Origin of the sequence: Nocardia sp. MH4 (assembly GCF_019266065.1) — a bacterium.
Lineage (GTDB): Bacteria > Actinomycetota > Actinomycetes > Mycobacteriales > Mycobacteriaceae > Nocardia > Nocardia canadensis.
Genome location: NZ_LPNR01000087.1, coordinates 1 through 57,671 on the forward strand (window position 1 = coordinate 1; position 57,671 = coordinate 57,671).

General features: G+C 71.8%; 35 protein-coding genes (1 of these 35 running past the window's edge). 28 read left to right on the forward strand and 7 right to left on the reverse strand.

Features of this window, described 5'->3' with window-relative positions; all coding sequences use genetic code 11:
- The 4 genes from infB to ATM97_RS10420 all read left to right on the forward strand — a co-directional run.
- Positions 1–2,231, forward strand: a 2,231-nt coding sequence (gene infB / locus ATM97_RS10405) for a translation initiation factor IF-2 (protein ID WP_218717762.1), incomplete at its 5' end; no start/stop codon positions are given.
- Positions 2,232–2,324: 93 nt separating this feature from the next.
- Complete coding sequence (locus ATM97_RS10410) at positions 2,325–2,618, forward strand: DUF503 domain-containing protein (protein WP_218717795.1); 294 nt, start codon at positions 2,325–2,327, stop codon at positions 2,616–2,618.
- Between the two features lie 14 nt (positions 2,619–2,632).
- The gene (rbfA, locus tag ATM97_RS10415; protein ID WP_218717763.1) at positions 2,633–3,082 is read left to right on the forward strand and encodes a 30S ribosome-binding factor RbfA; all 450 of its coding nucleotides are present in this window, start codon (positions 2,633–2,635) and stop codon (positions 3,080–3,082) included.
- An 80-nt stretch (positions 3,083–3,162) separates the two neighbouring features.
- Positions 3,163–4,161: a bifunctional oligoribonuclease/PAP phosphatase NrnA gene (locus tag ATM97_RS10420; RefSeq protein ID WP_305082651.1), complete on the forward strand. Its 999-nt coding sequence runs from the start codon at positions 3,163–3,165 to the stop codon at positions 4,159–4,161.
- A gap of 86 nt (positions 4,162–4,247) precedes the next feature.
- Here the strand turns inward: ATM97_RS10420 and ATM97_RS10425 are convergent, their stop codons facing one another.
- The gene (locus tag ATM97_RS10425) at positions 4,248–5,426 is read right to left on the reverse strand and encodes an MFS transporter (protein WP_255587518.1); all 1,179 of its coding nucleotides are present in this window, start codon (positions 5,424–5,426) and stop codon (positions 4,248–4,250) included.
- 272 nt (positions 5,427–5,698) lie between these two features.
- On the opposite strand from ATM97_RS10425, the gene ATM97_RS10430 reads away from it, so the two are divergent.
- From ATM97_RS10430 to ATM97_RS10460, 7 genes are all read left to right on the forward strand, one after another.
- Entirely contained in the window at positions 5,699–7,042 is a 1,344-nt protein-coding gene (locus ATM97_RS10430; protein ID WP_218717765.1) for an MATE family efflux transporter, read from the forward strand.
- 103 nt (positions 7,043–7,145) lie between these two features.
- Positions 7,146–8,276: a lipase family protein gene (locus tag ATM97_RS10435; protein WP_218717766.1), complete on the forward strand. Its 1,131-nt coding sequence runs from the start codon at positions 7,146–7,148 to the stop codon at positions 8,274–8,276.
- A 175-nt stretch (positions 8,277–8,451) separates the two neighbouring features.
- Positions 8,452–9,408: a metallophosphoesterase gene (locus ATM97_RS10440; protein WP_218717767.1), complete on the forward strand. Its 957-nt coding sequence runs from the start codon at positions 8,452–8,454 to the stop codon at positions 9,406–9,408.
- A gap of 21 nt (positions 9,409–9,429) precedes the next feature.
- On the forward strand, positions 9,430–10,101 hold the full coding sequence (npt, locus tag ATM97_RS10445; RefSeq protein WP_218717768.1) for a 4'-phosphopantetheinyl transferase Npt: 672 nt from the start codon (positions 9,430–9,432) through the stop codon (positions 10,099–10,101).
- Positions 10,101–11,033 (forward strand): tRNA pseudouridine(55) synthase TruB, encoded by a 933-nt coding sequence (gene truB / locus ATM97_RS10450; RefSeq protein ID WP_218717769.1) that lies wholly within the window; start codon positions 10,101–10,103, stop codon positions 11,031–11,033. The genes npt and truB overlap by 1 nt, the downstream gene beginning before the upstream one ends.
- 143 nt (positions 11,034–11,176) lie before the next feature.
- A complete protein-coding gene (locus ATM97_RS10455; RefSeq protein ID WP_218717770.1) occupies positions 11,177–11,599 on the forward strand; it encodes an EF-hand domain-containing protein in 423 nt (140 codons plus the stop codon).
- Between the two features lie 102 nt (positions 11,600–11,701).
- The gene (locus tag ATM97_RS10460) at positions 11,702–12,514 is read left to right on the forward strand and encodes a hypothetical protein (RefSeq protein WP_218717771.1); all 813 of its coding nucleotides are present in this window, start codon (positions 11,702–11,704) and stop codon (positions 12,512–12,514) included.
- Here the strand turns inward: ATM97_RS10460 and ATM97_RS10465 are convergent.
- Positions 12,511–13,278 carry a metal-dependent transcriptional regulator gene (locus tag ATM97_RS10465; RefSeq protein ID WP_255587519.1) on the reverse strand — a complete coding sequence of 256 codons (768 nt, stop codon included), beginning with the start codon at positions 13,276–13,278 and terminating at the stop codon, positions 12,511–12,513. The two genes, ATM97_RS10460 and ATM97_RS10465, sit on opposite strands and share 4 nt — an antisense overlap.
- A 69-nt stretch (positions 13,279–13,347) precedes the next feature.
- Here ATM97_RS10465 and ATM97_RS10470 point away from each other — a divergent pair, with 69 nt between their 5' ends.
- The 5 genes from ATM97_RS10470 to ATM97_RS10490 all read left to right on the forward strand — a co-directional run bounded on the left by ATM97_RS10470 (position 13,348) and on the right by ATM97_RS10490 (position 42,230).
- Positions 13,348–14,316 carry a bifunctional riboflavin kinase/FAD synthetase gene (locus tag ATM97_RS10470; RefSeq protein WP_218717772.1) on the forward strand — a complete coding sequence of 323 codons (969 nt, stop codon included), beginning with the start codon at positions 13,348–13,350 and terminating at the stop codon, positions 14,314–14,316.
- 128 nt (positions 14,317–14,444) lie between these two features.
- A complete protein-coding gene (gene rpsO, locus ATM97_RS10475) occupies positions 14,445–14,714 on the forward strand; it encodes a 30S ribosomal protein S15 (RefSeq protein ID WP_019048089.1) in 270 nt (89 codons plus the stop codon).
- A 376-nt stretch (positions 14,715–15,090) separates the two neighbouring features.
- Positions 15,091–17,361, forward strand: coding sequence for a polyribonucleotide nucleotidyltransferase (locus ATM97_RS10480; protein ID WP_218717773.1), 2,271 nt, complete (start codon positions 15,091–15,093; stop codon positions 17,359–17,361).
- Positions 17,362–17,969: 608 nt separating this feature from the next.
- Positions 17,970–40,769, forward strand: a complete 22,800-nt coding sequence (locus ATM97_RS10485) for a non-ribosomal peptide synthase/polyketide synthase (protein WP_218717774.1) — start codon at positions 17,970–17,972, stop codon at positions 40,767–40,769.
- A 132-nt stretch (positions 40,770–40,901) separates the two neighbouring features.
- Complete coding sequence (locus tag ATM97_RS10490; RefSeq protein WP_218717775.1) at positions 40,902–42,230, forward strand: pitrilysin family protein; 1,329 nt, start codon at positions 40,902–40,904, stop codon at positions 42,228–42,230.
- Between the two features lie 46 nt (positions 42,231–42,276).
- Here the strand turns inward: ATM97_RS10490 and ATM97_RS10495 are convergent, their stop codons facing one another.
- Positions 42,277–42,609 (reverse strand): helix-turn-helix transcriptional regulator, encoded by a 333-nt coding sequence (locus ATM97_RS10495; RefSeq protein ID WP_218717776.1) that lies wholly within the window; start codon positions 42,607–42,609, stop codon positions 42,277–42,279.
- Positions 42,610–42,701: 92 nt separating this feature from the next.
- Between ATM97_RS10495 and ATM97_RS10500 the strand changes: the two genes are divergently transcribed.
- Complete coding sequence (locus ATM97_RS10500; RefSeq protein ID WP_218717777.1) at positions 42,702–43,907, forward strand: MFS transporter; 1,206 nt, start codon at positions 42,702–42,704, stop codon at positions 43,905–43,907.
- Here the strand turns inward: ATM97_RS10500 and ATM97_RS10505 are convergent.
- Positions 43,904–44,299: a VOC family protein gene (locus ATM97_RS10505; RefSeq protein WP_218717798.1), complete on the reverse strand. Its 396-nt coding sequence runs from the start codon at positions 44,297–44,299 to the stop codon at positions 43,904–43,906. The two genes, ATM97_RS10500 and ATM97_RS10505, sit on opposite strands and share 4 nt — an antisense overlap.
- A 134-nt stretch (positions 44,300–44,433) precedes the next feature.
- On the opposite strand from ATM97_RS10505, the gene ATM97_RS10510 reads away from it, so the two are divergent.
- The 8 genes from ATM97_RS10510 to ATM97_RS10545 all read left to right on the forward strand — a co-directional run bounded on the left by ATM97_RS10510 (position 44,434) and on the right by ATM97_RS10545 (position 51,678).
- The gene (locus tag ATM97_RS10510) at positions 44,434–45,540 is read left to right on the forward strand and encodes an alcohol dehydrogenase catalytic domain-containing protein (protein ID WP_218717778.1); all 1,107 of its coding nucleotides are present in this window, start codon (positions 44,434–44,436) and stop codon (positions 45,538–45,540) included.
- A gap of 74 nt (positions 45,541–45,614) precedes the next feature.
- Positions 45,615–46,361 carry a 4-hydroxy-tetrahydrodipicolinate reductase gene (gene dapB / locus ATM97_RS10515; protein WP_218717779.1) on the forward strand — a complete coding sequence of 249 codons (747 nt, stop codon included), beginning with the start codon at positions 45,615–45,617 and terminating at the stop codon, positions 46,359–46,361.
- Positions 46,362–46,402: 41 nt separating this feature from the next.
- Positions 46,403–46,855: a hypothetical protein gene (locus ATM97_RS10520; RefSeq protein WP_374104846.1), complete on the forward strand. Its 453-nt coding sequence runs from the start codon at positions 46,403–46,405 to the stop codon at positions 46,853–46,855.
- Positions 46,856–46,858: 3 nt separating this feature from the next.
- Positions 46,859–47,311, forward strand: coding sequence for an NAD(P)H-dependent oxidoreductase (locus ATM97_RS10525; protein WP_218717781.1), 453 nt, complete (start codon positions 46,859–46,861; stop codon positions 47,309–47,311).
- A 190-nt stretch (positions 47,312–47,501) separates the two neighbouring features.
- Positions 47,502–48,203: a response regulator transcription factor gene (locus tag ATM97_RS10530; RefSeq protein WP_218717782.1), complete on the forward strand. Its 702-nt coding sequence runs from the start codon at positions 47,502–47,504 to the stop codon at positions 48,201–48,203.
- Positions 48,200–49,420 carry an ATP-binding protein gene (locus ATM97_RS10535; RefSeq protein ID WP_218717783.1) on the forward strand — a complete coding sequence of 407 codons (1,221 nt, stop codon included), beginning with the start codon at positions 48,200–48,202 and terminating at the stop codon, positions 49,418–49,420. The genes ATM97_RS10530 and ATM97_RS10535 overlap by 4 nt, the downstream gene beginning before the upstream one ends.
- Positions 49,413–50,438 carry a hypothetical protein gene (locus ATM97_RS10540; RefSeq protein ID WP_218717784.1) on the forward strand — a complete coding sequence of 342 codons (1,026 nt, stop codon included), beginning with the start codon at positions 49,413–49,415 and terminating at the stop codon, positions 50,436–50,438. The genes ATM97_RS10535 and ATM97_RS10540 overlap by 8 nt, the downstream gene beginning before the upstream one ends.
- 40 nt (positions 50,439–50,478) lie before the next feature.
- The gene (locus tag ATM97_RS10545; protein WP_218717785.1) at positions 50,479–51,678 is read left to right on the forward strand and encodes a winged helix-turn-helix domain-containing protein; all 1,200 of its coding nucleotides are present in this window, start codon (positions 50,479–50,481) and stop codon (positions 51,676–51,678) included.
- 4 nt (positions 51,679–51,682) lie between these two features.
- On the opposite strand, the gene ATM97_RS10550 is transcribed toward ATM97_RS10545, so the two are convergent.
- Entirely contained in the window at positions 51,683–52,129 is a 447-nt protein-coding gene (locus ATM97_RS10550; RefSeq protein WP_218717786.1) for a toxin-antitoxin system HicB family antitoxin, read from the reverse strand.
- A gap of 149 nt (positions 52,130–52,278) precedes the next feature.
- Here ATM97_RS10550 and dapA point away from each other — a divergent pair, with 149 nt between their 5' ends.
- Positions 52,279–53,187, forward strand: a complete 909-nt coding sequence (gene dapA, locus ATM97_RS10555) for a 4-hydroxy-tetrahydrodipicolinate synthase (protein WP_218717787.1) — start codon at positions 52,279–52,281, stop codon at positions 53,185–53,187.
- Positions 53,184–55,220, forward strand: a complete 2,037-nt coding sequence (locus tag ATM97_RS10560; protein ID WP_255587520.1) for a ribonuclease J — start codon at positions 53,184–53,186, stop codon at positions 55,218–55,220. The genes dapA and ATM97_RS10560 overlap by 4 nt, the downstream gene beginning before the upstream one ends.
- 57 nt (positions 55,221–55,277) lie before the next feature.
- Here ATM97_RS10560 and ATM97_RS10565 read toward each other — a convergent pair whose 3' ends face one another.
- Both ATM97_RS10565 and ATM97_RS10570 read right to left on the reverse strand, forming a co-directional pair.
- The gene (locus tag ATM97_RS10565; RefSeq protein WP_218717788.1) at positions 55,278–55,832 is read right to left on the reverse strand and encodes a hypothetical protein; all 555 of its coding nucleotides are present in this window, start codon (positions 55,830–55,832) and stop codon (positions 55,278–55,280) included.
- Between the two features lie 37 nt (positions 55,833–55,869).
- Positions 55,870–56,253, reverse strand: a complete 384-nt coding sequence (locus tag ATM97_RS10570; RefSeq protein ID WP_218717789.1) for a DUF4189 domain-containing protein — start codon at positions 56,251–56,253, stop codon at positions 55,870–55,872.
- Positions 56,254–56,550: 297 nt separating this feature from the next.
- Between ATM97_RS10570 and ATM97_RS10575 the strand changes: the two genes are divergently transcribed.
- A protein-coding gene (locus ATM97_RS10575) for a DNA translocase FtsK (RefSeq protein WP_218717790.1) crosses the window boundary here: on the forward strand, positions 56,551–57,671 show its 5' portion. 1,441 nt of this gene lie beyond the right edge of the window; only the first 1,121 of its 2,562 coding nucleotides appear in the window; it begins with the start codon at positions 56,551–56,553; its stop codon lies beyond the right edge, outside the window.

Consider the following 57,671-nt stretch of genomic DNA (forward strand, 5'->3'; position numbering starts at 1 on the left):
CCGCGCAGGGCGGTGCCCCGCGTCCCGGTGGTCCGCGCCCCAACCCGGGCTCGATGCCGCCGCGTCCCAACCCCGGTGCCATGCCCCAGCGCTCCGCGCGTCCGGGTCCGGCGGCCGGTGGCCGTCCGGGTCGTCCGGGCGGCGCTCCCGGTGGCGGCGCAGGTCGTCCCGGTGGCGGCGGTGGCGGCTACCGCGGTGGCGGTGGCGGTGCCCCCGGTGCAGGTCAGGGTGCCGGTGCACCCGCGGCCGGTGGTTTCCGTGGTCGTCCCGGTGGCGGCGGCGGTCGTCCCGGTGGTCCCGGTGGCCGTGGTGGCGCAGCGGGTGCGTTCGGTCGCCCCGGTGGCGCTCCGCGTCGTGGCCGTAAGTCGAAGCGGGCGAAGCGCGCCGAATACGAGAACATGCAGGCGCCCGCCGTCGGTGGCGTGCGGCTGCCCCGCGGCAACGGCGAGATCATCCGTCTTGCCCGCGGCGCGTCGCTGTCGGACTTCGCCGAGAAGATCGACGCGAACCCGGCTGCCCTCGTGCAGGCGCTGTTCAACCTCGGCGAGATGGTCACCGCGACCCAGTCGGTGAACGACGAGACCCTCGAGCTGCTCGGCAGCGAGATGAACTACGTCGTGCACGTCGTCAGCCCCGAGGACGAAGACCGCGAGCTGCTGGAATCGTTCGATCTCACCTACGGCGAGGACGCCGGCGGCGAGGACGACCTCGAGCAGCGTCCGCCGGTCGTGACCGTCATGGGTCACGTCGACCACGGTAAGACCCGACTGCTGGACACGATCCGTAAGGCCAACGTCCGTGAGGGCGAGGCCGGTGGCATCACCCAGCACATCGGTGCCTACCAGGTGCTGACCAACCTCAACGACGAAGAGCGCCTGATCACCTTCATCGACACCCCGGGTCACGAGGCGTTCACCGCCATGCGTGCCCGTGGTGCGAAGGCCACCGACATCGCGATCCTCGTGGTCGCGGCCGACGACGGCGTCATGCCGCAGACGGTGGAAGCGATCAACCACGCCCAGGCGGCCGACGTGCCGATCGTGGTGGCGGTCAACAAGATCGACAAGGAAGGCGCGAACCCGGACAAGATCCGGCAGCAGCTGACCGAGTACGGCCTGGTGACCGAGGAATACGGTGGCGACACCATGTTCGTCGACATCTCGGCCAAGCAGGGCACCAACATCGACGCGCTGCTCGAAGCGGTGCTGCTGACCGCGGACGCCTCGCTCGACCTGCGGGCCAACCCGGACATGGACGCCCAGGGTGTCGCCATCGAGGCGCACCTCGACCGCGGCCGTGGCCCGGTGGCCACCGTGCTCATCCAGCGCGGCACGCTGCGCGTCGGCGACTCGATCGTGGCGGGCGACGCCTACGGTCGCGTGCGCCGCATGGTCGACGAGCACGGCGACGACGTCGAGGCGGCCCTGCCGTCGCGGCCCGTCCAGGTCATCGGTTTCACCTCGGTGCCCGGCGCGGGCGACAACCTGCTCGTGGTCGACGAGGACCGGATCGCTCGCCAGATCGCCGACCGCCGCAATGCGCGCAAGCGCAACGCGCTGGCCGCGCGCAGCCGCAAGCGGATCAGCCTGGAAGATCTGGATGCCGCCCTGAAGGAGACTTCGGAGCTCAACCTGATCCTCAAGGGCGACAACTCCGGTACGGTCGAGGCCCTCGAAGAGGCCCTGCTCGGCATCGAGATCGACGACGAGGTGCGCCTGCGCGTCATCGACCGCGGTGTCGGTGGCGTCACCGAGACCAACGTCAACCTGGCGTCGGCCTCGAACGCGATCATCATCGGCTTCAACGTCCGTGCGGAGGGCAAGGCCACCGAGCTGGCCAACCGCGAGGGCGTCGACATCCGGTACTACTCGGTGATCTACCAGGCCATCGACGAGATCGAGAAGGCCCTCAAGGGCATGCTCAAGCCGATCTACGAAGAGGTCGAGCTGGGCCGGGCGGAGATCCGCGCGATCTTCCGTTCGTCGAAGGTCGGCAACATCGCCGGCTGCATGGTCCTGTCGGGTTCGGTCAAGCGCAACGCCAAGGCGCGCCTGATCCGTGACGGCCGGGTCGTCGCCGAGACGATGACCATCTCCTCGCTCAAGCGGGAGAAGGACGACGCCACCGAGGTCCGCGAAGGTTACGAGTGCGGTATGACCGTGACCTACAACGACATCAAGGACGGCGACATCATCGAGGCGTACGAGCTGCGCGAGAAGCCGCGCGACTGATCACGCACACCGTTCCACACGCCGCATCCGAAACCTCGGGTGCGGCGTGTGGTCATGCGGGCAATCCATCCATCTATCAGGAGGTGAGCACCGCTGTACATCGGTGCGCTCGAATTCGATCTACTGCTCGGTGACGTGCACTCGCTCAAGGAGAAGCGGTCGGTGATCCGGCCGATCCTCGCCGAGCTGCAGAAGCGCTTCGCCGTGAACGCCGCAGAGGCCGGCGACCAGGACTTACACCGCCGGGCACTGCTCGGGGTGGCCATGGTCAGCGCGGAAACGGCGCACCTGAACGAGGTGCTCGACAAATGTGAGCGGCACGTCGCCGCCCGTCCGGAGATAGAGTTGCTGGCAGTACGCCGCCGGATCTTCGGACCCGAAGACTAGAGGGAGGTATCGCCATGGTGGATCAAGCCAGGGCACGCCGACTCGCCAAGCGGATTTCCGCGATCGTGGCCACCGCGATCGAGTACGAGATCAAGGATCCGCGGCTGCGGTTCGTCACCGTCACCGATGCCAAGGTGACCGGCGATCTGCGCGAGGCAACGGTGTTCTACACGGTGATGGGCGAGACGCTCGACACCGAACCCGACTACGCGGCCGCCGCCGCCGGTCTGGACGCGGCCAAGGGCGTGCTCCGGTCCAAGGTGGGTGCGGGCACCGGGGTGAAGTTCACCCCGATCCTGTCGTTCACGCTGGACAAGGTGCCCGACGCGGCTCGCGAGATGGAGGAGTTGCTGGCCCGGGCTCGTGCCATCGACGACGAGGTCGCCAAGGTCGCGGCCAACGCCACGCACGCCGGTGAGGCCGACCCGTACAAGTCCGATCGCGACGACGACGGCGACGAGTAGCCCGGCATGAGCGGTCAGCGCCTGGAGGCGGTAGCTCGCGTGACCACGTCGGGCGCCCGCGCATGCCGAACGGGTACCGCATGACCGGCGCCCGTGACGCGACCGTGCCGGCCGCCGCCGTCGCCGCCCTGGCGACGGCGCGGTCGGTGACGGTGCTGTGTCACGTGCAGCCCGATGCCGACACCATCGGCAGCGGGCTGGCGCTGGCGCTGGCCCTGGAACGCAAGGGCGTGCCGGTGGTGGTGTCCTTCGCCGAACCCGCCGACCTGCCCGCCTCGCTGCGGACGCTGCCCGGCGGGCATCTGCTGGTGCCGCCCGCCGAGGTACCGCGCGAGGTCGACCTGCTGGTGGTCGTCGACTGCGGTGCGCGCAGCAGGCTCGGGGTGCTGGCCGACCGGCTGGCCGGAGCGACGACGACGCTGGTCATCGATCATCACCGGGCCAACGACGGATTCGGCACCGTCGACCTGATCGACGAGTCGGCGGCCTCGACCACGGAGCTGGTCACTCGCCTGCTCGACGCGTGGGGCATCCCGATCGACGCCCCCATCGCGCACTGCCTGTTCGCGGGGCTGGTGACCGATACCGGCTCGTTCCGCTGGGCCAGGACCGGCAGTCACGCCATGGCCGAGCGGCTGCTCGCCACCGGGATCGACGGCGCCGAGATCACCCGGGTGCTGCTCGACACCCACCCGTACGCGTGGCTGCCGATGCTGTCGAAGGTGCTGTCCACGGCGGTCGTCGTACCCTCGGCTGCCGGGGTGGGGCTGGTCTACGCGCTGGTGCGGGCCGCCGACACCCACGAGGTGGGCCCCGAAGAGGTGGAGAGCGTCATCGACGTCGTCCGCACCACCGCCGAGGCCGGGATCGCCGCCGTCTTCAAGGAGGCCCGCGGCCAGAACGACCGCTGGACCGTCTCGCTGCGCTCCCGTGATTCCGCGCCCGGCGCCGCCGACGGGGTGGATGTCGCCGCGATCGCGAGCGAGTTCGGCGGCGGTGGACATCGCTTCGCGGCCGGATACACCACCTACGGCAACGCCACCGACGTGGTGCAGGCGCTGGTCACCGTGCTCGGCTGAGCGCGGAACCGTCGCCGGGCGCGTGCTCCGGCCACATCGGGCGGGGCGGTCCGCTCGCGCGAGTTGCCCGGCCGACACCGCGCCGATCAGCCGACGGCGACGGGCTCGCGTCGCAGCCGCAGCACGAGCGGCACTCCCACCATCGTCGCGACGGCGCAGAGTCCGAACGCCGCCGCCGGCCGGTCGACGAGCAGGCCGGTGGCCCCGGCGACGACCAGGCCGCCGAGATTGCCGGTCATCCAGATGAGCCCGGCCGCGGTGCCTTCGGCGACTCCGGTGTGCCGCTCGGTCATGGTGAGCACGATCGGCAGCGCGGGCAGCAGGGTGAGGCCGATCAGCACGAAGGCCAGGAAACCGGTGGCGAGTCCGGGCGCGACGGCGACGAGCAGACAGGCGAGCGCACTGGCCGTGAGGCCCACCATGACCGCGGGCAGTTCGACGCCGCGCCGCAGCACGGTCACCGGCACCACCGCGCATCCGACGACCCCGGCCACGACATTGACCAGCAGCACGACGCTCGCCGCGTCGGCGCTCACCCCGGCCGGTTCGAGCAGTGCCTGACCGTAGGTGGCCAGCGCGACGAAGGTGCCGAACGGGAAGAAGACCGCCGCGCACAGCCGGCGGACATAGGGGTCGCGCAGCGTCACCCGCAGCGCGGCCAGCGGCTCACCCGCCGGACGCCTCGGCGCCGCGCCCGCCGCGACCGGTCCCGGCCGCAGGACCTCGACGGTGAGCAGCAGCGCGGCCACGCTGGCGAATCCCGCGCCCACGGCGGTCAGCGTCCACAGCTGGTGCTCGGCGGGCAAGATCGCGCCGAGTACGAAGGCCGCGGCCATCCCGGCGAAGGTGCTGGCGGTGCCGACCGCGATTCCGGTCGGACGGTCCTTCTCGGCGAGGTAGTGCCCGGCGACGCCGGTGATCGCGTTGAGCACCAGCGGCTGCGCGATGGCCACAATGGTCTGACCGAGCAGTGCCATGGCGAAGCTGTCGTGCAGCAACCGCAGGTCGGCGCCGATCGCGGTGAGCACAGCGCCCGCGATCAGGGCGGGCCGGAACCAGCGGTCGAGCAGGATGCCCGCCGGGATCGCCAGCACCACGTACAGCAGCGGGAACATGTTGGCCAGCCAGCCGACCGCCGACTCCGACACGCCGAAATGGTCCGCCGCCACCGTGGTGACGGGCGCGTAGTTGAGCCAGACGACCTGGGTCGCCGCGCCCACGAGGGCGAACGCCGTGATCACGCGCCACCGCTGTACAAACGCCATCGTTGCTGTCCTGAGAGATCGGGGCGAACCGGGAGGGTCGCGCAGCGTCCGCCCTGACTGGGCGAGTGACCAGTATTGCCCGAGGTGTCGGGCACCGCGACATTTACCAGGGAATTCCCCGGGGTCGTCCGGTTTCCGCCGCGCGGGTCCGGTTCGGGGCCCGTTCCGCCGGTGGCAGGGTGCTCGTGGCGGCGCCGGGTCGTGGCGTCCGGGTATGCGAGCATCGGTGTCGTGCGCCGGATCGGGCGCCGGCGACGGGGAGGCGGAGTCTGATGTCCACGGTTGGTCCGGACGCCGAGGTGGGGCCGCGACGGATTCTCGGGATCGCGTTGCCGACGCTCGGCGTGCTCGTGGCCGAACCGCTGTACCTGCTGTTCGACATGGCGATCGTCGGCAGGCTCGGGGCGCTGGCTTTGGCCGGGCTCGCGGTCGGCGGGGTCATCGTGGGGTCGGTCAGCACCCAGCTCACCTTCCTGTCGTACGGCACCACCGCGCGGGCGGCGCGCCGGCACGGCTCGGGAGACCGGGCGGGCGCGGTCGCGGAGGGCGTGCAGGCCAGCTGGGTGGGTGCGGCGATCGGTGTGCTCATCCTGGTGGTGGTGCAGCTGGTCGCCGGGCCGTTGTGCGCGGCGATCGCCGGTGGCGGCGAGATCGCCGACGAGGCGCTGCGCTGGGTGCGGATCGCCCTGTTCGGCGTGCCGCTGATCCTGCTGTCGATGGCGGGCAACGGCTGGATGCGGGGGATACAGGATGTGCGCCGCCCGCTGATGTTCGTGGTGGTGGGACTGGCACTGTCGGCCGTGCTGTGCCCGGTACTGGTGTACGGGCTGTTCGGGGCGCCGCGCCTGGAGCTGGCCGGGTCGGCGGTGGCCAATGTGGTCGGCCAGCTCGTGACCGGTGGTCTGTTCGGCTACGCGCTGCTGCGCGAACGGGTCCCGCTGCGCCCGCACCCCGCCGTGATGCGGGCCCAGCTGGTCCTCGGCCGCGATCTCATCGTGCGCAGCCTGTCGTTCCAGGCGTGCTTCATCTCCGCCGCCGCCGTCGCCGCCCGCTTCGGCGCCGCCTCGGTCGCCGCCCACCAGCTGGTCCTGCAACTGTGGAATTTCCTGGCGCTGACGCTGGATTCGCTGGCCATCGCCGCGCAGACGCTCGTCGGTGCGGCGCTCGGCGCGGGCAACGCGCGGGGCGCCGAGGGCATCGCCCGCCGGGTCACGGGCTGGTCGGAGATCTTCGCCCTGGTGCTGGCCGCCGTCTTCGCCGCCGGTGCGGGGGTGATCCCGCTGCTGTTCACCGACGACGCCCAGGTCCTCGAGCGCACGCACGTCATCTGGTGGTTCTTCGTCGCGATGATCCCGGTGGCAGGCGCGGTCTTCGCGCTCGACGGTGTCCTGCTCGGCGCGGGCGACGCCGCGTTCCTGCGCACCGCCACGCTGATCGCCGCCCTGATCGGTTTCCTGCCGCTGATCTGGCTGTCGCTGGTCTTCGACTGGGGTGTCGCGGGCATCTGGTCCGGCCTGGTCGCGTTCATGCTGCTACGCCTGCTGGCCGTCGTGGCCCGCGCCCGCTCCGGCCGCTGGGCACGCGTCGGCGCCGATATCCCGACCGGGGCCGCGTAGGACAGTGGCGCTCGTCACAGCGATGCCCCGGTCGGCGATGTCGCACTACCGTCGGGACGGAGGACTTCGAACCGATGATGGAGGCGAAGTAGTGCGTGGCGTGATGTCCAGGAGTATCGGTCTCCGATCGGCGGTCGTCGCCGCGGTCCTGGTTGCCGGGCTCGGAATCGGGGTTCCCGCAGCGCAAGCCGCACCTGATGGGGCCGGCGCGTTGCTCGGGCACATCGACCAGCCCGCGGGCTGGGGTGACTGGTCCCGCGCGGCGATCGTGGACTATCGCACCGAGGGGCCGACCGGCGGCCTGATCAACGGCGCCGGTCTCGTGCTGCTGCCGAACTCGCCGCCACCGGCCGGCGGCTATCCGGTCGTGGCCTGGGACCACGGCACCAGCGGTCTGGGTCCGCAGTGCGGCATCACGACGAACAAGGCGGTCCACGAGCGGCCGCTGCTGCAATCCTTCCTCGACCGCGGGTGGGCCGTGGTCGCGCCGGACTATCTCGGGCTGTCCGTCGGTTCCGACACCGTGCATCCGTACCTGCACACCCGCACCGAGGCGACGGCGACGATCGACCTGGTCCGGGCCGCCCGCGCGGCGGAGCCGGGACTGTCGGCGACCTGGGCGGTGGTCGGTGGCTCCCAGGGCGGCCACGCGGCGCTGGCCACCGGCAATCTCGCCGACGACTATGCCCCCGAGCTGGACTTCCGCGGCACCGTCGCGCTCGCGCCGGAATCCAATTTCGAGCAGATCCTGTCCCGGCTCGACCCGCGGGTGCCGAATCTGCCGATCGTGGACGAGCTGGTCGGCCCGTTCGCGGGCATCCTCGCCGGGCTGCGCGCCGCCCGCCCCGATCTGGATGTGAACGGCCTGCTCAGCTCGCGCGGCCGGGACGTCGTCGACGCGATCGCCACCAGCTGCGTCGACGATTTCGGCGCGGTGGTCGACGGCGCGTCGATCGGTGCGCTGCTGGCGCGCCCGGTGGATGCCGACGGCATCGGCGCGGCGCTGCGTGACTACATGGTGGTCCCCACGGTGGGCTACCGGCAGCCGATCCTGATCGTCCACGGCGCCGCCGACACGGTGGTCCCGTTGCCGATGACCTACACCCTGCTCGCGCAGATGCGCTCGGCGGGCACCGCCGTGGAGTTCGGCCAGTATCCGGGCGGGCATCCCGAGATCGACGCGCAGGCGCGGCCGCAGGTGCTGTCCTTCGTCGAGGGCCTGTTCCGCTCCTGAACTCGCGCATGTGCGGCAGTCCAAATCCGCGCTGCCGCGCCACGCCTCGTAGAACACGAACACGGCCGCATCGGCGCTGCTGGATCTGCTGGTCGCCGAGGGGCGCTGACGACCGCGTGATCGGATCGGGTGAACCCGCGCAGGCGCCGGTTCGCGGGTGTGCCACTGTGGACAGGTGATTCCGAAGTTGATGGCGGTCAGTGATGTGCACGTCGGGCATCAGGGCAACAAGCCGGTGGTGGAGCAGATCCATCCGGATTCGCCGGAGGACTGGCTGATCGTCGCCGGTGACGTCGGCGAGAAGGCCGACGAGGTCCGCTGGGCGCTGGAGCTGCTGCGCGGCCGGTTCGCGAAGGTCATCTGGGTGCCGGGCAACCACGAGCTCTGGACCACGCCCAAGGACCCGGTGCAGATGCACGGCGCCGCGCGCTACGACTACTTGGTCTCGATGTGCCGCGACCTCGACGTGGTGACCCCGGAGGATCCGTACCCGGTGTGGACCGGCTCGGGCGCCGAGCAGTACGGCGGCCGCGTGACCATCGCGCCGATGTTCCTGCTCTACGACTACTCCTGGTTGCCCGCGGGCACGACCACCAAGGCGCAGGGCCTGGCCGTCGCGCGGGAACGCAATGTCGTCGCCACCGACGAGTTCCTGCTGACCCCCGACCCGTACCTCACCCGCGACGCCTGGTGCCACGCGCGCGTGCAGTACACCCAGCGCCGCCTCGACGCGCTGGGCCCCGAGGCCCCGGTGGTGCTGGTCAACCACTTCCCGCTGGTCCGCCAGCCCACCGAGATCCTGTTCTACCCCGAGTTCTCGATGTGGTGCGGCACCGACCTCACCGCCGACTGGCACACCAGCTACAACGTGGTCTGCTCGGTGTACGGGCACCTGCACATCCCGCGCACCACCTACTACGACGGCGTGCGCTTCGAAGAGGTGTCGCTGGGCTACCCGCGCGAATGGAAACGGCGCGGCATGCCCGAGCCGCTGTTGCGCCAGATCCTGCCCGAGCCCGTCTACGCCGAGGGTGACCTCAACGCCTGGGGCGGCCACTTCAGCGTCACCCCGGAAATGGAAGCCGCCGCGGCCGAGATGCGCGCCAAGGCCGACCGCCGACGCGGCGTCTGACCACTACTAGGCTGGGACCCGATGATTGACAACATTCTGCCCTCGGGCGTGGCCGCCGCCGAGTTGCTGGCGTACCCGGAGGACCTGAAGGCGCACCCCGCCGAGGAACACCTCATCGCCAAGTCGGTCGAGAAGCGTCGGCGCGACTTCATCGGCGCCCGCCACTGCGCCCGCCTCGCGCTCGAGCAGCTGGGCGAGCCGCCGGTGGCCATCGGCAAGGGGGAGCGGGGCATGCCCCTGTTCCCGCGCGGTGTGGTCGGCAGCTTGACCCACTGCGACGGCTACCGCGCCGCGGCGATGGCGCACGCGCTGCGCTTCCGCTCGGTCGGCATCGACGCCGAACCGCACGGCGCGCTGCCCGAGGGCGTGCTCGAGTCGGTCAGTCTGCCCGCCGAACGGGACTGGCTGGCGACCGCGCCCGCCGACGGTCTGCACCTGGACCGCCTGCTGTTCTGCGCCAAGGAGGCCACCTACAAGGCATGGTTCCCGCTGACGCTGCGCTGGCTCGGTTTCGAGGACGCGCACATCAGTGTCGAGATCGATTCCCGCACCGCCGATTCCGGTACGGGCACCTTCCACACGCAGCTGCTCGTGCCCGGGACGACGAACGACGGCGGCGCCCCGCTGACCTCGTTCGACGGCCGCTGGATGATCGCCGACGGGCTGATCCTGACCGCGATCGCGCACGGCTGATGGCCGCGCGCACCCCCGCGGTCGACCAGCTCGGCGGCCTGGTCATCGTCGACAAGGACGGCGGCTGGACCAGCCACGATGTCGTCGCGCGCAGCCGGAAGCTGTTGCGCACCAAGAAGGTCGGGCACGCGGGCACGCTCGATCCGATGGCCACCGGCGTGCTCGTACTCGGTGTGGAGCGGGCGACCAAGCTGCTCGGCCAGCTGATCCTGACCACCAAGGCCTACACCGCGACCATCCGGCTCGGCCAGGCCACGATCACCGACGACGCCGAGGGCGAGGTCACCGCGACCACCCCGGCGCTGCACGTCACCGACGCCGAGATCGCGGCCGGTGTCGCGGCGCTGACCGGCGACATCGAACAGGTCCCGGCCACGGTGAGCGCCATCAAGGTCGACGGCGAGCGCGCCTACGCCCGCGCCCGCGCCGGGGAGGACGTGCAGCTCACGGCCCGTCCGGTGACGGTGTCGCGCTTCGAGGTGCTGGCCCGCCGCGATGTCGCGGACGGCGAATTCGTCGATCTGGACGTCGAAGTCGAGTGCTCCTCGGGCACCTACATCCGCGCCCTGGCCCGCGACCTCGGCGCCGCCCTCGGCGTCGGCGGCCATCTGACGGCGTTGCGTCGGACCAGAGTCGGCCCGTTCACCCTCGAACACGCTCGCACCCTGGAGCAACTGGCCGCCGCCGCGGCGGCCGAACAGCCCCTGCTCAGCCTCGACATCGACACCGCGGTCCGCACCGCGTTCCCGCACCGCGACATCGACGAGTCCCAGGCGAACGACCTGCGCAACGGCCGCTGGCTCGAGCCGATCGGGATCAAGGGCGTGTACGCGGCCATCGATCCGTCGGGCAAGGCCATCGCCTTGCTCGAGGAGAGCGGCAAGCGCGCGGCCTCGGTGATGGTGGTCCGTCCCCAGGGCATCGGCGACTGAGACGAAAGGTCGTGCGCCGCGTGGTGTTCGGCGGATTCCCGCGGGCCGATGTCTGCGTCGCCGGACATCGTCGTTCGCGCCTACGTAGAGTGGCGGTGACGGTCGGCGTACGGATGTCGCCGATCGCGGGGAAGGGTAGCGCGATGAGTACAGAGCCGGTCGACACGTTCACGCTGTGGGACCGCGACGGGGACGGGCTGGTGTCGGTGGACGACATCGCCGCCGGAATCCGTTCCGCCGGTATCGAGGTCGACCGCGCGGCGATCGAACGACTGGTCGCCGCCGCCGACACCGACGGCGACTTCCTGGTCTCTCGTGCCGAATTCGACGCCGCCGTGGTCGAGGGCCGTATCGAGGTGACCGACGCCGACGCGGCGTTCCGGGTCTTCGACGTCAACGGCGACGGCCGCATCTCGGTGAGCGAACTGGACGCACTGATCCGCCACGTCGGCGGCGGCCGCATCGAGGAACCGGCCGCGGACCTCCTCGCCGCGGCCGACCAGGACGGCGACGGCTACCTCTCGCTCGCGGAATTCCGTGTCCTGCTGGACTTCCTGTCCCGCTGAGCCACGCCGCCGTGGCGTCAGGGCCACTGGACGGTGGTTAACGCCACCGCCCTTCGTCGCGATAGCCAGGACGAATAGCTCTCGGCTACGGAGGGGTGGGCCATGGCTGCACGAGGGAAGACCTGGATCGGCGTCGTCGTCGGGGTGACGCTGCTGCTCGCGGGATGCGGCGGTGGTGGTGATCCGCAGGGGTCGGGGGCGTCGAGTTCGGTCCGGCCGAGTACGGCAACCAGCACCTCCCGGCCGCCGGTGATCATCCCGCCGAGCGCGGCACCGGTGACGAGCGCGCCGGTCGGTACCGCCACCGCGCCCACAGCCACCCGCACTACTCCGGCGCCGGTGCCCGGGACCGGGACGGTCGTCCTGCGCACGGCGACGCTGTCCGGTGTTCCGGTTCCCGGTGTCCCCGTGCGTCTTTCGCTTCAGCAGCCGTGCGACCCGGCCGGTCGCGACATCCCCGTCGGCGAGACCACCGAAACGCAACGCCAGGACGGTGTCACCGACGCCGCCGGCGTGGCCGTCTTCACCGCCGTGACGGGCTGCTACCACTTCGGGATGACGGCCCCGGCGGGCACCGATCCGGTTCCCGAGGGCATGCACTCGCTCTTCCTCGTCGACGCCGGCGCGACCGTCACCGGGAATCTGCGCTTCCAGGACACCGCACCGGCGCCCGCCTGCGCCGAAGCCACCGTCGAGACCGAACTCGGGGTCGACCGCGTGCCCGCCGCCACCATCTCCCACTGCGACGGCCGCTGGGCCGTCGTGTCCTGGAACAGCCCCGGCGACAACCAGCGCATCATCACCCGCGCCTCCGGGACCTGGACGACCTATGTCCGGTTCCCGCACGACACGTGCTGGGCCGAGGCCACCGCCGCCGGCGTCCCGGATACGCTGCGGTCCTACTTCAGCTGCTAGGCGGTCAGCCAGATAGCTTCGGCGGCAAGGGTGCCCAGTTCGGTCGGGGTGTCGGCGGCGGCGATGCGGACCGCGATGGTGCCGGCGAAATCGCGGCGCTCCTCGACCGCGATCACGGTGTCGAGGGCGATGCCGACCGAGTCGAAGTAGCGCAGCATGGCGGGGTCGGAGTCGGAGATGCGGGCGACGCGGCCGGATTCGCCCGCGGCGAAGTCGGACAGGCGCCGGGCCGGGGGCGTGGGGACCGCGCCGTCGACGGACGGGATGGGGTCGCCGTGCGGATCGCGATCGGGGTGGCCGAGTTTGGCGTCGATGCGCGACATCAGCAGTTCCGAGACCGCGTGCTCGAGCACCTCGGCCTCGTCGTGGACCTCGTCCCAGCCGTACCCGAGCTCGTTCACCAGGAACGTCTCGATCAGCCGGTGCCTGCGCACCATGGCGACGGCGGCGCGCCGGCCGTGCTCGGTGAGGGTGATCGAGCCATAGCGGGCGTGCTCGACCAGACCCTGATCGGAGAGCTTGCGGACCGCCTCGGACACCGTCGAGGCCGACACCCCGATCCGCTCGGCGAGCAGCTTGGTCGAGACCTTCTCCTGTGACCACTCCTGGGCGGTCCAGATGACTTTCAGATAGTCCTGCGCCACTGCGGACAATTCGGGCGCGAGCGTCGCGGTGGCAGCGAGTTCGGCCTGTTCACCGGGCGCTGTCGACGCTCGGCGGGTAGCGACATCTCGTTTACCTGGCACATCATTGATGTTAGGCATCCCTGGCCCGAATGACACATCGGCGGACCGGCACGGCGCCGGCGAATAACGTTGCGTAGGCTTCGCTCTGTGCAGAGATGGCGAAGTCTCGACGATGTGCCCGCCGACTGGGGGCGCTGCGTCCTCACGATCGGCGTGTTCGACGGCGTGCATCGCGGGCACGCGCAGCTGATCAGCCGCGCGGTGGCCGCGGCGAAGAAGCGTGATGTTCCCTCGGTTCTGATGACCTTCGATCCGCATCCGATGGAAGTGGTCCGGCCCGGTTCCCATCCCGCCCAGCTCACCACCCTGACCCGGCGGGCCGAGCTCGCTGAGGAACTCGGGATCGACGTGTTCTGCGTGATGCCCTTCACCCAGGAGTTCATGAAGCTCACCCCGGCCGGGTACGTGCACGATCTGCTGGTCGAGCGGCTGCACGTCACCGAGGTCGTCGTCGGCGACAACTTCACCTTCGGCAAGAAGGCCGCGGGCACCGTCGACACCATGCGCGAGCTGGGCGCCCGCTTCGGCTTCGAGGTCGACGGGGTCACCCTGCTCGGCGAGCACGCCGTCACCTTCTCCTCCACTTACATCCGCGCCTGCGTCGACGCGGGCGACATGGCGGCCGCCGCCGAGGCGCTCGGCCGTCCGCATCGGGTCGAGGGCGTCGTCGTGCACGGTGACGGGCGCGGTCGCGGGCTCGGTTTCCCGACCGCCAACGTCGCCCCGCCGATGCACGCGGCGATCCCGGCCGACGGCGTGTACGCGGGCTGGTTCACCGTGCTCGGCCCCGGCCCGACCATCGGCACGGTCGAGCCCGGTGCGCGCGCGATGGCCGCCATCTCGGTCGGCACGAATCCCACCTTCTCCGGCCGTTCGCGCACCGTGGAGGCCTTCGTCCTCGACGGCGAGGCCGATCTGTACGGCCAGCACGTGGCGGTCGACTTCGTCGAGCAGCTGCGCGGGATGCGCAAGTTCGACACCATCGACGACCTGGTCGAGGCCATGGGCCGCGATGTCGAGAACGCGCGCAAGGTACTCACCGCCGCCGACGCCTGAGGCCGGTGCGGCCCGCGCCCGAGCGCTCCGGTACAGTCGATCCTCGGGTTTGCTGCGGTCCGCGGTGGCGCCCATTCCGGGTAACCGGGACTTCGAGCGCGGAACTGAGAAAGAGGAGTCGATGCCGCATGGCGCTGACCACTGAGCAGAAGTCGGCCATTCTGGCCGAGTACGGCCTGCACGAGAAGGACACCGGCTCGCCGGAGGCGCAGATCGCGCTGCTGTCGAAGCGAATCTCGGACCTGACCGAGCACCTCAAGCAGCACAAGCACGATCACCACACCCGGCACGGCCTGCTGGCCCTGATCGGTCGTCGTCGTCGCCTGTCGAAGTACCTGCAGGCCAAGGACATCGAGCGCTACCGTTCGCTCATCGAGCGTCTCGGCCTGCGCCGCTGATCTGCTTCGACACGCCTCCTCGCTGAGGCGGTCGGCGAGTAGCCAATGGGAAGAAGTACACTTCTTCTCGTTGGCTATTCGTGTATTCGGCGACCATCGGGTTTCCGCGTGCACTACAACATGTGACAGCCGTGTGCATCCGTCCGCGTGGCGTCGGTCTTCGGTAGTGGCCTTTCGGCAGGCGTTTTTCCCGCCGCCGTCGGGCTTCGATCGATGACCGCCTCCGCGTCGCCGCTTCCAAGGGGATCCGGCCGGGTGCTGCGCGTGGCAGCCAGGAGGGTTTCCACGTGTCCGTGTCCGGTACGGCTGACGAAATAGCTGGTTCGCGCCCACATGGTGCTGCGCTCCGGCGAGACGAGAGGTCGAGAGAAGAAAAATGACGCAGACAACTGAACGTGCTTCGACTGCGGTCGAGGTCGAGCCCGGTGTTTTCGAGTCGGTCGCGCTGATCGACAACGGTAGCTTCGGCACCCGCACCATCCGCTTCGAGACGGGCCGTCTGGCCAAGCAGGCCGCCGGATCCGTCGTCGCCTACCTGGACGACGAGACCATGCTGCTGTCGGCGACCACCGCCGGCAAGCACCCCAAGGACCAGTTCGACTTCTTCCCGCTGACGGTCGACGTCGAAGAGCGCATGTACGCCGCGGGCCGCATCCCCGGCTCGTTCTTCCGTCGCGAGGGCCGCCCCTCCACCGACGCGATCCTGACCTGTCGCCTGATCGACCGTCCGCTGCGCCCGTCGTTCGTCGACGGCCTGCGCAACGAGATCCAGGTCGTGGTCACCGTGCTGAGCCTGGACCCGCAGGATCTCTACGACGTGGTGGCCATCAACGCCGCCTCGGCGTCCACCCAGATCTCCGGTCTGCCGTTCTCCGGCCCGGTCGGCGGCGTGCGCGTCGCCCTGATCGGTGATCAGTGGGTCGCGTTCCCGACCGTCGAGCAGCTCGAGGGCGCCGTGTTCGACATGGTCGTCGCGGGCCGGGTCACCGAGTCCGGTGACGTCGCCATCATGATGGTCGAGGCCGAGGCCACCGACAAGGTCATCGCGCTGATCTCCGACGGCGCGCAGGCGCCCACCGAGGCCGTCGTGGCCCAGGGCCTCGAGGCCGCCAAGCCGTTCATCGCCCGCCTGTGCCGCGCGCAGTCGGACCTGGCGACCCTGGCCGCCAAGCCCACCGAGGAGTTCCCGCTCTTCCCGCCGTACGCCGCCGACGTGTTCGAGGCCGTCGAGGGCACCGCCAAGCGTGAGCTGAACGAGGCGCTGAGCATCGCCGACAAGCAGGCCCGCGAGGCCAAGATCGACGAGATCAAGCTCGACGTGCTCTCGCGTCTGGGCGAGGACTTCACCGGCCGGGAGAAGGAGCTGGGCGCCGCGTTCCGCTCGGTCACCAAGAAGCTGGTGCGCCAGCGCATCCTGACCGATGGCTTCCGCATCGACGGCCGTGGTCTGGCCGACATCCGCGCGCTGTCCGCCGAGGTCGCCGTGATCCCGCGCGCCCACGGTTCGGCGCTGTTCGAGCGTGGCGAGACCCAGATCATGGGCGTCACCACCCTGGACATGGTGAAGATGGCCCAGCAGGTCGACTCGCTCGGCCCGGAGACCTCCAAGCGCTACATGCACCACTACAACTTCCCGCCGTTCTCCACCGGCGAGACCGGCCGCGTCGGTTCGCCGAAGCGTCGCGAGATCGGCCACGGCGCGCTCGCCGAGCGTGCGCTGATGCCGGTGCTGCCCTCGCAGGAGGAGTTCCCCTACGCCATCCGTCAGGTCTCGGAGGCGCTGGGCTCCAACGGTTCCACCTCGATGGGTTCGGTGTGTGCCTCGACCCTGTCGCTGCTGAACGCCGGTGTGCCGCTGAAGGCGCCGGTCGCCGGTATCGCCATGGGCCTGGTGTCGGACACCGTCACCAACGACAAGGGTGAGGACGAGGTCCGCTACGTCGCGCTGACCGACATCCTCGGCGCCGAGGACGCCTTCGGCGACATGGACTTCAAGGTCGCCGGTACCCGTGACTTCGTCACCGCCCTGCAGCTGGACACCAAGCTCGACGGCATCCCCTCGCAGGTGCTGGCCGGTGCGCTGAACCAGGCGCACGACGCCCGCACCACCATCCTGGACGTGATGGCCGAGGCCATCGCCACCCCGGACGAGATGAGCCCGTACGCCCCGCGCGTCACCGCGATCAAGATCCCGGTCGACAAGATCGGTGAGGTCATCGGGCCCAAGGGCAAGATGATCAACCAGATCACCGAGGACACCGGCGCCAACATCTCCATCGAGGATGACGGCACCGTGTTCGTCGGTGCGACCGACGGGCCGTCGGCGCAGGCCGCGATCGACGCGATCAACGCGATCGCGAACCCGCAGCTGCCGAAGGTCGGCGAGCGTTTCCTGGGCACGGTCGTCAAGACCACCGCCTTCGGCGCGTTCGTCTCGCTGCTGCCGGGCCGCGACGGCCTGGTGCACATCTCCAAGCTGGGCAACGGCAAGCGCGTCGCCAAGGTCGAGGACGTGGTCAACGTCGGCGACAAGCTGCGCGTGGAGATCGCCGACATCGACAACCGCGGCAAGATCTCGCTGGTCCCCGTCGAAGACGAGGCCCCGGCCGCCGAGGCCGCCCCGGCCGAGGACACCGCCGCGGAGTAAGCGCGCCGGTAGCTTCACCGATCACCGAAACCCCTCGCCGGTTCACCCCGGCGGGGGGTTTCGTCGTGTCGGGGGACGACGCGTTCCAGGAAAAGTGGTGTGAATCACTGCGATGCAACGTTGATGCAACGTTGTTTCACATAGTGTTGCCCGACACAGTGCGAACCTGTGCCGACAGCCGCCACATCGCCCGCACGGGCGATCGGGCGAGAGCTGTCCCCTCGGCGTATGCGGTCGAATTGCTGGACCGTTCTCAGCGCCGGAATTCGCGGCCCCGGACCGAGATTTTGACGGAATCTGGTCCGGTTTATTATCGGACCGAATACGCTTCTCTCGTCTGCGGGCGCGGGTGTCAGGTGTCGGGGTTGACGATGGAGGTCGGGAGATAACCGAGTCATAGCTGGTTGCATGGCGGCGAGCCGGCGGGTCGCGATCGTGTCATAGCCGATCGCACTGAATGCCGGTGTGAGCGGGCGGATTTCGGGCTGGGTGTCCGAGGTTGGCCGCCCCGAGCCGATCCCGTCACCCCGGTGGGTCCGGGGGAATTCCGAGAGTTGTATTGCGGCCGCGTGGCGTCACCTGCGGTCGGTAGATGGAAGGCAGTCCAGATGACCAACACCACTCCGGCGCGCGCGGGAACAGAACAGCTGGCGGCGCTGGTGGCGACGGTCGCGGCGATGGAGCCGGCCCGGATCGCGGTGGATTTCGACGGCACCGCGGTGTCCTACGCCGACCTCGACGCCCAGCTGACGACGATGGCCGAGCTGACCGGTGGCGCACTGGACCCCGAGAGCCTCGTGCAGGTCGTGCTCGCCGAACTGTTCCCCGGCGTGGTCGACGCCGCCGACGGCACCTTCGGAGTGCTGCTGGACGCGCTGGCCGGTGACGCCCTGGCCGCCCTGGGTATGGAGCCGCCGATGGCGGGGCAGGCGCCGACCCTGGTCGACCGCTTCGCCGAGCAGCTGGCCCGCACCCCCGACCTGGTCGCGGTGCAGTTCGGCGCGCGGACGCTGACCTACGCCGAATTCGATGCCAGGGTGCGGGTGCTGGCCGGGCGGCTGGTCGCCCTCGGGGTGGGACCGGAGGCGCTGGTCGGGCTGGCGATGCGACGCGGCCTCGAGCTGATCGTCGCGGTGCACGCGATCGTGCGCGCCGGTGGCGCCTACGTGCCGCTGGACCCCGATCACCCGGTGGACCGGCTGCACTACGTGCTCGAGGTGGCCCGTCCGGTCGTGGTGGTGACCCGGGCCGCCGACGAGCCCGATCTCAACGGCGTCCCCGTGCTGCGCACCGACGACATCGACTGGACCGCGCCGCCCGCCGCGGTGGACGGCGGCGCGCGGGCGGGCAATACCGCCTACGTCATCTTCACCTCGGGCTCGACCGGCCGACCCAAGGGCGTGGCGGTCACCCACGGCGCGATCGTGGCGAACCTGGACTGGCGCCAGCGCCGCTACGCGCTTTCCGATGCCGACGTGGTGCTGCAGAAGACGCCCTACACCTTCGACGTGTCGGTGTGGGAGCTGTTCTGGCCCTTGCAGATCGGCGCCAGACTGGTCGTCGCGGAACCCGGTCGCCACGGTGATCCCGGTTACCTGGCCGCGCTGATCGCCGAGCACCGGGTCAGCGTCACCCACTTCGTGCCCTCGATGCTGGCCGCGTTCGCCGGTGAGCTGTCCGAGACCACCGCACCGGTGGACCTGTCCTCGCTGCGGATGGTGTTCGCCTCCGGGGAGGCGCTGCCCGCCGCCACCGCCACGCGGTTGCGCAAGCTGTCGGCGACCGCGCTGCACAACCTGTACGGGCCCACCGAGGCGGCGGTCGACGTGACCGCGCACGAGGTGAGCGACGCCGACGAGGTATCGGTGCCGATCGGCGGTCCCGCCGACGACACCGGGCTGCTGGTGCTCGACGAGAACCTCGACCAGGTACCCGCGGGTGTGGTGGGCGAGCTGTACCTGTCCGGGGTGCAGCTGGCGCGCGGCTATGTCGCCCGGCCGGGCCTGACCGCCGATCGCTTCGTCGCCAATCCGTACGGCGTGCCCGGCGAGCGCATGTACCGCACCGGTGACCTGGTGCGGCAACTGCCCGGCGGGGACGAGCTGGAATACCTGGGGCGCACCGACTTCCAGGTGAAGCTGCGTGGTCTGCGGATCGAGCTCGGGGAGATCGAGGCCGTGCTGGCCGCGCATCCGCGCGTCGGCAATGCCGCGGTGGTGCTGCATCGGTATGCCGCGGGCGAGGCGTTGGTCGGCTATGTGGTCAGTGTCGACGGCGCACCGCTCGACGAGGCCGAGCTGGTCGCGCACGCGAAGGCGTCGATGCCCGAGTACATGGTGCCCTCGCTGCTGGTGCAGCTGCCCGCGATGCCGATCAACGCCAGCGGCAAGCTGGATCGTAAGGCCCTGCCGGAGCCCGACTTCCGGGTCGCGGCCGCGGAGTTCCGCGCGCCGGTCACCACCACCGAGCGCGCCGTGGCGGCGCTGTTCGGCGATCTGCTCGACGTCGAGACCGTCGGCCTGGACGACGACTTCTTCCGCCTCGGCGGCAACTCGCTCATCGCCACCCGTGCCATCGCCCGCCTGCAGGCGAATTTCGGTGTGCGGGTGGATGTGCGGGACTTCTTCGACAATCCGACCGTCGCCGTGCTGGCGAAGCTCGTCGACGGCGGGCCCGTCGACGACCGCCCGGTTCTGGTCGCGGGCCCGCGCCCCGAGGTGCTGCCGCTCTCGCCCGCCCAGCAGCGGATGTGGTTCCTGAACCGGTTCGATCCGGAGACCGGCGCCTACAACATCCCGATCGCCGTCCGCCTGTCCGGCGCGCTCGAGCTGGACGCCCTGCGCGCCGCCGTCGGCGATCTGATCGCCCGGCACGAGGTGCTGCGGACGGTGTACCCGGAGGTCGACGGGGTCGGGACACAGCGCGTGCTGTCCCCGGCGGAGGCACTCGATGTGCTTGCGGCCGAGTCGAACTCGACCCTTCTCGCTGCCGACGCTGCGAGCGTTGCCGGCGCTACGGCCGGGTCGGGGGTCGGCGGGGTCGAGTCGGCGTCGGTGTTGTCCCGCATCCTCACGCCCATCGGTGTCGCGGCGCACGACCTTCCCGAGACGCTGGCCGCGGAGATTCTGCGCGGGTTCGATGTCACCGCCGCGCCGCCGCTGCGGGCGCGGTTGTACGAGGTCGACGGTGACCACGTGCTGGTGCTGGTGGTGCACCACATCGCCTCGGACGGCTGGTCGGCCGGCCCGCTGGTGCGGGACACCATGACCGCCTACTACGCGCGGACCGAGGGCACGGCGCCGCAGTGGGCGCCGCTGCCGGTGCAGTACGCCGATTACACGCTGTGGCAGCGAGCGCTGCTCGGGTCCGAGGACGATGCCGACTCCAGGGCCGGGCGGGAGATCGCCTACTGGCGCGAGGCGCTGGCCGGGCTGCCGGACGAATCCAGCCTGCCGACCGATCGCCCGCGTCCCGCCGTCGCGTCGATGCGGGGCCGCCGGGTCGAGTTCGCGCTCGACGCCGAGCTGGTGGCGACGCTGAATGCGGTGGCGGCCGAGCAGGGCGCGACCCTGTTCATGGTCCTGCACGCCGCGCTGTCGGTGTTGATCGCACGCCTGTCGGGGACCACCGACGTGGCGATCGGCAGCCCGGTCGCCGGGCGTGGCGCCGCCGAACTCGACGATGTCATCGGCATGTTCGTCAACACCGCGATCCTGCGCACCGAGGTGCGCGGCGGGGAGTCCTTCGCCGAACTGCTCGGCCGGGTCCGCACCGGCGATCTGGCCGCGTTCGACCACACCACCCTGCCGTTCGAGCGCCTGGTGGAGGTGCTCGCGCCGCCGCGCTCGGCCGGTCGTCACCCGCTGTTCCAGGTGGCGCTGGCACTGCAGAACCTGCCGCCGACCACATTCGAGCTGCCCGGCCTGCGTGCCGCCGCCGTCGACCTGCCCTACGACATCGAGAAGTTCGATCTGTCGGTGACCCTGCGTGCGTCCGACGCCACCGGTCTGTCCGGCGAATTCTCCTACGCCACCGACCTGTTCGACGAGTCCACCATCACGCGGATGGTGCGTCGCTTCACCGGCTTGCTCGCCGCGATCGCCGCCGCGCCGCAGACCCTGGTCGCCGACCTGCCGCTGCTGATCGACACCGAACTCACGGAGCTGACCAGTCGTACCGGCGGCCCGTCCGATCCCTTCCCGCTGCTGCCGCAGGTGCTGGCCGAGGCCGCCGCCGACCCGGCCGCGATCGCGATCCGCGACGGCGCGCGCACCGTGACCTACGGCGAACTCGACGCCGCGTCCGCACGCCTGGCCGCGCACCTGACCGGTCGCGGCATCGGCGCCGGTGACCTTGTCGCCGTGAGCATCCCGCGTTCCGCCGACTCCGTCACCGCCGTGTGGGGTGTCGTGCGTTCCGGCGCCGGTTTCCTGCCGGTCGACCCGACCTACCCCGCCGACCGCATCACCCACATGCTCGCGGACTCCGGAGCGGCTGTGGGCATCACGGTCGGGTCCGTCCGTGCCGACCTGCCCACCACCGTGGAGTGGCTCGCGCTCGACGCCGTGGCGAGCGCCGAGCCGACGAACCGGCTCGGCACGGCGGATGCCGCCGCCGTGGTCTCCGACGTCGACAGTTCTCTGCCGGCCGAACAACGTCGTGCGGTGGATCCGCTGGACCCCGCCTATGTCATCTACACCTCCGGGACCACCGGTCTGCCCAAGGGCGTGGTGATCCCGCACGGTGCCGTCGCGGCGTATCTGCCGGTGCAGGCGGGGCGGTATCGGGCGTCGGCGGACGCGCGGGTGCTGCACGTGGCCTCGCCGTCGTTCGACATCTCGGTGGCCGAGCTACTGCTGACCGTCACACACGGCGCGACCATGGTGGTCGCGCCGACCGGCGTGTTCGGCGGGGCGGAGCTGGGTGAGCTGCTGCGGACCGAGCGGGTGACCCATGTGATCATCACACCGTCGGCGCTGGCCACGGTGAATCCGGACGGGCTCGACGAGCTGCGGGTCGTGGTCGTCGGTGGTGAGGCGTGCCCGGCGGAACTGGTGGCGCGGTGGACCGCGGCGATCCCCGGTCTGGTGTTCCGCAACGGCTACGGTCCCACCGAGACCACCATCGTCACCAACATCAGCGCACCCCTCACGGCGACAACGCCGATCACCCTGGGCGCGCCGGTCGAGGGCACCACCGAACTGGTGCTCGACGAGCGGCTGCGTCCCGTTCCGGCCGGTGTCGTCGGCGAGCTGTATATCGCCGGGGCGCAGCTGGCGCGCGGCTACCATCGCAGGCCCGCGCTCACCGCGGGCCGGTTCGTCACCAATCCCTACGGCGCGCCGGGGGAGCGGATGTACCGCACCGGTGACACCGTGCGCTGGGTCCGCACCGGCGCCGACTGGGACCTGGAGTACTTGGGCCGCAACGACTTCCAGGTGAAGGTGCGCGGCTTCCGGATCGAGCTCGGTGAGATCGACGCCGTCCTGGCCCGGCACGCCGACGTGGATTTCGCCGCCACCCTCGGTCACCGCACCGAGGCGGGCGCGACCGTCCTCGTGTCCTACGTGGTGCCGGTCGCGGGCGCGGGCGTCGACACCGCGACGCTGATCGCGCACGTCGCCGCGCATCTGCCCGCGCACATGGTGCCGGCCGCGATCGTCACCCTCGACACCGTGCCGCTGACCCCGGTCGGCAAGCTCGACCGCGCCGCGCTGCCCGCGCCGGTCTTCGAGGCCGCCGCCTACCGCGCCCCCGAGTCGCCGACCGAGCAGGCCGTCGCCGCCGCGTTCGCCGAGGTCCTCGGCCTGGACCGGGTCGGCCGTGACGACGACTTCTTCGACCTGGGCGGCACCTCGCTGCTGGCGACCCGCTTGATGGCCCGCCTCGGCACCGACCTCGATCTCCGCATCCCGGTCCGCCAGCTCTTCGACACCACGACGGTGCTCGCCCTCGCCGCGGCCGCCGACCGGCTGCGCGGCACCGGCGCGGGCCCCGCCCTCGTCGCGGGCACCCGCCCCGATCCGCTGCCGCTCTCGCCCGCCCAGCAGCGCATGTGGTTCCTCAACCGGTTCGACCCCGGCTCGGCCACCGACAACATCCCGATGGCGGTGCGGCTGACCGGCGCGCTCGATGTCGCCGCGCTGCAGGCCGCCCTCGTCGACGTGCTCGACCGGCACGAAGTCCTGCGCACCCGCTACCCGGAGCGCGACGGACAGGCGATCGCCGAGATCCTGCCCGCCACCGGCCTCGTCCCGGAGGTGCTGCCACAGATCGTCGGCACGGCCGCGCTGACCGACGCGGTGCGCGCCTGCGCCACCACGGGCTTCGACCTGACCGTCGACGCTCCGATCCGGGCGACGCTGCTGCGCGTCACCGACGGTGCGGCAGCGGCTGACTCGTCCGGTGCGTCGCCGGTGCCGACGGACCCGGCAGCCGGCGCGGCCGAGTACGTGCTCGTGATCGTGCTGCATCACATCGCCGCCGACGGGTTCTCGTTCGGACCGCTGATCCGCGATGTGCTCACCGCCTACGGCGCCCGGGCCACCGGGAACGTGCCGCAGTGGTCGGCGCTGAGTGTGCAGTACGCCGACTACGCGGTGTGGCAGCACGCCGTCCTCGGGGACGCCGCCGATCCGGCATCGGTGGCGGCGCGACAGCTGTCGTTCTGGGCGGACACCCTCGCGGGCGTCCCCGAGCAGCTGGAACTGCCCGCCGACCGGACCCGGCCCGCGATCGCCTCGCGCAGCGGTGCGCTGCACCCGATCGACATCGATGCCGAAACACACCGCGCGCTGGCCGAATTCGCGCGGGCACGGGGTGTGACGGTGTTCATGGCGGCGCACGCGGTGTTCGCGGTCCTGCTCGCGCGGCTGTCGGCGACCACCGACATCGCGATCGGCACCCCGGTGTCGGGGCGCGGTGACCGGGCCCTCGACGACCTGGTCGGCATGTTCGTCAACACCCTCGTGCTGCGGACGCAGGTCGCTCCCGCCGCCTCGTTCACCGAACTGCTGGCCCGCGTACGCGAGACCGACCTCGCGGCCTTCGACCACGCCGACGTGCCGTTCGAGCGGCTGGTCGAGGTGCTCGACCCGGTTCGCTCCACCGCGCGCAACCCGCTGTTCCAGGTGATGCTGTCGCTCAACGAGGACACCCCGCGGGTCCTGGCCCTGCCCGGGCTCACCGTCGCCGGCGTCGATTTGCCGACCGCCGTCGCCAAGTTCGACCTCGAACTGACCCTCACCGAGCACCGCGACGAGCACGGCGCCCCCGCGGGCCTGTCCGGCGCGTTCCTCTACGCCACCGACCTGTTCGACGCGACCACCGTCGCCGGGTTCGCCACCCGCCTGCACCGGTTGCTCGACGGCGTCCTCGCCGACCCCGACCGGCCGGTCGGTGATCTCGACCTGCTCGACCCGGCCGAATCCACCGAGATCCTGACCGCCTGGAACGCCACCGACCTGCCTCTTGACGCCGCGGCCACGCTCGCCTCGCTGGTCGCCGACCAGGTCGCCGCCACGCCGGACGCCGTCGCGGTGGTCGTCGACACCGACCCGGCGGACGAACCGGTCTCGGACGCGAGCCCCGTCGAATCGCTGACGTACGCGGAGTTCGCGAGCCGAGTCCATCGTCTGGCGCGGCACCTCGTCGGCATGGGCGCGGGACCGGGAGCGATGGTCGCCGTAGCCCTGCGGCGCGGTCTCGATCAGCTCGTCGCCGTGCACGCCGTGCTCGCGGCCGGTGCCGCGTACGTGCCGGTCGACCCGGATCATCCGGCCGAGCGGACCGCGTACGTGCTGGCGTGCACGGCACCGGTCTGCGTGCTGACCGCCACCGGTCACGGTGTGGCCGTGGGGGACTCGGTCGTCGAGATCGACACCCTGGAGCTGTCGGAGCTCTCGGCGGCGCCGCTCGCCGACGAGGAGCGGACCACCCCGCTGCGCCCCGATCACCTCGCCTACGTGCTGTTCACCTCCGGCTCGACCGGCAGGCCCAAGGGTGTGGCGGTGCCGCACCGGGCCGTGGTCAACCAGCTGCTGTGGTTGCAGCGCGAGTACGCGCTCACCGGCGACGACGCCGTCCTGCAGAAGACCCCGTTCACCTTCGACGCGTCGGTGTGGGAACTGCTGTGGCCGTTGCAGACCGGCGCGCGGCTGGTCCTCGCCACCGCCGACGGGCACCGCGACCCGGCCTATCTGGCCGCCGCGACCGCGCGGCACGCGGTCAGCGTCGTGCAGTACGTGCCGTCGGTGCTGGCCGCCGTCGTCGCCGAGCCGGTGCGCGCGGAGAGCCTGCGCCTGGTCTTCGCCGGTGGTGAGGCCCTGACCACCGAGCTGGCCCAGCGTGTGCGCGCCGCCACCGGTGCCGCCGTCGTGAACCTGTACGGCCCCACCGAAACCGCCGTCCAGGTCACCACCCACCGGGTCGGCGCCGAGCCGACCGCCGCCGCTCCGATCGGCACGCCCGTCGCCAATACCCGCGTGTACGTGCTGGATTCGCGGCTGCGCCCGGTGCCCGCCGGTGTTCCGGGCGAGCTGTACGTGGCGGGCGCCCAGCTGGCCGACGGCTATCACGGCCGCGCCGACCTGACCGCCGAGCGTTTCGTCGCCGACCCGTTCGGGACCGGCGACCGCCTCTACCGCACCGGCGACCTGGTGGTCTGGCGCACCGGTCACGCCGGACCGGCCCTGCACTACCTGGGCCGCACCGACTTCCAGGTGAAGCTGCGCGGCCTGCGCATCGAACCCGCCGAGATCGAAGCCGCCCTGGCGGCGGTCCCGGGTGTCGGCCGGGTCGCGGTGATCGTCCGCTCCGACGACGATCGCCCGGACCAGCTCGTCGCCTATATCGCGCCCGCTGCCCGCCCAGGTGCGGCCGGCGACGTCACCGGTCCGAACCCCGCGGTCAGGAGGTCGGCCGACGGACAGGCAGCGGTAGCGCAGTCCTTGACGCCGGCCGTCCTCGATGCCGCCGTCGCGGCGGTGCTGCCGTCCTACATGGTGCCCGGCGCCTACGTCGTCCTCGACGCGTTGCCGATCAACAGCTCCGGCAAGCTCGACCGCCGGGCCCTGCCCGCGCCGGAATCGCCGGAGCGGGAGTACCGCGAGCCGTCGACCGCCACCGAACGGATCGTCGCGGCGACCTTCGCCGACGTCGTCGGACTCGATCGGGCCGGCGCCGACGACGACTTCTTCGCCCTGGGCGGCAACTCGCTGCTCGCCACCCAGGTGGCCGCGCGACTCGGCGCGGCCCTGGACGCGAAGGTCCCGGTGCGGGAACTGTTCGAGGCGAGCACCGTCGCCGGTCTCGCGGTCCGCCTGGACGCGCTGCGCGGCACCGGCAGCAGGCGCGGACCGGTGGCGGGCCCACGGCCGCCACGGATTCCGCTTTCGCCGGCGCAGCAGCGCCTGTGGTTCCTGCACCGTTTCGATCCGTCCTCCACGGCGTACCACATCCCGGTCGCGATCCGGCTCAGCGGCGACCTCGACACCGCCGCGCTGCGCGGCGCCCTGGGCGACCTGATCGCCCGGCACGAGACGCTGCGCACCACCTATCCCGAATTCGACGGGCAGGCCACCCAGCTCGTCGGCGCGCCGTTCGTCCCCGTGCTCGCGGTGACCGAGATCGAGGCCGGGAACGTGGCCGCCGCCGTGGCCGCGACGCTCGACGGAGGCTTCGACATCACCACCGAGGTGCCGGTGCGCGCCGCGCTGCTGCGGGTGTCGCCGACCGAGCACGTCCTGGTACTGGTCGTGCATCACATCGCCGCCGACGGCTGGTCGATGGGGCCGCTCACTCGCGACCTGGTCGCCGCCTACGCGGCCCGCAGTGCCGGTGCCGAGCCGCAGCTGCCCGCCCTGGCCGTGCACTACGCCGACTACGCGCTGTGGCAGACCGAAGGCCTCGGCAGCGCCGACGATCCCGACGCGCCGCTGGCCCACCAGCTCGCCTACTGGACCGACCGGCTCGCGGGACTGCCCGACGTACTCACCTTGCCCGCCGACCGCCGCAGGCCGCTGATCGCCTCCAACCGCGGCGCCACTTTCACCACCACCCTCGACGCCGAACTGCACCGCCGCATCGACCAGCTCGCCCGCACGCAGCGCGCCACCCCGTTCATGGTGCTGCACGCCGGGCTCGCGGTGCTGCTGGCGCGGCTGTCGGCGGGCACCGACATCGTCGTCGGCACGCCCGTCGCCGGCCGTGGGCATCGCGAACTCGACGACATCGTCGGCATGTTCGTCAACACCCTGGTGCTGCGGGCGAGCGTGTCCGCCGCCGCGCCGTTCAGCGCCCTGCTCGACGACATCCGCGCCGGCGACCTCGACGCCTTCGAGCACGCCGACGTGCCGTTCGAAAGTCTCGTCGACGCCGTCAACCCGGCTCGCTCCCAGGGCTATTCGCCGCTGTACCAGGTGTCGCTGGCGCTGCAGAACCAGCGCACCACCGCGTTCGAGCTGCCCGGCCTGACCCTGTCCGGGCTGACCCTGCCGGACGCGCCGATCGAAGTGGACCTGGACTTCACCTTCGTCGACCACTACGCCGCCGACGGCACCGCCGACGGTCTCGACCTCGAACTGCGCTACGCCACCGACCTCTTCGACGCCGACACCATCGCGACCCTGGTCGGCATGCTGGAGCGGGTGCTGCGCGCCGCCGTCACCGCGCCCGGCACCGCCGTCGGTGACCTCGCCGTGCTCGACGACAGCGCCCGCGCGCGACTGCTCGCCGGTCCGCACGGTGACCTCGTGCCACTCGACCCCGTCCTCGCCGAACTCGGCCTGCGCGCTCCGCTGGCCGCAGATCTGGTGGACGCGGCCGCCGCCCGTGACCCGCACGCCGTCGCCGCCGTCTGCGACGGCGCCGAGATCACCTACGGCGCCCTCGCCGCCCGGGCGAACCGGCTCGCGCGCAGGCTGATCGACTGCGGCGTCGGCCCCGAGACCCCGGTCGCGGTCGCGGTGCCTCGCGGCATCGAGCTACTGGTGGTACTGCACGGTGTGCTCGCCGCCGGTGGCGTGTACGTGCCGGTCGATCCGGCCCAGCCCGCCGACCGCATCGGGCACGTGCTCGAGACCGCGGCGCCGCGCCTGGTCGTCGCCGCCTCGGACGACGCGCTCGACCATGTCGACCGCGGCATCCGATCCGCTACGGCCTCGGTGCATTTCGCCGCCGCCTCGCGCTCCGGCTTCCCGATGCTGACCGTCGCGCAGCTCGAGGACCCCGCGCAGCCGCCGGTCCACGGCGGCCCGGTCACCGATGCCGAACGCCTCGCCCCGCTGCATCCCGAGCACCCCGCCTACGTGCTGTTCACCTCCGGCTCCACCGGTCTGCCCAAGGGCGTGCTGGTCTCGCATCGGGCCGTGGTCAACGAACTGTGCTGGCTGCGTGGCGAATACGACCTGACCGCGGCCGACCGGCTGCTGCAGCGCGCGCCGCTGACCTTCGACGTCTCGCTGTGGGAGCTGCTGTGCCCGGCGCTGCTCGGCGCCACCCTGGTCCTGCTGCGGCCCGGCGGCCACCTCGACCTCGCCTACCAGGCGCGGGTGGTGCGTGAACAGGGCGTCACCATCGCCGAGTTCGTGCCGTCGGTGCTGGCCGCGATGCTCGCCGAAGGGCTGGCCGAGGACCTGCGCGGACTGCGGATGCTGCATCTGGGCGGCGAGGAACTGCCCGCCGCGCTGGCGGCCACCGTGCTCGCCACCCTGCCCGCCGAACTGCACAACACCTACGGCCCGACCGAGGTGACGATCACCAGCACCTTCCAGCACATCACCGCGCCGGTCGAGCAGACCGAGCTGCCGATCGGCAGGCCGAGCTGGAACGTGCGCGCCTACGTGCTCGACGAGCGGCTGCATCCGGTGCCCGCCGGGGTCGCCGGTGAGCTGTACCTGGCGGGCGACCAGCTCGCCCGCGGCTACCTGGGCAGGCCCGACCTGACCGCCGACCGCTTCGTCGCCGACCCGTACGGCCCCGACGGCGCACGCATGTACCGGACCGGTGATCTGGTGCGCCGCGATCGCGCCGGTGCGCTGGTGTACCTGGGCCGCAACGACTTCCAGGTCAAGATCCGTGGTCTGCGGATCGAGCTGGGCGAGATCGAGGCCGCCCTCGGCGACGCTCCCGGCGTCACCCACGCGACCGTGCTGCCCGCGACCGACGACGCCGGGCGGCAGTGCCTGGTCGCCTACGTCGCCGGTGCCGTCGACCCCGCCGTGGTGCGCGCGCACGTCGCCAGCCGGGTGCCCGCGTACATGGTGCCCGCCCACCTGGTGGTGCTCGACACCGTCCCACTCAACTCCGCGGGCAAATTGGACCGCGCCGCGCTGCCGGCCGCCGACCTGTCGGTGACCACCGCGTACGTGGCGCCGCGACCGGGCGCGCAGACCGCGCTCGCTGCCGTGGTCGGTGAGCTGCTCGGGCTGCCCCGCGTCGGCGCCGACGACGACTTCTTCGACATCGGCGGCAACTCCCTGCTCGCCATGCGGCTCGTCGCCCGCGCCAACGCGGCGCTGGGCAGCGCGCTCGACGTGCGCGATGTGTTCGACACCCCGACCGTCGCCGGCCTGGCCGCCCGTGCCGCCACCCACGGCGAGCGGCTGCCCGCGCTGACCGTGGTGGACCCGCGCCCGGCCCGGATCCCGTTGTCGCTGGCCCAGACCCGCCTGTGGCTGCTCAACCGCATCGACCCCGACTCGGCCGTCTACACCCTGCCGATCGCGCTGCGCCTGACCGGCGCGCTGGACACCGACGCGCTGTGGGCGGCGCTGGGCGATGTGCTCGCGCGGCACGAGTCGCTGCGGACGGTATTCCCCGAAGACGCCGAGGGACCCACCCAGGTCGTCCTCGCGGTGGACCGGGTGCTGCCGCCCGCCGTCGTCGGTGAGATCGCCGAAGCGGACCTGGCCGAGGCCGTCCGCGAGATCGTCGGGGCGGGCTACGACCTGACGACTCAGCCGCCGGTCCGCGCCGCGCTGCTGCGGTCGATCCCCGCCGGTCGGAACGGGTCCTCCGTCGCCGCCGCGCGCCATGGTGCCGCCCTCGCCGGTGGGGTGGCCGAAGCCGCCCTGCGCGGCGATGCGGCGTCCACGCCGAGCGAGGTCGAGCACGTGCTGGTGCTCGCGGTGCATCACATCGCCGCCGACGGGGTGTCGACCACGCCGCTGGCCCGGGATCTGCTCACCGCGTACGCCGCGCGCAGTGCGGGGCAGGTGCCGGCGTGGGAGCCGCTGCCGGTGCAGTATCCCGACTTCACGCTGTGGCAGCACGCGGTGCTCGGCGATGCCGCCGACCCGGCGTCGCGGCTGGCCCGGCAGCTGAGGCACTGGCGCGACGAATTGGCCGGGCTCGCCCCGGCGCTGGAACTCGCCACCGATCGGCCGCGGCCCGCGGTGCGCACGGGTGCGGGTGGGGCCGTCGGGTTCGACGTGCCCGCCGACGTGCTGGCCGGGATCGAGGAGCTGGCCCGCCGCCACGGTGTCTCCACCTTCATGGTGGTGCACGCGGCCTTCGCCGTGCTGCTGTCGCGGCAGGGGGCCGGAGCCGACATCGTGGTCGGAACGCCGGTCGCGGGCCGGGCCGATGCCGCGCTCGACGATCTGGTCGGCATGTTCGTCAACACCCTGGTGCTGCGGACCACGGTCGACGCGGGCGCCGGATTCGCCGACGTGCTCGCGCATGTGCGCGAGGCCGATCTGCGCGCTTTCGCCCATGCCGAGCTGCCGTTCGAGCGGCTGGTCGAGGAGCTGAATCCGGCCCGCTCGACCGCGTATTCGCCGATCGTGCAGGTGATGCTGGCGTTCGAGCACCGCGACGACACCAGCATCGAGCTGTCCGGTCTGCGGATCGACGAGTTCGCGCTGCCCGCCGCGACCACCCAGTTCGACCTGTCGCTGGCGCTCGACGAGATCACCGGCGCCGCCGGGGAACCCGGCCTGCGTGGCTGGCTGCGCTACGCCACCGACCTGTTCGACGCCGACACCGTCGCGGCCTTCGGCGAGCGCTTCGTCCGCGTCCTGGCCGCGGTGGTCGCCGACGAGGCGCGCCCGGTCGGGGAGATCGACCTGCTCGGTCCCGCCGAGACCGCCCAGCTCGCGGCGTGGAACGACACCGCCGCGCCGCTGGACACCGCGGCGACGCTCGTCTCGATGTTCGCCGCGCAAGCCGCGCGCACACCCGAGGCCGTCGCCCTCGACTTCGAAGGTCAGCGGATCACCTACGGCGAGTTCGCCGTTCGCGTCGCCCGCACGGCGCGATTCCTGATCGGCCAGGGCGTGGGTCCCGGCGCCGTCGTCGGGGTGGGCCTGCGCCGCGGCATCGACCTGCTCGTCGCGATCTACGCCGTGCAGGCGGCGGGCGCGGCCTACCTGCCGCTGGACCCCGACCACCCGGCCGACCGGATCGCCGACGTGCTGGCGACCGCGGCCCCGGTGTGCGTGCTCGCCGGCGCGGGGTTCCCCGACACCGGCACCCGCACCGTCGATCCCGCGGACCTGGACCTGTCCGGGTTCGCCGCCGATCCGGTCACCGACGCCGACCGGATCCGGCCGCTGCGCGCGGCCGATCTGGCGTACGTGCTGTTCACCTCGGGCTCGACCGGCAAGCCCAAGGGCGTGGCGGTCAGCCACACCGCGATCGTCAACCGCCTGGTCTGGATGCAGGACGCGTACCGGCTCGACGCGAACGGCGTCGTGCTGCAGAAGACGCCGATCACCTTCGACGTGTCGGTATGGGAGTTGTTCTGGCCCTTGCAGGTCGGCGCCACCCTGGTGATCGCCCGTCCCGACGGGCACCGCGATCCCGCCTACCTGGCGGAGCTGATCACCCGCGCCGGCGTCGATGTCGCGCACTTCGTGCCGTCGATGCTGGCGGCGTTCCTCGCCGAACCCCGGGCCGCCGACTGTGTGTCGCTGCGCCAGGTGTTCGCCTCCGGTGAGGCGCTGCCCGCCGCCGACGCCCAGCGGCTGCGCGCACTGCTGCCCGGGGTGGCCGTGCACAATCTGTACGGGCCGACCGAGGCCGCCGTCGACGTCACCTTCCACGAGGTCACCGACGCCGACACCGTCACCGTGCCGATCGGCGCCCCCGTCGCCAACACCGCGCTGCACGTGCTCGACGCCCGCCTGCGGCCCGTGCCCGTCGGTACCCCCGGCGAGCTGTACCTGGCCGGGGTCCAGCTGGCCCGCGGCTATCTGGCCCGCCCCGATCTGACGGCGGACCGCTTCGTCGCCGATCCGTACGGGATGCCGGGGGAGCGTATGTACCGCACCGGCGACCTCGTCGTGCGCACCCGCGGCGGCGAACTGGAATACCTGGGCCGCACCGACTTCCAGGTGAAACTGCGCGGCCTGCGCATCGAACTCGGCGAGATCGAAGCCGTCCTGTCCGGCCTCGACGCCGTCGACCGTGCCGTCGTCACCGTCCGCGACGACGGCACCGGCGACTATCTCACCGCCTACCTCGTCCCCGCGAGCACGGAAAGCGCACGCCACGCCCCGTCCGGCGAGACACTCGCCGCCGGCGCCGCGACCGCGGCGGAAGCGCCGGCTGGGCCGGGCCTCGATGCGGACCGCTCGGACGCGGCGGCGAACCGCGACCGGTCGGGTGGTCGCGCGATCGACCTGGAGCCGGTGAAATCCGCTCTGCGGCAAGCACTTCCGGCCTACATGGTGCCGAGCGCCTTCGTGGTACTCGACACGCTGCCGGTGAACGCGTCCGGCAAGCTCGATCGGCGGGCACTGCCCGCTCCCGAACTCCTCGCGCGCGCCTTCCGCGCACCGGCGACGCCGTCGGAGCAGCTGGTGGCCGGGGTGGTCGCGGAGGTGCTCGGCCTCGACCTGGTCGGCGCCGACGACGACTTCTTCGATCTGGGCGGCAATTCGCTCATCGCGACCCGGGTCGCCGCCCGGCTCGGGGCCGCGCTGGACCGGCAGGTGCCGGTGGCGCGGATCTTCGAGACCCCCGTGGTGGCCGCGCTGGCCGCGGCGCTCGACAGCGCCGAGGGCGCGGCCCGGCTGGCGCTGGCCGCGGGAGAGCGCCCCGCCGTGCTGCCGCTGTCGCCCGCGCAGCAGCGCATGTGGTTCCTCAACCGGTTCGATCCCGAGTCGGCCGGATACAACGTGCCGATCGCGGTGCGGCTCAGCGGGGCCCTCGATGTGGACGCGCTCGCCGCGGCCGTCGGCGATCTCGTCGAGCGCCACGAAGTGCTGCGCACCTACTACCCCGAGACCGCCGACGGCCCGGTGCAGGAGATCCTGTCCGCCGCCGAGGCCGGTGTCGCCCTGCGGGTCCGTGAGATCGCGGCCGATCAGGTCGTCACGGCGGTCACCGCACTGGCTGCCACCACCTTCGACGTGACCGCGGGGGTGCCCTGGCAGGTCGTGCTGTACCGGCTCACCGCCGGACAGTCCACCGACGGTGACCCTGCGGGGGTCTCGGCTGCCGCGTCCTCGCGGGAGGCGGTGCTGGCCCTGGTCGTGCACCACATCAGCGCGGACGGCTCGTCCGTCCCGCCGCTGGTGCGCGATCTGATGACCGCCTACCTGGCGCGCCGCGACGGCGCCGCCCCCCGGTGGACGCCGCTGCCGGTGCAGTACGCCGATTACGCGCTGTGGCAGCGCGCGGTCCTCGGCGACGAAGCCGACCCCACCTCGGTGGCCGCCCGCCAGCTCGACTTCTGGCGCGGCGAACTCGCCGATCTCCCCGACGAACTCGCCCTTCCGCTGGACCGGCCGCGCCCGGCCGTGCGCACCCTCGCCGGCGGCACGGTGCCGGTGACGCTGGACGCCGCCACCCACGCCCGGCTGACCGAGCTGGCCAGGGACGCGGGCGCGACCCTGTTCATGGTCGTGCACACCGCGTTCGCGGCCCTGCTCGGCCGCCTCAGCGGCAGTGCCGACATCACCGTCGGCACACCTGTGGCCGGGCGCGGTGAGGCCGCGCTGGAAGACCTGATCGGCATGTTCGTCAACACCCTGGTCTTCCGCACCCGCCTGGTGCCGGGGGAGACCTTCGGTCAGCTGCTGGCCCGCCAGCGCGCCACCGACCTCGCCGTGTACGCCAACGCCGACGTGCCGTTCGAGCGGCTCGTCGAGGTGCTCGACCCGGCCCGCTCCACCGCCAGGCACCCGCTGTTCCAGGTGGGCTTGTCGTTCCAGAACTTCGAGCGCGCCGAACTGGCCCTGCCCGGAATCACGGTGTCCGCGCTGGACACCGACAGCGCGCTGTCCCAATTCGACCTGCACCTGATCGTCAGCGACGACTACGCCGCCGACGGCGCCGCCGCCGGTGTCACGGGCGTGCTCACCTACGCCGACGACGTCATCGACCCCGAGACCGCCGCGGCGATCGCGGCCCGGCTGCAACGGCTGCTCACCGCCGTCGCCGCGGCGCCGCACACACCGCTGGACGGTATCGATGTGCTCGAGCCCGCCGAGCGGACCCGCATCCTCACCGAGTGGAACGCCACCGCGCACGAGATCGACCGCACCGCGACCCTGCTCACCCCGTTCCGCGACCGCGCACGCGAGACGCCCGGAGCGACCGCGCTCGTGTCCGAGGACACCGAACTGACCTACGCCGAGCTCGACGCCCGGGTCAATCGCCTCGCCCGCCACCTCGTCGCCGAGGGCGTCGGCCCCGATGTGCTGGTGGCCCTGGCCATGCGGCGCTCGATCGATCTCGTCGTCGCCATGTACGCGGTGCTCACCGCCGGCGGCGCGTACGTCCCCGTCGACCCGGATCACCCGGCCGAGCGCATCGCCCAGGTGCTCGACACCGCCCGCCCGCACCTGGTGCTCACCACCGCGCGCGACTACTTCGACCGGCAGTCGTCGACGGGCACCGGCATCGCCGCCATGGCCTCGCCCGCGCCCCGGATCGTCGTCGTCGACACCGTCGACACCTCCGTCTACGCGGCGGACCCGGTAGCCGAGGCGGAACTTCGGGCGCCCCTGCGGGATTCGAACCTCGCCTACGTCCTGTTCACCTCCGGCTCGACCGGCAGACCCAAGGGCGTGGCGATGAGTCACGCGGGCGTGCGCAACCAGATCGCGTGGCTCAACGCGCGATACCGGATCGACCGCGACGACGTGTACCTGCAGAAGTCCGCCGCCGGGTTCGACCTGTCGGTGTGGGGCTTCTTCGCCCCGCTGGCCGCCGGTGCCACGCTGGTGCTGGCCACCGCCGACGGGCATCGCGACCCGCTGTACCTGGCCGACCTCGTCGCCGCGCGCGCGATCACCGTCGCCGACTTCGTGCCGTCGATGCTGGCGATGTTCGCCGCGCACGCCGACGCGCGCCAGCTGGCGAGCCTGCGGCTGGTGTTCGCGATCGGCGAGGCGCTCACCCCGGACACGGTGGCGGCGCTGAGCGCGAAATCTACCGCGGCCGTGCACAACCTGTACGGACCCACCGAGGCCGCCGTCTCGGTCACCGCCTGGCCCGCCGACGGCGCGACCGGGCAGACCGTGCCGATCGGGGTGCCCGAGTGGAACACCCGGGTCTACGTCCTCGACGAACGCCTGCGGCCGGTCGCCCCCGGCGTCGCCGGTGAGTTGTACCTGGCGGGCGAGCAGCTGGCGCGGGGCTACCTCGGGCGTCCCGACCTCTCCGCCGACCGGTTCGTCGCCGACCCGTTCGGCGCGGCGGGCGAGCGCATGTACCGCACCGGCGATCTGGTGCGCTGGAATCGTGACGGGGTCCTGATCTACCTGGCGCGCATCGACTTCCAGGTGAAGTTCCGTGGCCAGCGCATCGAGCTCGGCGACATCGAGACCGCGCTGGGCGGCCTGCCGCAGGTCAGCCAGGCCGCGGCGGTGGTGTCGGCGAGCCCGACCGGCGACCGGCTCGTCGGCTACGCGGTGCCGGTACCCGGCGCCGAACTCGATCCCGCGCAGCTGCGTTCGGCCCTGGCGGCGGTGCTGCCGTCCTACATGGTGCCGTCGGTGATCGTCGTGCTCGACGCGTTCCCGCTCAACACCTCCGGCAAGCTCGACCGCAAGGCCCTGCCCGCACCGGAATTCGTGGCCAGGCCGTTCCGGGCCCCGGTCACCCCGGCCCAGCGCGCGGTCGCCGAGGTCTTCGGCGAGGTGCTCGGCCGCGACCGGGTCGGTCTCGACGACGACTTCTTCGAGCTCGGCGGCAACTCGCTCGTCGCCACCAGGGTCGCCGCCCGCCTCGGCGCGGCCCTGTCGACCCGGGTACCGGTGCGCACACTGTTCGAGGCGACCACCGTCGCCGACCTGGCCGAGGCGCTCGCCGGCCGGATGGGCAGCGGCGCGGGCATCGCGCTGCGCGCTGCCCGCCGCCCGCACCGGATCCCGCTCTCGGCGGCCCAGCAGCGCATGTGGCTGCTCAACCGCCTCGATCCGGCGTCGGCGGCCTACAACATCCCGATCGCGGTGCGGCTGCGTGGCGAGGTGGACGCGGCGGCGCTGGCCGCCGCCGTCGCCGACGTGCTGGACCGCCACGAGGTGCTGCGCACCGCGTACCCGGCGATCGACGGAATCGGCCATCAGGCGGTGTGGCAGTTCGTGCCGACCCCGGTCGTGGAGACCGTCGACCCGATCGCCGTGCCCGCGATGGTGGCCGCGGAGATCGGCCGCGGTTTCGACGTCACCGTCGCGCCGCCGGTCCGCGTGCGCGTGCTGCGCTGCGCACCCGACGAGGTCGTGCTGGTCGTGGTGATCCACCACATCAGCGCCGACGGCTTCTCCGCCGGACCGCTGCTGCGCGACACCACCGCCGCCTACCTGGCCCGCCGCGCGGGCACCGACCCCGGCTGGGCGCCGCTCGAGGTCCAGTACGCGGACTACACGCTGTGGCAGCGCGAGGTGCTGGGCAGCGAGGACGACCCCGAGTCGCTCGCCGCCGAGCAGGTGCGGTTCTGGCGCGACGAGCTGGCCGGGCTGCCCGGGCTGCTCGACCTGCCCACCGACCGGCCACGACCCGCGGTCGCCTCGCAGCGGGGCGCGAGCGTGGACACCGTGGTGGCGCCGCAGATCTGGCAGCGGGTCGGGCAGCTGGCCCGGCGCGCCGACGCCAGCGCGTTCATGGTCGCCCACGCGGCGCTGGCCGCCCTGCTGGCCCGGCTCAGCGGTACCGGTGACATCGCCATCGGCACCCCCGTCGCGGGTCGCGGCGAGGCCGCGCTCGACGATCTGGTCGGCATGTTCGTCAACACCCTGGTGCTGCGGACCGCCGTCGACCCGGCCGCATCGTTCACCGACCTGCTGGACCGGGCCCGCCGCGTGGACCTCGCCGCGTTCGAGCACGCCGACGTGCCGTTCGAACGACTCGTCGACGTGCTCGACCCGGTCCGCTCCACCGCGCACAGCCCGCTGTTCCAGGTGATGCTCGCCTTCCAGAACCTGGACGCCGCGCCCACCGAGGTCAGCCTGCCCGACCTCACCGTGACCGGGCTCGATACCGACACCGCCGTCGCCAAGTTCGACCTGGACCTGGTACTCGCCGACACCGCCGACGGCGGCTGCGCGGTGAGTCTCACCTACGCGACCGACCTGTTCGACGCCGCCACCGCGACCCGCATCGTCGACGGCTATGTGCGGGTCCTCGACGCCGTCACCGCCGACCCGGCCGGCCCGATCGGCGAGGTCGACCTGCTCACCGACGCCGATCGGAGCCTGCTCGAAACCTGGTGTGACACCGCGCATCCGGTGGCGGCCGAGGTGCTGCCGGTCGCGTTCGACCGGCAGGCCGCCGCGACGCCGGCCGCGATCGCGCTCACCGACGGCGACGTCTCGCTCACCTACGCCGAGTTCGCGGCCCGGGTGAACCGGCTGGCCCGCCACCTCGTCGACCAGGGCGTCGGGCCGGACACGGCGGTCGCCGTCGCCGCGCGCCGCTCGCCCGACCTGCTGGTCGCGGTGCACGCCGTGCTCGCCGCAGGCGGCACCTACGTGCCGATCGACCCCGATCATCCGGCCGAGCGGATCACCCGAGTCCTGCGGATCGCGCAGCCGGTGTGCGTGCTCACCACCGCCCGCGATCGCGCCGACCTGCCGGTCATCGCCGCGCCGGTGGGGGTCGACGTGGTGGTGGCCGACACGGTCGACCTCACCGGTTACCCGGCCGGGCCGCTCACCGACGCCGAGCGGGTGCAGCCGCTGCTGCCCGAGCACACCGCGTACGTGATCTTCACGTCCGGATCCACCGGCCTGCCCAAGGGCGTCGGGGTGCCGCACCGCGCCATCGTCAACCAGCTCGACTGGCTGGCCGCCGAATTCGGGTTCGCCGCGGGCGACACGGTGCTGCACAAGACGCCGGTCACCTTCGACGCCTCGATCTGGGAACTGCTGCTGCCGCCACGCGTCGGCGCCCGCACGGTCCTCGCCCGTCCCGGCGGACACGGCGATCCCGGCTACCTGGCCGACCTGATCGCCGAGCACGCCATCGACACCGTGCAGTTCGCACCGACCCTGCTCGCGGCCTACCTGGCCGAATCGGCGGCACGGCCGTCGGCGGCCGACCCGGTACGCAACGGCGTTGCGGGCCAAGCACTTCCGTCGACCGAAGACACCCGACCGGTCGCCGGTGGCGGAGCTGTGACGGTGCCCGTCGGTGTTCCGGCGGGTCTGCGGCGGGTGTTCGCCGGTGGCGAGATCCTGCCCGCGGCACTGGCCCAACGGGCCCGCGAGGTGACCGGCGCGCAGGTGATCAACCTGTACGGGCCGACGGAAACCGCCGTGCAGGTCAGCACCCACGTGGTGGGCGACGCCGACACGGTGACGGTGCCGATCGGCGCGCCGGTGCGGAACACCGGGCTCCACATCCTCGACGCGCGCCTGCGGCCGGTGCCGCCGGGTGTGACCGGCGAACTGTACGTCGGCGGTGCGCAACTCGCGCACGGCTACGTCGGCGCGGCCGGGCTCACCGCCGAGCGGTTCGTGCCCGACCCGTTCGCCGGGCCCGGCGAGCGGATGTACCGGACCGGCGACCTCGTCCGCCTGCGGACCGGCGACAACGGTGCGGCCGTCCTCGACTACGTGGGTCGCGGCGACCTCCAGGTCAAGCTCAACGGCCAGCGTCTCGAACTCGGCGAGGTGGAAGCCGCGCTGCTGCACCAGCCCGGCGTCGCGCAGGCCGCGGCGACCGTGGTGGCGGGGGCGGGCGCGGACCGGCTCGTCGGCTACGTCGTCGCGGAATCATCCGGGGCCCAGGGCGATCCGCTCGACCCGGCCGCGGTACGCGCGGCACTGGCCGCGGAGCTGCCCGGGTACCTGGTGCCCGCGGTGGTCGTCGTCCTCGACGCGTTCCCGGTCAACACCTCCGGCAAGCTCGACCGCGCCGCCCTGCCACGGCCGCAGCTGCGCCAGGCCGCCTACCGTGGCCCGGTCACCGAGACCGAACGGCTCGTCGCCGCGGAATTCGCCCGGGTCCTCGACCTGGACCGGATCGGCATGGACGACAACTTCTTCGACCTCGGTGGCAACTCGCTGACCGCGGTGCAGCTGTCCTCGCGGCTGAGCGCGGCGCTCGACGTCGCGGTGCCGGTCGCATGGTTCTTCACCGACCCGACACCCGCCGTGGTCGTGGAACGGCTCCGCGCCCGGGACGACGCGGCCGACGACGCGTTCGCGGTGCTGCTGCCGCTGCGCGCGCACGGCACCGGCGCACCGCTGTTCTGCATCCATCCCGTGGGCGGGGTGTCCTGGTCCTTCGCCGGCCTGACCCGTCATCTCGACCCCGAGCGCCCGATCTACGGTCTGCAGTCGCCCGCCCTCACCGCGGACGAACCGCTGCCCGACAGCATCGACGCCTGGGCCCAGCGCTATGTCACGGCCATCCGCGACGTCCAGCCCGAGGGGCCCTACCACCTGCTCGGCTGGTCGCTGGGCGGCCTGCTCGCGCACGCCGTCGCCACCCGGTTGCAGGCCGAGGGCGCCGAGGTCGCGCGGCTGGCGATGATGGACAGCTGGCTCGGCGACGGACCGGAGCAGACACCGCTGCCGACCGTCGGCGACCTGCTCGGCGGCCTCGCCGGCGACGAATTCGACGTGACCTTCGACGCCGACGGCCTGGCCGCCGCGGCCGCCGACCTCGGCGGACCGCTGGCCGCGCTGGACCGGACCCGCCTGGCCCGCATCATCGACGCCGCCACGGCCTCGATGACGATGGTCGACGCCTACCGGCCCGAGCGCTTCGACGGCGACCTGGTCTACTTCGCCGCCACCGTCGACGACCCCACCGGCGCGCGCGGCGCGGCGAGCTGGGCCGGCGTCATCGGCGGCGCGGTGCACCGGTACGGGATCGACGCCACCCACTGGGCGATGGCGAGCGAGGCCGCACTGGCCGCGATCGCCGCCGTGCTCGACGGCGCCGGGCCCACGGACGGCGGCGTCGACGCGGCGAGGGCCGATGCGCGAGCGGGGGTGCGGGGCGCATAGAATCGCGGAGCCGGCCGTCGAGCCTGCTGCCTGATCACCGAGGCATCCGCGCACGTCGCCAGCACCCTGTTCGAGAGGTCGAGAAGCCATGTCAGTACAGCCGTCCGGTGGGATCGGGTGACGAAGCCACAGTTGACCGAGTCGACCGAAACCACTGACGACGTCTCCACCGCCGGTGGTGTGCGCCGCACCGTGCTCCCCGGTGGGCTGCGCGTGGTGACCGAGCACGTGCCCGGCGTGCGCTCGGCCTCCATCGGGGTGTGGGTCGGCGTCGGCTCGCGCGACGAGGGGCCCACCGTGGCCGGCGCGGCGCACTTCCTCGAACACCTGCTGTTCAAGGCGACGCCCACCCGCTCGGCGCTCGACATCGCCCAGACCATGGACGCCGTCGGCGGCGAACTCAACGCGTTCACCGCCAAGGAACAGACCTGCTACTACGCCCACGTCATCGACGAGGACCTGCCGCTGGCCGTGGAACTGGTCGCCGACGTGGTGCTCAACGGCCTGTGCCGGGCCGTCGACGTCGACGTGGAGCGGCAGGTGGTGCTCGAGGAGATCGCCATGCGCGACGACGACCCCGAGGACCTGGTCGCCGACTCCTTCCTCACCGCGCTGTTCGGTGACCACCCGATCGGGCGCCCGGTGATCGGCACCGTCGAATCCATCGAGGGCATGCAGGCCGCCCAGTTGCGCGGGTTCCACCAGCGCCGCTACCGGCCGGACCGGATGGTCGTCGCGGTGGCGGGCAATGTCGACCACGACCGCACCGTCGAACTGGTGCACCGCGCGTTCGGGCCGCGCCTGGACGCCACCGCCGAACCGGCGCCGCGCCGTGAGGGCAGGTTCCGCGCGCAGACCGCGCCCAGCCTGGTCCGGATCAATCGCGACAGCGAACAGACCCACCTGGTCTTCGGGGTGCGCGCGTTCGGCAGGCACGAGGGACAGCAGCGCTGGCCGCTGTCGGTGCTCAACACCATCGTCGGCGGCGGCCTGAGTTCACGGCTGTTCCAGCGCATCCGGGAGGAACGCGGCCTGGCGTACTCGGTGTACTCGAGCGTCGACACCTTCGCCGACACCGGCGCGTTCTCGGTCTACCTCGGCTGCCAGCCCGAAAACCTCGCCCAGGTCACGACATTGGCGCGCGACGTGCTCGTCGACGTGGCCACCAACGGGGTCACCGACGCCGAATGCGCCCGCGCCAAGGGCTCGTTGCGCGGCGGGCTGGTCCTCGGCCTCGAGGACTCCGCCTCGCGGATGAACCGCATCGGCCGCAGCGAACTGAGCTACGGCAACCACCGCAGCGTCTCGGCCACCCTCGCGCGCATCGACGCCGTGACCACCGACGAGGTCAACGCCATCGCTCGCACCCTGCTCGCCCGCCCCTACGGCGCGGCGGTCGCGGGCCCCTACCAGCGCACCCGCGACCTGCCCGCCGCGGTCCGCAAACTCGTCGACCACTGACCCACGCCCCGCCGCTCGTGGGTGCCGTAGCGGTCACCGACCCGGGTCAGTCCCGTGCCGCCTGGTTGGCGGCGTCGACGATGGCGGGCAGCAGACCGGGGACCGCGTCCTCGACGGCGTCGGTGCGCAGCCGCTGATAGGTCTGGCCGTCGATGGTCAGGCGCTCGATCAGGCCCGCCTCGCGCAGGATCTTGAAATGGTGGGTCGCGGTGGATTTGTTGATCGCGTCGTAGAGCGCCGAGCAGCGGACCGGGGTACCCGCGTTGGCCATGCGGCGAACCATCTCCAGGCGGACCGGATCGTGCAAGGCGCTCAGCACAGTGGGGAGCCCGGCGACCGGCAGGGTCGGCGCCGGGGGGAGACCGTTAGCCTGTGTCATGATCTACCTCACTCGGGGGTTTGATACTCATCATACTAGGCGTAGGGTCTACGTCGTTCGATGGTGATCAAACTCTGCTGATAGGGGCTGCCATGGTGGCGTCGACGATCGCTCCGGTCGAGTCGGGGAAGCGGTGGGCCTACGGGCTGGTCCTCGCGGCGAGCGCGGTGGCGCTCGGTGTCTCCGGCGCGCCCGCGCCGCTCTACGGCATCTATCAGACCGAGTGGCACCTCTCACCGCTCACCACCACCATGGTGTTCGCCGTGTACGCGGTGGCCGCCCTCGGCGCGGTGCTGGTCTCGGGCCGGATCTCGGATGTGGTCGGCCGCAAGCCCGTGATGGTGGCCGCGTTCGCGACCATGATCCTGGGCCTGGTGGTGTTCCTGCTCGCCGACTCCGTGCCGATGCTGTTGCTGGCCAGGGCATTACACGGCGCCGCGGTCGGCGCGACCGTGGTCGCGGGTGCCGCGGCCCTGCTGGACCTGCGGCCCACACACGGCGCGCGGTCCGGTCAGCTCAGCGGGGTGGCGTTCAATGTCGGAATCGCGGTCGCGGTGCTGGGCACCGCGGTGCTCGCGCAGTACGCGCCCTCGCCGCTGCGCACGCCCTATGTGGTGATCGCGGTGATCTGCCTGGCCGCGGGTGCGGGCATCCTGGCGGTGAGCGAGCCGCACACGGCCCGGGTGAAGTCGCGGATCACGATCGCGAAACCCGCTGTCCCGCACGAGATCAGGGCCGACTTCTGGTTCTCCGCGATCGGCGTGATGGCGGCCTGGTCGGTGCTGGGTGTGCTGCTGTCGCTGTATCCGTCACTGGCCGCGGCCGAGACCGGCGTGCACAACCTGGTGTTCGGCGGCGTCGTCGTCGCGAGCACCGCGCTCGCCGCCGCGCTGGCACAGCTGTTCGCCTCGCGGATTCCGGCGCGCCGGGCCGCCGTCATCGGCGACCTCGGCATGGCCGCCGCGCTGCTGGCCACCATCCCGGCCCTGGCCACCAAGCAGCCCGCCGTCGTCGTGCTCGCCGGGCTGGTGCTCGGTGCCACCTTCGGTCTGGGCTTCGGTGGTTCGCTGCGGCATCTGTCGGAAGTCGTTCCGCCCCACCGCCGGGGCGAGACCATGTCGGCCTACTACCTGCTGGCTTACTCCGCGATGGCGTTGCCGACCCTGGCCGCGGGCTGGGCTGCCACCACCTGGGGCCTGTCGACGGTCTTCCCGTGGTTCATCGTGCTCGTCTCGGTGGCCTGCGTGCTGGCCGCGCTGCTCGGGCTCCGGGGAACCCGGGCAGCGCGGGTGAACTAAGCGGGCCAGCCGCCGTAGGGCACGGTGATCAATTCCATGAAGTGGCCGTTGGGGTCGAGGAAATAGACCCCGCGGCCACCGTCGTTGTGATTGATCTCGTTGACCCCGTGTTGCATCGGGTCGGCCCAATGATCCATTTCGTAGCGCTGGATCTTGGCATAGGCAGCTTCGAACTCGGATTCCGAGACGAGGAATGCGTAATGCTGCGGCTGGATTTCGGAAACATGCGGCGGCACCTTCGCGAAATCGAAGGTGACGCCGTTGGCGACGGGGATCGGAATGAACGGACCCCACTCTTTTCCTATGTCCAACCCGAGGAGATCCGCCCAGAATTCGGCGGTTTCCCGATTATCGCGACATCCGACAATGGTGTGATTGAACTGTACTGGCAGTGGATTTCTCCTTGTTCGTGATGGCGCCGACCCTGGGCACGGTACGAGGCGGCCGACAGGAGCACCATCACCGCGAACGAGATTAGCCACCGATCCCGGATCGTGCAATGGCCGCGCGGGGTAGCGTCGCGCACATGAGGATTCGTGGAGCCGTCCTGGAACGCATCGCCGCGCCCGCGCCGTTCGCCGAGTCGCAGCCGATCACCGTGTGCGATCTCGAGCTGGCCGCGCCGGGCCCCGGGGAACTGCTGGTCCGGATCGAGGCGGCCGGACTGTGTCACTCCGATCTGTCGGTGGTCGACGGCAATCGGGTACGGCCGGTGCCGATGCTGCTCGGACACGAGGCGGCCGGGGTGATCGAGGCGCTGGGCGACGGAGTCGCCGATGTGGCGGTGGGGCAGCGGGTCGTGATGACGTTCCTGCCGCGCTGCGGCGAGTGCGCCGGCTGCGCGAGCAACGGCCGCACCCCGTGCGCGCCCGGCAGCCTCGCCAACAACGCGGGTGAGCTGCTCGGCGGGGGCCGCAGGTTGCGCCGAGACGGCGCCGAAGTGCACCACCACCTGGGCGTGTCCGGTTTCGCCACGCACGCCGTCGTCGACCGGCGCTCGGTGGTCCCGGTCGACGCCGACGTGCCACCCGAGGTCGCCGCGGTGCTGGGCTGCGCGGTGCTCACCGGCGGCGGCGCGCTGCTCAATGCCGCGCAGCCGGGCAGGGGGGATCGGATCATGGTCGTCGGGCTCGGCGGCGTCGGCATGGCGGCGGTGCTCGTCGCGGTCTCGCTCGGTCTCGGCGAGGTGATCGCCGTCGACACTGTTCCCGAAAAGCTCTCGCTGGCAAAGGAATTCGGCGCCACCGCCGCGTTCACGCCGGGCGAGATCGCCGAGCGGGGAGTGCAGGCCGAGGTGGTGGTCGAGGCCGCGGGCAATGTGCGCGCCTTCGAGACCGCCGTCGCCGCCACGGCGCCCGGTGGCGTCACGGTGACGGTCGGCCTGCCCGCTCCAGACGCCACCGCGACGATCTCGCCGCTGGCCCTCGTCGCGCAGGGGCGCAGCATCGTCGGCAGTTACCTCGGCTCGGCCGTGCCCGAGCGCGACATCCCCGAATACGTGCGCCGGTGGCGGGCCGGCACCCTCCCGCTGGAACGCCTCGTCTCCGCCCGGATCGGGCTCGACCAGGTCAACGCGGCGATGGACGAACTCGCGGCGGGCGCGGCACTGCGCCAGGTGATCGTGTTCGACTGACCTCGCCGCCGGGTCACCCGTCGCTGCTCGATAGGCTTGCCGGTAAGGGTGAAGCGAGACACGAGGAGATACGGGTGACCATTCGGGTCGGAGTGCTCGGAGCACGCGGCAAGGTCGGACAGGCCATCTGCGCGGCCGTGGAGGCGGCGGCCGATCTGGAGCTGGTCGCCCAGGTCGACAAGGGTGACGCGCTGGAGACGTTCACCGAGACCGGCACCCAGGTGGTCGTCGATTTCACCCATCCCGACGTGGTGATGGGGAACCTGAAGTTCCTGATCGAGAACGGGATCCACGCCGTGGTCGGCACCACCGGCTTCGACGAGGTGCGCCTGGCCGAGGTCCGGGGCCAGCTGGCGCAGCGTCCCGAGGTCGGCGTCCTGATCGCGCCGAACTTCGCGATCGGCGCGGTGCTGTCGATGCGGTTCGCCGAGCAGGCGGCGCGGTTCTTCGAGTCGGTCGAGGTCATCGAGCTGCACCACCCGAACAAGGCCGACGCGCCCTCGGGCACCGCCTACCGCACCGCCGGGCTGATCGCCGCGGCTCGCGCCGAGGCGGGCGTCGGCCTGAGCCCCGATGCCACCACCACCGAGCTCGAGGGCGCCCGTGGCGCCGACGTCGACGGTGTGCGGGTGCATTCGGTGCGGCTGGCCGGCCTCGTCGCGCACCAGGAGGTGCTGTTCGGCACCCAGGGCGAGACGCTGACCATCCGCCACGACTCCATCGACCGCAACTCCTTCGCGCCCGGCGTGCTGCTCGGGGTGCGCGAGATCGCCGGGCGGCCGGGGCTGACGGTCGGGCTCGACCCGTTCCTGGATCTGTGAACGCGTCCGAACCCGCCGCGTGGCGACCTGATCGTCAGGTCGTGAAAATCGTCGCGCTGGTGGCTTTCCTGGTGCTGGCGCTGATCTACTACTTCGTGCGCCTCGGCGGGCTGGCCATCGCCTACATCGCCGACGGCGGGTTCGCGGGGATCGCGATCGGCATCGGCATGCTGCTGCTGCCGATCGTCGGCGTGTGGATCGTGTGGGCGACGCTGCAGGCCGCACTCGCCCACCAGCACCTGGCCCGGCGGATCGACGAGGAGGGCCTCGAGGTCGACACCTCGGAGCTGCCCCGACGGCCCTCCGGCCGCATCGAGCGCGACGCCGCCGACGCGCTGTTCGCGCGGATCAAGACCGAATGGGAAGCCGACCCGGACAACTGGCGCTCCTCCTACCGGCTCGCCCGCGCCTACGACTACGCGGGTGACCGCACCCGCGCCCGCGAGACCATGCGCCGCGCGGTCGCCCTGGAAAAGCTGGAACGCGAGGAATAGCCCGTGGCCCGGTTGCTGCTCGTCCACCACACCCCGTCGCCGCACACCCAGGCGATGTTCGAAGCGGTCCTCGCCGGCGCCACCGATCCCGAGATCGAGGGTGTGGAGGTGGTGCGCCGCGCCGCCCTGGCGGTCACCGCCGTCGACGTCCTCGAGGCCGACGGCTATCTGCTCGGCACCCCAGCCAACCTCGGCTACATGAGCGGCGCGCTCAAGCACGCCTTCGACACCGTCTACTACCCCTGCCTGGACTCGACTAGGGGTCGGCCGTTCGGCCTCTACGTCCACGGCAACGAGGGCACCGAAGGCGCCGAGAAGGGCGTCACCGCCATCACCACCGGCCTCGGCTGGGTGAAGGCGGCCGACTACGTGGTGGTGTCGGGCGCACCGACCAAACCCGACCTCGAGGCGTGCTGGAATCTCGGTGCGACGGTCGCGGCGCAGTTGATGGCCTGAGCCGGCGCGCTCCCCACCGCCGAACCCCCGAGGCCGGTGAGCAGTCGGTGGGGACGCCGTGGCCGCATCGGCTGAGGCCGCGTACCCCCGCGACGTGGGCGGATCGGCGTGGCCCCGAATTCTGGTGGGCTGACAGTCGGCGGTCCGATGCGGTAGAACTCGACACCGACGGGTTGCGGGCTGGCCGCGGATGGGTGTTCGAGATGGGGAGTGGTCGGTGAGCGAGTTGCAGCAGACTCCGGCGGTACGGCGGATCGGACTGGTCGAGGACCACGAGTCCGTCGCGATCGGGCTGGCGGCCATGCTCGGGCCCGAACCCGATCTGGACCTGGTCGCGACCGCCGATACCGTGGCCGGGCTGCTCGCCGCCGACGACGCCCTCGACCTGGTCGTGCTCGACCTGCGCCTACCCGACGGCTCGACGCCCGAGGACAACGTCACCACGCTGCGCGAACGCGGCATCGAGGTACTGGTGTTCACCGGTGCCGACAACGCGTTCCTGGTGCGTTCGGCGGCGAAGGCGGGCGTGCTCGGGGTGCTGCGCAAGTCCGAGAGCGTGGCGACCGTGGTCGCGGCGGTGCGCCGGGCCGCCTCCGGGGAACAGGTCGTCACCACCGACTGGGCCGCCGCGATCGACGGCGATCCGCAGCTGTCCGACGTCGGGCTCAGCCCGCGTCAGGAGGAAGTGCTCATGCTGTACGCCTCGGGGGAGAAGGCGTCGCGGGTGGCCCGGCTGACCGGCCTGTCCGAGCAGACCGTCAACGACTATCTCGGCCGCATCCGGCAGAAATACGCGGACGCGGGCAGGCCCGCCCCGACCAAGACCGACCTGTACAAACGGGCCGTCGAGGACGGCTGGCTGCCCGTGCCGGAACGTCAGCAGCGCACGTGACCGCCACCGCGGTCCGCCCGGCAGCCGGGCCCGTCGCGGTGGACACCGAGCTCTCCCGGGCGGCGACCGATCAGATCCTGCGCCGGCTCGGCGTCGTCATCGGCGTCGGCGCGATCATCGTGATGACCCTCGAACTACCCGCCGTGCTGATCCAGCCGATCAACCGCTCGGTGTGGCCCGAGGTGCACCTGGTTGCCGCGTACCTGTTCTTCGCGCCGCTGGCGATCGTGTCGGCGCGCGGGCCGGTCACCGCGATCCGCGGGGTCGCCGCGGCGGCCGCGATCTGCTATCTGGCGGCCACCGTGACGACGCCGCTGGTGTATTCGGTGGTGACGGTCGGATCGTTCGCGTCGTGGCCGTATCGCGGGCTGGTCCTCGGGGTGATGGCCGGCGGTCTGGCCTGGTCGGTGCGCACGGCCTCGTGCTTCGCGGCGGTGCTGGCCGTGGCCACCAGCGCGTCCAATGCCGCGGTGGTGCCGGACAGTTCGGCGTGGGCGCTGTTCGGCGACGTCACCAGGGCGCTCGGGGTGGCCGCGCTGTTCCTGTGGTGCGTGGTCTACGCGCGCACCGCCGCCGAGCGGGTCGACAGGGAGGCCGTCCGGCAGCGCTCACGCGCGGCGACAGTCGCCGCGACGGCGGCCCGGGAACGCGAGGCCGCCCGCTTCGCCGCGCTCATCCACGACGCGGTGCTGTCGACCCTGCTGGAGGCATCGCGCACGACGGGCTCCACCGCGGCGCTGTCCGCGCAGGCGACCCGCACCCTCGACCAGCTCGAACAGGCGCGCAGCGCACCGGAAATCGATCATCTCGACGCCGCCGCGGCGGTGGAGTTCCTGCGCGCCGCGGTGCGCGAGGTCGATCCCGACGTGCCGGTCCAGGCGGCGCGACGCGGCGCGGATCTGTGCCTGCCGCTGGAATCGGCGCAGGTGCTGGGCGCGGCGCTGAGCGAGGCCGTGCGCAACAGCGTGCGCCACGCCGACGTGGCGGGCAGGCGGGTGCGTCGCGAGGTGGCCGTCACCGTGGCCACCGGCGGCATCAAGGTGGTGCTCTCCGACGACGGCGCCGGCTTCGACCCGGCCCGGGTGCCCGCCGACCGGATGGGCATCGCCGGCAGCATCCTGGGCCGGATGCGCACGCTGCCGGGCGGGGCGGCCTTCGTCGAGTCGGCCCCCGGCACCGGCACCGTGGTGACCCTGGTGTGGGGCAGCCATGGCTGAGCGGGACCTGCCCTTCGGCATGCGCGACCTGTTCGGCCTCAGCGACGGCATGGCCTGGCTGTTCGTGGTGATCTTCGAAGCCACCATCGTCATGTACCTGCGGGTGAACTTCGACATCGTCCCACCGATCCCGGCCGCCGTCGCGCTGGTGCTGATGGCCGTGGCCGCGCTGGTCGTGCTGGTCTTCCCGGTGGATCCGCTGCCGTGGCCCGCCACCGCCTACGTCGCCTGCGCGGGACCGGCCGCGATGGCGCTGACGGTGCCGTGGATCGAGAATCCCACGGGGTTCTCGCATCAGCTGTGGACCGCCTACCCGACCTCGTATCTGCTGGCGATGCTGGTGCTGCGCGGGCGGATCCTGTCGGCCTGGCTCGGTGTCGCGGCCGCCGCGACGGTGCTCGTCACGATGGGGGTGTTCACCACCTGGCATCCGGAGACGGTGGTGCGGGCGCTGACCCCGGTCGCCACCGTCGGCGTGGTGACGGTGTTCATGGCGATCGTGCGGCCCACCCAGCGCTCGCTGCGGGAATTGCGCGGCCAGGCCAACCGGCGCGCGGCCACCGAGGCGGCACTGGCCGCGGCGGGCGCCGAACGCGACCGGCAGCTGACCCGCCTGGACCTGCTCGCCCGGCCGATACTCGCGCGCATCGCCGAGGGCGCCCATCTCACCGACGACGAACGCGAACAGTGCCGACTGCTCGAGGCCGAACTCCGCGACGGACTGCGCGCGCCCGAACTGGTCACCGAACAGCTCAGCGCCGCCGCGCGCGCGGCTCGCGCGCGCGGGGTGGAGGTCACCCTGCTCGACGACGGTGGCTTCCGCGGCGTGCCGACCTGGGTGCGCCACAACGTCATCGATGCCGCGGTCGAGGCCCTCGACAGCGCCGAGGAGGGCACGGTCACGGTGCGGGTGCTGCCGATCGGGCGGCGCTGGGTGGCGACCGTGCTGGCCGCCGCCGCGGCCGGTGACCGGCGCACCGAGATCGACACCGCGGGCGTCGTACGGGTCTCCACCTGAGCCGCGCGCACCTGTCGTACCCCTGTGTCAGGCTGAGGGAATGCAGCGGATGAATGCGGCGACGGCCCGGCGGATCGCGCTGGCCGCGCAGGGTTTCGGCAAACGTCGCCCGGCCAACCCGAACCGGCGCTCCGTCCTCGACGTCGTCGCCAGAACCCGTCTGCTGCAATTGGATTCGGTCTCGGCGGTGGTGCGCGCGCACTACGCGCCGGTGTTCAGCCGGATCGGTCCCTACGACCGCACGCTGCTGGAGAAGGCGGCATGGAGCGACAGCCCGCGGGCCCGGCGCGGCCTGGTCGAGTACTGGGCGCACGAGGCGGCGCTCATCCCGGTCGCGGACTGGCCGTTACTGCGCTGGCGGATGGCCGAGTACCGGCACGGGCGCTGGTCGGGCATGCGCAAGGTCATCGAACGAAATCCGACCTTGGGTAAAGACATTCTCGATGTCGTCACCGAGCTCGGCGCGTCCAGCGCGGGCGAGATCGAACGTCATCTGGAGCTGGACAAGCCGCGCCCCAAAGGCACCTGGTGGAATCTGAGCGACACCAAGATGGTGTGCGAGCAGCTCTTCGCCGCCGGCGAGCTGTCCATCGCGCGCCGGGCCGGGTTCACCCGCCAGTACGACCTGACCGAACGCGTCGTTCCGGCCGATGTCCTGGACCGCGAGATCGGCGAGGACGAGGCCGTCCGCGAGCTGCTGCGCCGGTCCGCCCGCGCGCTCGGCATCGGCACCGAGCCCGACCTGCGCGACTACTACCGCCTGAACCGGCGCCAGAGCGCCCCCGCCATCGCCGATCTCGTCGACGCGGGCGAGTTGATTCCGGTCGACGTCGACGGCTGGGATGCGCCCGCCTACCTGCATCCGGAGGCGAGCACCCCGCGCCGGATCACCGGCGCCGCCCTGCTGTGCCCGTTCGACCCGCTGATCTTCTTCCGCCCACGCACGCAGCGGATCTTCGACTTCCACTACCGCATCGAGATCTACACGCCGGAACCCCAACGGGTGCACGGCTATTACGTCTTCCCGTTCCTGCTCGACGGTGCGCTCGTCGGCCGGGTCGACCTGCGCGCCGAGCGGGGCAGCGGCAGGCTGCTCGCGCCCGGCGCGTTCGCCGAACCGGGCTACGCGACGGCCGAGACCGCGCACGCGTTGCGCGGCGCGCTGCGGGAGATGGCCGACTGGCTCGAACTCGACGACGTCGTCATCGGCGAGCGCGGCGACCTGGCCCCGCTGCTGTGACCGGCTACCAGCCCTTCGGGCCCTGGCCGCGCATCTGATCGCGCAGTGTGTTGGTGACCGCGCCCGAGAGCCAGGAGTTCAGCGACTGCCCGTTCTGCGCCGCCGCCTCCTCGGCCTTGGACTTGAGCTGCTCGACCAGGCGCAGGGTGACGCGGCTGATGTCACCGGTCATCTCCTCGAAGGTCGGCGGTTCCTCCGCGCCCGACGGCGTGTTCTTGCGCACGTCGGCCACCGCGTCGGTGCCGTCGAGGCGGACGTGCACGGTGCGGTCGCCGAGCTCGGTGCTGATCTCCGCGGCCAGCTCCGACAGTGCCGACAGCAACACGAGCCTGCTCGAACTCTCCACCGCGGCGGCCAGTGCGGCGGCGGTGGCCTGCGTTTTCTCGTCGCCGAGTGCGGCGGCGGCGATCAGTTCCTCGCGCAGCCGCGCGGTGTGAGCGTTCAGATCCATGACATCAGTGTGGCGTCATATCTGACATCACGCAAGGATGGTCGTGATGTCACCCCGGACGGGGGGTGACGGCGAAAAACACCCACCGGCAGCCGGATCGGCCGCTAGGGTGTCGAGGCTCATCTGGCGACCGGGTAGCCTTTCTGACCATGACGAACGGTGAATCGACGCCAACGGAGCTGCACGCGTCCGGCACGGTAGGTGTCGCGATGGTGACCCCCTTCAGCGCTGCGGGCAAGCTCGACGTCGATGCCGGTGTTGCTCTGGCCGCGCGCCTGGTGGACCGCGGCGTCGATCTGCTGGCCATCTCGGGGACCACCGGTGAGTCGCCGACCACCACCGAGACCGAGAAGGCCGAGCTGCTGCGCGCCGTCGTCGACGCGGTCGGCGATCGCGCCACCGTGATCGCGGGCGCGGGCACCTACGACACCGCCCACTCGATCGAACTGGCGCGCGCCGCCGAGAACGCCGGCGCGCACGGCCTGCTCGTGGTGACCCCGTACTACTCGCGCCCCACGCAGGAGGGCCTGCTCGCGCACTTCACCGCGGTCGCCGACGCCACCTCGCTGCCGGTGACCCTCTACGACATTCCACCGCGGTCGATCGTGCCGATCGCCATCGACACGATCCGCCGCCTCGCCGACCATCCGAACATCGTCGCGGTGAAGGACGCCAAGGGTGACCTGGTCTCCGGCGCCGATCTCATCGCGACCACCGGTCTGGCGTTCTACTCCGGCGACGACGGCCTCAACCTGCCCTGGCTCTCGGTCGGCGCCACCGGATTCATCAGCGTCATCGGGCACGTCGTGCCCGAACGCCTGCGCGAGATCCACCAGGCCTACACAGCCGGTGACGTGGCCAGGGCCAGAGAGATCAACGCGACACTGTTGCCGCTGTTCGCGGCCATGACCCGCCTGGGAGGTGTGGCGATGTGCAAGGGAGCTCTTCGATTGCTCGGTGTCGATGTGGGGGAACCCCGGTTGCCCCAGCTGATGCCGACGCAGGCGCAGCTCGACGCGCTGGCGCTGGATCTGCAGGCCGCGGGGGTGTCGGCATGACCGAACCCACCGCTCGCAAGCCGCGTCGCCGGTCCGCCTCTCGCGCCGCCGGCGCGCCCGAACCCACCCCGGTCGAGCAGGTCGCGCCGCCGAAGCAGGCCGCCCCGGCCACCGAACCGGTCGCCGAGATCGTCGCCGAGGCGAACCTGGTCGGTGATGCCGAGGTGGGCACCGATCTGATCAGCGTCGCCGAGGAGCAGGCCACCGCGCCGAAGAAGGCGACCTCGCGCCGCGCCAAGAGCAAGCCCGCCGCCGAGCAGGCCCCGCAGCAGCAGTCCCGTGGCGGCGGCCGTGGCCGGCAGGGCGGCGGCCGTGGCCGGGGTTCCGCGCCCGTGGCCGAGCCGCGCGAGAAGGCGCCCCAGGACCGGCTCGGCGCCCCGCCGAAGCTGCCCAAGAACGGCCTGCGGGTGTTCGCGCTCGGCGGCATCGGCGAAATCGGCCGCAACATGACCGTGTTCGAGTACGACGGCAAGCTGTTGATCGTCGACTGCGGTGTGCTGTTCCCCGAGGACCAGCAGCCCGGCGTCGACCTGATCCTGCCCGACTTCCGGCCCATCGAGGACCGGATGGACGACATCGTCGCCATCGTGCTCACCCACGGTCACGAGGACCACATCGGCGCGGTGCCGTTCCTGCTGCGCAACCGTCCCGACATCCCCGTGATCGGCGCGCGGTTCACCCTCGCGCTGGTCGCCGCCAAGTGCCGTGAGCACCGGCTGCAGCCCAAGCTCATGGAGGTCGCCGAGGGCGAGACCACCGTGCACGGCCCGTTCGAGTGCGAGTACTTCGCGGTCAACCACTCGATCCCCGACGCCATCGCGGTCGCCATCCGCACCAAGGCGGGCGTCGTGCTGCACACCGGTGACATCAAGCTCGACCAGCTGCCGCTCGACGGCCGCCTGACCGACCTGGCCGGCTTCTCGCGCCTCGGCGACGAGGGAGTCGACCTGTTCCTGGTCGACTCCACCAACGCCGAGGTCCCCGGCTTCGTCACTCCCGAGCGCGAGATCGGCGGGGTGCTCGACAATGTCATCGGCAAGGCACGCAACCGCGTCATCGTCGCCTCCTTCGCCAGCCACGTGCACCGCATCCAGCAGGTCGTCGACGTGGCACAGAAGTACAACCGCAAGGTCTGCTTCGTCGGCCGCTCGATGGTGCGCAACATGCAGATCGCCCAGGATCTGGGCTATCTGACGGTGCCCGACAACGTGGTCGTCGAGATGGACCAGGCCGCGAACCTGCCCGGCAACCGCCTGGTGCTGATCTCCACCGGTTCCCAGGGCGAACCGCTCTCGGCGCTGGCCCGGATGGCGCGCGGTGACCACCGCCAGATCAACATCCGCGCCGACGACCTGATCGTGCTGGCCTCCTCGCTGATCCCCGGCAACGAGAACTCGGTGTTCGCGGTGGTCAACGGCCTGGCCCGGCTCGGCGCCACGGTCATCACCCAGCAGAACGCGAAGGTGCACGTCTCCGGTCACGCCTCGGCCGGTGAGCTGCTGTACCTGTACAACGCGGTGCGCCCGACCAACGCCATGCCCGTGCACGGCGAATGGCGGCACCTGCGCGCCAACGCCGCGCTCGCGGTGGCCACCGGCGTGCCGGAGGAGCGGGTCGTGCTGGCCGAGGACGGCGTGGTGGTCGACCTGGTCGACGGCATCGCCTCCATCGTCGGCCGGGTCCCGGTCGGGCACGTCTACGTCGACGGGCTCTCGGTCGGCGACGTCGGCGAGTCGACCCTGTCGGACCGCCTGGTCCTGGGCGAGGGCGGTTTCATCTCGATCACCGTCGTCATCGACTCGACCACGGGCAAGGCCGTCAGCACCGAGCTCAACGGCCGCGGCTTCTCCGACGACCCGACCGCGCTCAACGGCGCGAACGAGCTGGTGGAGTCCGAGCTGCTGCGGCTGGCGGGCGAGGGCATCACCGACACCCACCGCATCGCCCAGGGCGTGCGCCGGGTGGTCGGCCGCTGGGTCGCCGACACCTACCGTCGCCGTCCGATGATCGTGCCGACGGTCATCGGCGTCTGACCTTCCGAGACCGACAACCGCCGGGCGACACTGTCGCCCGGCGGTTGTGGTCGCGGGTCAGGCCTGGCAGGCCGCGGAGTCGAGCTTGGCCGACTTCACGATGTTGCAGGCGAAGGTGTGCGAGACCTTCCAGGAATCGTCCTCGGCGACGAAGTCGACGAAGGCGTCCTGCACCGGCTTGCCGTCGATGGTGACATCGGCGTCGGCCTTGAGCTTGCCGTCGGCGGGCTCGCCGACCTTGGTGATCGCGACGGTCACCTTGTTCTTGTTCGCGGCGTCGACGAACTTGTCGACCAGCATCGGATCCTGATCGGCGTCCTCGATGTAGGTCTTCTTCTCGTCGCCGGTGAGCTTGCCCGCCAGCGCCTTGTTGATCCGGCTGTTCAGTTCCTCGGCGGTCGGCTTGGGCAGGTTGGGCGGGGTGGTGACCGCGAGGTCGCCGCCTTCTTCCTTGCCCTGCTTGGCATTGCCCGATTCGAAGGCGCCGCCCGCGGCGGTCGTGCTGCTCGCGCCCGCGCTCGACGAGCCCGAATCGCTGCTGCACGCGCTGAGCCCGAGCGCCGCGACGATCGCGACGAGGGCGGTGGCGGTCTTCAGTGGACGGTTGGTCACTACAACTCCCCAGATACTGTTCTCGATACGGGTCGGGCTAGAGCTGGTAACCGCTGGTGCAGTTCCAGTGCTTGATGCTGGCGTTGCCCGGATTGTTGTTCAGCGCTTCGCGTTTGGCGCCGCCGATGGTCGAGGCCGAGCCGTAGCTCCACCAGCCGCGCGAGATCGCGATAGCGCCGCAGCCGTTGCGATACGACACCTTCACATCGCACCCGCCGCCGCCTCCGCCGCGCCGGCATGCCGCCATCGCGCCTGCCTCCGCCTCGGCATAGCTGCCGTAGTCGGTGGCGTACCCGTAGACCCCCGGTTTGATCGATACCGCGATGGCACCGTAATTGCTCGACTGCGCCTGGGCCGGAGCGATGTGCCCCGCGAACAACGCCGCGGTGGTGGCACCGAGCACGGCCGCGCTGGTGAGCATTCTCTTCACTTGTTGCTTCCCCTTCGTAAGCACGGGTCAACCGACCCGATGGAGCGCAGTCAACGTACCGAGCGGCACCTCGCGCGCGCCAGCCGTAGCGCCGCCTACGGGCCGAAATACAGGAGTTCGGTAAGGATTCGACAAGTCCGGGCCCGCGAAACGCGGTCGCGCGCGAGTTTTCCCCACGCTGACCGGGGGCCCGCGACCTGCGCCTGCGGGTGAGATCACCGTCGCAACCGGGGTGGGACCAGTGTTGCGGATGGTCCGGACGGGGCCTGAGCGGCTAGCCTGATGGTCATGGCAGGTAAGTCCCGCAGCACCACGACCTCTCGGGCGCGGGCGGGATCGAGCCGGGGGCAGACGCCGCCGCCGCGATCTCGCTCGACGACTCCGCGAGCGTCGGCGGCGCCACGCGGGCGTACCGCCCCCGCGCGCAGGCCGGTCAAACGCGCGTCGAACACCGCGCCGCTGGCGGTGATCGGGCGCGGCGTCGGCAGCGGCTGGACCATGCTGGCGCGCGGCGTCGGCGCCACGACCCGCACGCTGAGCCGCGCCGGGGAGATCGAGCACGGACACCGGCGCGACGGCATCGGTCTGGCGCTCATCGCGGTGAGCGCGGTCATCGCCGCCGCCATGTGGCTCTCGGCGGGCGGACCCGTCGGCCGTTTCCTCGAAGACGTCGTGCGCGCCGTCGCGGGTACCGCGGGCGGACTGGCTCCGCTGTTGTTCATCGCCCTCGCCGTGGTGCTCATGCGCACCGAGCCGCATCCGGAGATCCGGCCCCGGCTGGTGCTGGGCGGCCTGCTCGTCGTGCTGCCCGCGCTCGGCATCTGGCATCTGGCCGCCGGGTCGCCCGCCGACGCGCACGGGCGTTCGCGGGCGGCGGGCCTCCTCGGCTACGCCGTCGGCGGTCCGCTCGGGCAGGGGCTCACGCCCTGGCTGGCGCTACCGATTCTGTTGCTGGCCATGGTGTTCGGTGTCCTGCTGCTCACCGGGACCACGGTGCGCGAGGTGCCAACGGCGCTGCGGGAGTACTTCGGCCTCGGCGAGCACGACGGCGACGACGATCCCTACGACCCGGCCAACTACGACGACGACGGTTTCCCGCTGCACCGCAACCGGACCCGTCGCCGTGGCCGTACCCCCGACGACAACTACCCGCCCGACGAGTTCGGCGGCTCCGACGCGCTCACCGAATCGCTGGGCGAACCCCCGCTGCGCGAAGCCAAGCAGCTGCGCCTCGACGAGGAACCGCCCGCGCCCGAGCCCGCCCCGAAGCCGGCGCGCAAGCGCCCGCCCGCCAAGGTCGTCGACCAGACCCCGCCCGCCCCGCCGGAGCCGGAGTTCGTCACCGACCGGGTCGTCGACGGCGACTACACCCTGCCGCCGCTGACCCTGCTGCTCGACGGTGAACCGCC

Coding starts and splice junctions, on each gene's coding strand:
- ATM97_RS10510 (WP_218717778.1), top strand. CDS start 44,434: ATGAGGATTCGTGGAGCCGTCCTGGAACGCATCGCCGCGCCCGCGCCG.
- npt (WP_218717768.1), top strand. CDS start 9,430: ATGATTGACAACATTCTGCCCTCGGGCGTGGCCGCCGCCGAGTTGCTG.
- ATM97_RS10420 (WP_305082651.1), top strand. CDS start 3,163: ATGACCGGCGCCCGTGACGCGACCGTGCCGGCCGCCGCCGTCGCCGCC.
- rbfA (WP_218717763.1), top strand. CDS start 2,633: ATGGTGGATCAAGCCAGGGCACGCCGACTCGCCAAGCGGATTTCCGCG.
- truB (WP_218717769.1), top strand. CDS start 10,101: ATGGCCGCGCGCACCCCCGCGGTCGACCAGCTCGGCGGCCTGGTCATC.
- ATM97_RS10430 (WP_218717765.1), top strand. CDS start 5,699: ATGTCCACGGTTGGTCCGGACGCCGAGGTGGGGCCGCGACGGATTCTC.
- ATM97_RS10545 (WP_218717785.1), top strand. CDS start 50,479: ATGCAGCGGATGAATGCGGCGACGGCCCGGCGGATCGCGCTGGCCGCG.
- ATM97_RS10485 (WP_218717774.1), top strand. CDS start 17,970: ATGACCAACACCACTCCGGCGCGCGCGGGAACAGAACAGCTGGCGGCG.
- ATM97_RS10465 (WP_255587519.1), bottom strand. CDS start 13,278: ATGCCTAACATCAATGATGTGCCAGGTAAACGAGATGTCGCTACCCGC.
- ATM97_RS10480 (WP_218717773.1), top strand. CDS start 15,091: ATGACGCAGACAACTGAACGTGCTTCGACTGCGGTCGAGGTCGAGCCC.
- ATM97_RS10500 (WP_218717777.1), top strand. CDS start 42,702: ATGGTGGCGTCGACGATCGCTCCGGTCGAGTCGGGGAAGCGGTGGGCC.
- ATM97_RS10435 (WP_218717766.1), top strand. CDS start 7,146: ATGTCCAGGAGTATCGGTCTCCGATCGGCGGTCGTCGCCGCGGTCCTG.
- ATM97_RS10460 (WP_218717771.1), top strand. CDS start 11,702: ATGGCTGCACGAGGGAAGACCTGGATCGGCGTCGTCGTCGGGGTGACG.
- ATM97_RS10425 (WP_255587518.1), bottom strand. CDS start 5,426: ATGGCGTTTGTACAGCGGTGGCGCGTGATCACGGCGTTCGCCCTCGTG.
- rpsO (WP_019048089.1), top strand. CDS start 14,445: ATGGCGCTGACCACTGAGCAGAAGTCGGCCATTCTGGCCGAGTACGGC.
- ATM97_RS10570 (WP_218717789.1), bottom strand. CDS start 56,253: ATGCTCACCAGCGCGGCCGTGCTCGGTGCCACCACCGCGGCGTTGTTC.
- ATM97_RS10455 (WP_218717770.1), top strand. CDS start 11,177: ATGAGTACAGAGCCGGTCGACACGTTCACGCTGTGGGACCGCGACGGG.
- ATM97_RS10560 (WP_255587520.1), top strand. CDS start 53,184: ATGACCGAACCCACCGCTCGCAAGCCGCGTCGCCGGTCCGCCTCTCGC.
- ATM97_RS10495 (WP_218717776.1), bottom strand. CDS start 42,609: ATGACACAGGCTAACGGTCTCCCCCCGGCGCCGACCCTGCCGGTCGCC.
- ATM97_RS10550 (WP_218717786.1), bottom strand. CDS start 52,129: ATGGATCTGAACGCTCACACCGCGCGGCTGCGCGAGGAACTGATCGCC.
- ATM97_RS10530 (WP_218717782.1), top strand. CDS start 47,502: ATGGGTGTTCGAGATGGGGAGTGGTCGGTGAGCGAGTTGCAGCAGACT.
- dapA (WP_218717787.1), top strand. CDS start 52,279: ATGACGAACGGTGAATCGACGCCAACGGAGCTGCACGCGTCCGGCACG.
- ATM97_RS10540 (WP_218717784.1), top strand. CDS start 49,413: ATGGCTGAGCGGGACCTGCCCTTCGGCATGCGCGACCTGTTCGGCCTC.